We start from the raw sequence: 56,636 nt of genomic DNA, 5'->3' as shown, positions 1-56,636 counted from the left end.
CCCAGTCGATGAGCTGGCGCAGGAAGCCGCCGGTGCCGCAGCCGACGTCGAGCACCCGCAGCTCGGACAGGTCGCTGCCCACGGTGTCGGGCAGCAGCGAAGCGAGGCTGCGAAAGCGCGCCGCCACCTGTTGCAGGATTTCAGGGCGGTGCCAGGCGTAGCGGCCCAGCGCGGCGCCGCCATGCCAGCGCCGGTACACGTCCTTGATGCGGTCCTGTTCCGCTTGCTTGTCAGTGTGTGCGTCCATGAAGTTCATGGTCGCGCGGGGAAGACTTCCAAGGCTTGATGCGGCTCATGGCGCCTTGTGCGAACGCACAAACGAGAAGCGGAACTTCCATCCTGCACCAAGGAAGTGCATAAAGCAGGGCCCATCCGCGAACATTCGCGTTTCCGGCTAAAATCAGGGCATTCCCTGCTTTGGATGCCCCATGAAAATCGCCTTCCTCGCCGACCCGCTGTCCACCTTCAGGATCTACAAGGATTCGACGTTCGCCATGATGCGCGAGGCCGCCCGGCGCGGCCATGCCGTATATGCGTTCGAGCAGCGCGACATGGTGCTGGAAGAGGGCGTCGTCACCGCCGAGGCCACGCGCATCCACCTGACCGGCGAGGCGGACGCCTGGTACCGCGCCGATGCGCCGGAAATCGTGCAACTCTCTGCTTTCGACGCCGTCATCCAGCGCAAGGACCCGCCCTTCGACATGGAATACGTGTACGGCACCTACCTGCTCGAGCTGGCCGAGCGCCAGGGCGCGCGCGTGTTCAACCGTCCGGGCGCCATCCGCGACCACAACGAAAAGCTCACCATCGGCCAGTTCAGCCGCTACACCTCGCCGACCCTGGTGTCGTCGAATCCGGCGCGCCTGCGCGCCTTCCACGAGAAGCACGGCGACGTGATCTTCAAGCCGCTGGACGGCATGGGCGGCGCCGGCATCTTCCGCATCAAGGACGACGGCATGAATTTGGGCTCGGTGATCGAGTCGCTTACCGGCAACGGCCGCCATTCCATCATGGCGCAAAAGTTCATCCCGGCCATCAAGCGTGGCGACAAGCGGGTGCTGCTCATCGACGGCAAGCCGGTGCCCTTCACGCTGGCGCGCATTCCGCAGGGCAATGAAGTGCGCGGCAACCTGGCGGCGGGCGGCCTCGGCGTGGCCCAGCCGATCACCGAGCGCGAACGCGAGATCGCCGAGGCGCTGGGGCCCGAACTGGCCGCCCGCGGCTTATTGCTGGTAGGATTGGATGTGATCGGCGATTTCCTGACCGAAGTAAACGTCACCAGCCCGACCTGTTTCCAGGAAATCAGCGACCAGACCGGATTCGACGTGGCCGCAATGTTCATCGACGCGGTCGAGCGTAAGGTGTCGGGCAACACCGCAGAAAAGAACTGACATGGTAGGCATCCTGCTGATGACCCACGCTCCGCTGGGCCAGGCATTCATCGCGGCGGTGGCGCACGTATTTCGCGGGCCCACCGAGCGCTTCGAGGCGATCGACGTGAACGCCGACCAGGACTTGCACGAGGTGAACTGCCTCGCCAAGGAAGCGATCGCACGCCTGGACGACGGCGACGGCGTGCTGGTCATCACCGACATCAAGGGCGGCACGCCGGCTAACTGCTGCGGCTCGCTGCTCGATGCCGGCCGCGTGGAAGTCATCGCCGGCATCAGCCTGCCGATGCTGCTGCGTGCGATCACCTACCGCCGCGACACCCTCGACGTGGTGGTGGAAATGGCCCTGGCGGGCGCCCAGAACGGCGCCGTGCGGGTCGACAACCGGATCCGCGTCGGATCGGGCTGAGCAATATTGAATCACCTCTGGCCACGGGCATAAACAGGACACATAAGCGACAACATGATTCAACAGGAACTCGAAATCGTCAACAAGCTGGGCCTGCACGCCCGCGCCTCGGCCAAGTTCACCCAGCTGGCCGCCAGGTTCCAGAGCGACGTCTGGCTCACCCGCAACGGACGCCGCATCAATGCCAAGTCGATCATGGGCGTCATGATGCTTGCCGCCGGCAAGGGCGCCAAGGTGCTGCTGGAGGCCGACGGTCCCGATGAAGAAGCCTGCGTCGCGGCGCTGGCGGGCCTGATCAACGACAAGTTCGGCGAAGGCGAGTAATGCCGCGCGAAGCGGCAGCTCCCCGCCACCCGGGACACTCGATGGCCTCGTTCACGCTCCACGGCATTCCGGTCTCGCGCGGCATCTCGATCGGCCGCGCGCACCTGCTCACGCCCGCGGCGCTCGACGTCAAGCACTACCTGGTGCCGGAAGAACAGGTCGAGGCCGAGGTCGCGCGCCTGCAGCACGCCATCGCCGAGGTGCACCGCGGCCTGCAGGCCCTGTGGACCGAGCTGCCCAAGGACGCCCCCACCGAACTGGGCGCCTTCATCGACGTGCACGCGCTGATCCTGTCCGACCCGATGATCTCGGAAGCGCCGCTCGACATCATCCGCACCCGCCACTACAACGCCGAGTGGGCGCTGGTGACCCAGATCGACGAGCTCTCGCGCCAGTTCGACGAGATCGAAGACGAATACCTGCGCGAGCGCAAGCACGACATCCAGCAGGTGGCCGAGCGGGTGCTGAAGGTCCTGATGGGGACCGCGCTCGACATCCCGCCGCCGCTCGACGGCGACGACCATGCGCCCCCGCAGATGATCGTGGTGGCCCACGACATCTCGCCGGCCGACATGCTGGCCTTCCGCGACCGCGGCGGCGCAACCCGTTCCTTCATCGGCTTCGTCACCGACGTCGGCGGCCAGAACTCGCACACCGCGATCGTCGCGCGCTCGCTCGACATCCCGGCCGTGGTCGGCATGAGCCAGGCCTCGCGCCTGGTCGAGCAGGACGACTGGGTGATCATCGACGGCGACGCCGGCGTGGTGGTCTGCAATCCGAGCCAGCTGGTGCTGGAACAGTACCGCGCGCGCCAGAACGCGCTGCTCAAGGCGCGCAAGCGCCTGCTCAAGCTCAAGAAGACCCCGGCGGTCACGAAAGACGGCACCGCGATCACGCTGCTGGCGAACATCGAGCTGCCGGAAGATTGCCCTGCGGCGCTGGAAGCCGGCGCCGCCGGCGTGGGCCTGTTCCGTTCCGAATTCCTGTTCATGGGCCGCGGCGCCAACGTGCTCAAGGTGCCGGGCGAGGACGAGCAGTTCGAGCAGTACCGCAAGGCGGTGGTGGCCATGAAGGGCCGCCCGGTGACGATCCGCACGCTCGACGTGGGCGCCGACAAGCCGCTCGACCCCACCGAACACACGGCATTGAATCCGGCGCTGGGCCTGCGCGCGATCCGCTACTGCCTGGCCGAGCCCCAGCTGTTCCTGACCCAGCTGCGCGCCATCCTGCGCGCATCCGCCTTCGGCAAGGTGCGCATCCTGATCCCGATGCTGGCGCACGCATTCGAGATCGACCAGACGCTGGGCATGATCGAGCAGGCCAAGGCCCAGCTGCGCGAAGAGAACGTCAAGTTCGACCCGGGCGTGGAAGTGGGCGCCATGATCGAGATCCCGGCGGCCGCGCTGGCGCTGCCGATGTTCGTCAAGCGCATGCAGTTCCTGTCGATCGGGACCAACGACCTGATTCAGTACTTGCTGGCGATCGACCGCGTCGACTACGAGGTGGCGCACCTGTACAATCCGCTGCATCCGGCGGTCCTGATGCTGATTGCGCAGACCATCGCCACCGGCCAGAAGGCCGGGCTGGACGTGGCCGTGTGCGGCGAGATGGCGGGCGACACCAAACTCACCCGCCTGCTGCTCGGCATGGGCCTGCGCGAATTCTCGATGCACCCGGCGCAGCTGCTGTCGGTGAAGCAGGAAATCCTGAACAGCGACCTGGCCGCGATCACGACCCGCACGCGCCGTATACTGCGCTCGATCGAGCCGGGCGAGATCGCCGCGGCCGTCGAACAGCTGCAGAGCCTCTGATGAGCCTACAAGAATAAACGCACACCTCCATGGGATCGATCGGAAACGTCACACCTCAGGCGATGCATTTCGCCGAACCGCTGCGCCTGCAAAGCGGCGCCCAGATCGGCGACTACACGCTGACGTATGAAACCTATGGCAGCCTGAATGCCGACAGGTCGAACGCGGTGCTGGTCTGCCACGCCCTGAATGCTTCGCACCACGTGGCCGGCACCTATGCCGACAAGCCGAAGAGCCAGGGCTGGTGGGACAACATGGTCGGTCCCGGCAAGCCGCTCGACACCGACCGCTTCTTCGTGATCGGCGTGAACAACCTCGGCTCCTGCTTCGGCTCGACCGGCCCGATGCACACCAACCCTGCCACCGGCAAGCCCTATGGCGCAGCGTTTCCGCTGCTGACGGTGGAAGACTGGGTGGCGGCGCAGGCGCGCCTGGCCGACCGGCTCGGCATCGACTGCTTCGCGGCCGTCATGGGCGGCTCGCTGGGCGGCATGCAGGCCCTGTCGTGGAGCATCCTGTTCCCCGAGCGCCTGCGCCACTGCATCGTGATCGCTTCCACGCCCAAGCTGTCGGCCCAGAACATCGCCTTCAACGATGTGGCGCGCCAGGCCATCCTCACCGATCCGGACTACCACGGGGGAGATTTCTACGAGCACGGCGTGGTGCCGAGGAACGGCCTGAAGGTGGCGCGCATGGTCGGCCACATCACTTACCTGTCGAACGACGACATGGCGGAAAAATTCGGCCGCAAGCTGCGCAACGCCGCCGAGAAAGACGACTACGCCTTCGACTTCGGCGTCGACTTCGAGATCGAGTCCTACCTGCGCTACCAGGGCGACAAGTTCTCGGAATACTTCGACGCGAATACCTACCTCATCATCACCAAGGCGCTCGATTATTTCGACCCGGCGCGCGCCCACGGCGGCGACCTGGCCAAGGCCCTCGAAGGAAGCAGGGCGCAGTTCCTGATCGCCTCGTTCACCACCGACTGGCGTTTTTCTCCCGAGCGCAGCCGCGAGATCGTCGAGGCGCTCATCTCCAACCGGCGCAAGGTGACCTACGCCGAGATCGACGCGCCGCACGGCCATGACGCCTTCCTGCTGGAAGACCCGCGCTACATGGCGGTGGTGCGCGCCTATGTCGACAGGATCGACCTCGAACTGCGCGCAGCCGGCGCACAGGAGGCCGCATGAACCTCGGCATGAACGCAACTGAGCTGAACGTGCTGCGTCCCGACCTGGCCTTCATCGCCGACTGGGTGCGCGAGCGCGCCCACGTGCTGGACGTCGGCTGCGGCGACGGCGCCATGCTGCGCTACCTGGAGCTGGGCAAGGGCTGCACCGGCTATGGCGTCGAGATCGCGGACGACAAGGTATTGGAGAGCACCCAGCGTGGCATCAGCGTGATCCAGCACGACATGGAACAAGGTTTGGACCTGTTCCGCGACAACGCCTTCGACATGGTGCTGTGCCTGTCCTCGCTGCAGATGATGCAGCACGTCGAGGCGCGCCTGCGCGACATCGTCCGGGTCGGCAAGGAAGCCATCGTCTCCTTCCCGAACTTCGCCTACTGGCCGCACCGGGTGGCCCTGATCCGGGGGCGCATGCCGGTCTCGCGTTCGCTGCCCTACCAGTGGTTCGACACGCCCAACGTGCGCTACGCCACCATCCACGACTTCAAGGACCTGGCTGAGAAGTGCGGCCTGGAAGTGCTGGAGTACGTGGCGCTGGCCGAAGGCAGGCCGGTGCGCCTGCTGCCCAACCTGCGCGGCAGCCTGGCCGTATTCCGCCTGCGCAAGCGCGACCTGGCCGCCTGAACACAGGCCGAGGCTTCCCCCCACGCGAGGGGTTGGCCCCCATCCGGTCCTTTTCCTACAGTGCATGCATATTTTTACATGCACAAGGATCGGCGGATTATGGGACACCCGGCAAGGCCTCTTTCCATCAGCGCACTCCAGCCGCGCTCGCTGGCTGACCTGCCCGGGCCGCGCAGCAACCAGCTGCTCGGCGTCACGGGGCAATCCGACCCCGGGCGCCTGCACCTGGTGCTGGAGGGCTGGGCGCGCGAATTCGGCGCCCTGTACCGCTTCCGCCTGCCCGGCAAGCGCTTCCTGGTGGTGTCCGATCCCGAGTTGATCTGCCGCCTGCTGCGCAACCGGCCAGAGGCGCTGCGGCGCGGCGCGACGCTGGCGCGGGCGCTGGAAGACGGCGGCGTGCGCGGCGTGTTCACGGCCGAGGGCGAGGACTGGCGCCTGCAGCGCAAGTTCGTGATGCGCGCGCTTACCCCCGAGATCATCCACCGCTTCTTTCCGAAGCTGGCCGCGCACACGGCGCGCCTGCGCCGGCGCTGGCTGGACGCGGCGCACGCAGGCCGCCCGGTGGACATGCTGCGCGACCTGAAGGCCTTCACGCTGGACATCACCATCGGGCTGGCGCTGGGGCACGACAGCAACAACCTGGAACACGACGATCCGCTGCTGCGCGACATCAGCTTCCTGTTCGACAGCCTGGCGCTGGAACTCACCGCGCCCAGCGCCCAGCGGCGCGGCCTCGATGCACTGGGCGACCCGGCCGCGTCCGCCGCTTTCACGCGCGTGCACGACACCATCCTCGAGATCATCGCGGCCACCCGGCGCCGCCTGGCCGCCGACCCGGACGCCCGCGCCAACCCCGGCAACATGCTGGAGGCCATGGTGGTGGCCTGCGACGAGCCCGGATCCAGCCTGAACGACGAGCACGTGGTCGGCAACGCCCTGACCATGGTGTTCGGCGGCGAGGACACTACCTCGCATTCGCTGGCCTGGATGGCCTGGTTCCTCGCCGGCCACCCCGGCGTGGCCGCGCGCGCGCGCAACGAGGCCCTCGGCGTGCTCGGGAACGCGCCCGTGCTGGAGCGCTACCAGGACTTGTCCCGCCTCGGCTACCTGGACGCCGCCGCGCGCGAGACCATGCGGCTCAAGCCGGTGGTGCCGGTGATCGTGCTGGAAGCCAATCGCGACTTGCTGGTCGACAATCTGGAAGTGCCGGCGGGAACCAACATCATGTGCCTGCTGCGCACGCCGCGCGACCAGGAAGACGCGGGCGCCTGTTTTTGCCCGGAACGCTGGCTCGGCGGGGAAGAGCCGGTGTCGAATCCCTTTGGCGCCGGGCCGCGCTTCTGTCCGGGACGCTACCTGGCCCTTGCGGAGCTCAAGTCGGTGACGTCGATGCTGGTGGCAACGTTCGACCTGTCGCTGGCGCCGGACGCGCCGCCGGTGGAGGAACGCTACGGCTTTACGATGATGCCGGACAGCCTGCCGGTGCTGCTGCGCCCGCGCGCCGGGGCGGGCTGAGGCCAGCCGGGCAGGGCGGCGAGTGTCAGTTGGCGAACAGACGGAGGCGCCGGATGGTTTATCATGTGCCCATCCAATACTCGCGTGGCCGACGCCGCCAACAACGGTGCCGGCCGGAGCCACATGCACAAACTCAAACGACTCGCCCTCGTCGCTTCGCTGTCGGCCTGCACCGCCATCGGGCCGGCTGTAGCACAGGACAAGGTAGTCCAGGATGGCATCGCCGTCACACCCCTGTCGCGCGCCACACGTTTCATCTCGGAAGAACAGCTGAACGAAGCCTCGGCGCAGCAGTATGCCCAGATGATGGGCCAGGCACAGCAGAAGGGCGTGCTGCTGCCGCAATCCCACCCCGAGGTACAGCGGCTGCGCGCCATCGCCAGGCGCATCATCCCGCACACTCCGCGCTGGAACCCGAAGGCCACGCAATGGCAATGGCAGGTCAACGTGATCGATTCGGCTGACGTCAACGCCTTCTGCATGCCGGGCGGCCGGATCGGCTTCTTCACCGGCATCCTGACCTCGCTGAAGCTGACCGACGACGAGGTGGCGGCCATCATGGGGCACGAGATTTCCCATGCGCTACGCGAGCACAGCCGTGAGAAGATGGCCAAGCAGATGGGAACGACCCTGGCCGCGCGCGGCGTCGGGGCGATTGTCTCGGGCATCTTCGGCATCGATCCGGGCATCACCGGCACCGTTGCCAACTACGGCGCCCAGTTCCTCGGCCTGAAGTTCTCGCGCGACGACGAGCGCGAAGCCGACCTGGTGGGCCTCGATATCGCGGCGCGCGCCGGCTACGACCCGCGCGCCGGCATCGTGCTGTGGCGCAAGATGGCTGCGCTGAACAAGCGCGCACCGATCGAGCTGCTGTCCACCCACCCGGGTGGCGAGAACCGCATTGCGGACATGCAGGAGCACATGGACGTGCTGCTGCCGGTGTACGCGCGCGCCAAGGGCACCACCGCCGCCAGGCTGCCGCCCTACCGGACCAACGTCGCCCTGCGTTGATGGGCGAGCTCGATGAGTAGCAGCAGGAAAGGGCGCCAGGCCGAAGCCAACGCCTACGTACCGCTGCCGGTCCGCGACGGGGTCGCGCCCAGCTACCTGTGGCTCACCGAAACCCGCGCCGGCGGCATGCTGCGCTTTCTCGCCGGGCGCTTTCCCGACGTGCCGGAAGCCGCCTGGGCGCGGCGCCTGGCGCGCGGCGAGATCGTCGATGCGAAGGGCGCGGCGCTGGGCGCCGACAGCCACGTACGCCAGGGCATGCGCATCTGGTATTACCGCGAGCTGGAAGAACCCGAAACCCCGATTCCGTTCCAGGAAACGGTGCTGCACATGGACGAGCACCTGCTGGTGGCCGACAAGCCGCATTTCCTGCCGACCATCCCGACCGGGCGCTTCCTGCACGAGACGCTGCTGGTGCGCCTGAAGAAGCGCTTCGATCTGCCGCACCTGGTGCCGATCCACCGGCTCGACCGCGAGACCGCGGGCGTGGTGATCTTCTCGCACAACCCGGATTCGCGCGGCGCCTACCAGTCGATGTTCCAGAAACGTGTGGTGAACAAGGTCTACGAGGCGCTGGCGCGGCCGATCGAGGGGAGGGAGTTTCCCTTCACTTACCGCAGCCGCATGCAGGATGCGGAGCAGTTCTTCGTGAGCGCGGAAGTGCCGGGCGAGCCGAATTCGGAGACCTTCATCGAGCTGATCGAGCGGCGCGGCGAGGTCGCGCACTACCGGCTGCATCCGCACACCGGCCGCAAGCACCAGCTGCGCCTGCATCTGGCCTCGCTCGGCGCGCCGATCCTGAACGACACCTTCTATCCGGTGGCGCTGCCTTGCAAGGGCGACGATTTCAGCGCGCCGCTGCAGCTGCTGGCGCGCGCGATCGCCTTTCCAGATCCGCTCAGCGGCGCAGAGCGCCGCTTCGAGAGCGGCTTCCGGCTCGCATGGCCGGCGCCCCCAGTCTCTTAAGGAATGGTCAGGTCCGGCGATGACCAGGCCGCGGTGCCGATGATGCGCGCGATGTTGCCTGCCACGTCCACGATCGCCTGTTCGCTGTCCACGGTGAGATTGAAGGTACCGTTCATGCCGATGTCGAGGATCAGGAGGCTATGCAGCCCCCCATCCATCACAAGGTCCCAGTTGCTGTCATTGCTGCCGAAATATTCGCGGCGGACGGTGTCGTGGCGCAGCAGCGTGATCGTGCGATCCGACTGGAAGATGATGTTTTCATCGAACGTCAGCAGGAACTTCTTGGCAGTCCGGTCGTTGTAAAACGTCGTCAATGTCGGTCCGACGGTATCGATGGTGAAGCTGAAAGCGTCGGACGCAACGCTGCTGTTGCCGGCCTTATCGATCTGCTGCGCGGTAATGAACTTGGTGCCGTCGGTGGTGAACTTGTCGGCTTCCAGCACCGTCAGGGTCCAGTTGCCGGAACCGTCCGCGGTCGTGCGGCCGATCTCGCGGCTGCCGTCGAACAGCACGATGGTCGCGCCGCTTTCCGCACCGGCGCCGGTGAAGGTCGGCGTCGTGTCGTTGGTAATATCGTCGATGTCCGAAACGCCTTTATCGCTGGACGCCGCCAGATCCGGCGTCCCCGGCTTGACAGGCGCCGTCTTGTCCACCGTGACCTTGAACGGCGTGGATTCCGCACTCACATTGCCGACCCTGTCGTGCTGGCGCACGGTGAAGGTGTGTTCGCCTTCGGCCAGCTCTGCGCCGAAAAGGGCAGTCCAGTTCCCGGTTCCGTCCGCCGTGCCCCAGCCGACGAAGTCGCTGTTTTTTAGGATCTTGACCTCAGCGAAGGGCTTGGCGCCGCTGCCGCTCAGGACCGGCAGCGCTTCCTTCGTGCTGCGGTTGCTCACCGACAAGGTGGCGGGCAGGACGGTGTCAATGGTCAGGGTCAGCGCACCCGAGTCGGCGCCGGCGTTACCGGCCCGGTCGACCTGCCTGACGGTGAGGGCGTGGGCGCCGTCGGCCAGTGTCTTGCCGGCCTCCACAGTCGCTTTCCAGTTCCCGCTGCCGTCGGCATAACCGTAGCCGAGCAGGGTGCCGCCCTTGTAGATCTCGACTTTCGCGCCCGCTTCGGCGCCGGAGCCGGAGAGCGTCGGCGTGCTGTCGCTGGTCAGCAGGTCTTCGTTGCTGCCGGTATTGCTGCTCAGGTCGAGCGAGGGTGCCTCAAGGCCGTTCGGCGCCGTGGAGTCGATCTCGATCGAGGTGCCGTAGCCGCTGCTGTCGGACAGCCCGGTGAACTCGATGTGCGCCGCGTCCAGCACGTTGCCCGACAGGTCGGCGATGGCGCCGGCCAGCATCGAGGCGTTGGTGATCGTCAGGCTGGCGTGGTTCTCGCTCTCTCCGGCGCGGTAGGTGAAGTACACCTCGTTGCCGCTGATATGGTCGTAGGTCGCTTGCTTGCCGTTGCTGAGCTGGAGGTACAGATCGCCCGTGCCCTCCCGCCGCACTTCCTCGTTGAACCGGATGCGGAAGGTGATGGTCTCGCCGCCGCGAACGTAGTGGTCGCCGCTGTAGACCGCGCGCCTCGCGCTGGGTTCGTAATCGTTCCCGGTGGTGAAGTAGACCCCGTACTCGCCCAGGCCATTGCCGGCCAGGTCGGTGAATGTCGACGGCAGCACGACCCGGTAGTAGGTGAGCGGCGCCAGGTCGTGGTCGGCGGCGCTGATGGTCAGGATGCGCCCGTCTTCCGAGAAGTCGGCGCTGCTGATCGCGATTTCCTGCCGGTTCTCGTTTTGGTCGACCAGCACCAGGATGTTGGCGTCGCCGCCTTCCGCAAGGTACACCGCTTCGTCGAACTCGATCACGATGTCGTCGTTGGGGTCGACGTGCTCGCCGCCGGTGCTGTCCATGACGCGCAAATGGCTGGTATCGACCGTGATCGACAGGGCCGGCGAGGCGGCGCCGCTCTCGCCCTGGCGCACGCTGAAGGCGTGGACGCCGTTGTCCAGCGGCGACTCCAGCGTGTATTCCCAGTTGCCGTCCGCATCCACGGTGACCTCGGCGAGCTCGACATCATTGTGGATCAGCTTGAGCGTGGCGTTGGCCGGGCCCGTGCCGGAGAGGGTCGGCATATCGGCATCGGTAACCTGGTCGCCGTCGTAGGCGCCACCGTCGCTGCCGGCGGCGAGCGCCGGGGCAGCCAGGGACGGAGCAGGGGGCATGATGCTCAGGGGCAGCGGATCCGACAGTACGCTGACGTTACCTGCCTGGTCTTGCTGCCTGACCGTGATCGAGTAGGTGCCGGGGTCCAGCGCGGCGCCTACGACCGCGGTCCAGTAGCCGTCTCCGTTGGCGGTGACGGTGCCGACCTCGAGCGCGCCCACGTAGAGCGTGATGGTGGCGCCGGCTTCGGCCCCGAAACCGGTCAGGCGCGGCCGGGTGTCAGTGGTCGTGTTGTCGCCGGGGGCGCTGGCTTCGCTGACCGCATGCAGTTGCGGCGCGCCCGGCTTGGCGACCTGGGTGTCGGTTTCCACCACGGCGCCATAACCGTCTTGCGTGCTCAAGCCGTCGTAGACGACATGGGCGGACTGCAGGATATTGCCGGCTTCGTCGCGCACGTGACCGAGCAGGGCATCGTGACCGATGGCGTTCAGGGCCCACCCATGGTCGCTGGCGGCCACGGTGTAGGTGAAGATCATTTCCTTGCCGTCTGCCGTCAGGCCCGTGTACTCGGCATACTTTCCGCCTTGCAGGGCGAGTTTCAGCTCCGCACCCGTATCGGGGCTGACCTTCTCGCTATAGCGCGCACGGAATTCGAGCACGTCGCCGGCCCTGTAGGTGCCGCCGCCGTTGGTGATGTAGACCTGGAGCAGTTGGGGCGGCGTCGTGTCCAGGGCAAGGATGGTGACGGCCAGCGGCTCCGACACTTCGCTGACGTTGCCTGCGCGGTCTACCTGCCTGGCCGTGATCTGGTGGGTGCCGGCGCCCAGCGAGGCGCCCAGCATCGCGCTCCAGGAGCCGTCTGCGTTGACGGTGGCGGCGCCGACTTCGGCGGCGCCCGCATACAGCGTGATGGTGGAGCCCGCCTCGGCGCCCGAGCCGGTCAGGCGCGGACGGGTATCGGCCGTGGTGTTGCTGCCCGGGGCGCTGGCTTCGCTGTCCGCGTGCAGTTGCGGCGTGCCGGGCTTGTTCACCCTGGTGTCGGTCTCCACCACGGCGCCGTAGCCTTCCTGGGTGGTCAGGCCGTCGTATTCGATGTGGGCGTATTGAAGGATATTGCCGGCATCGTCATGGACGTTGCCGATCAGGGAATAGTGATCGACGTCGTTCAGGTACCACCCGTGGTCGTCGGCCCCGAGGGTGTAGGTGAAGATCATTTCCGTGCCATCGTTCGCCAGGCCGACGTACTCGGCGACCTTGCCGTCGGACAGGAAGAGTTCCAGTTCCGCGCCCGCGCTCACGTTGACCTTCTCGCTGTAGCGCAGCCGGAATTCGAGCACGTCGCCGGCGCCATAGGTACCGCCGCCGTCAACGATGTAGGCCTGGACCAGGCGCGGCGGCGCCTTGTCTTCATAGGCGCCGGCGGTGGTGATGAGGAGGGGCGGGCCGTCGTAGGCGTTGCCGGCCAGGTCGGTCAGTGTATCAGGCAGGTAGACCCGGTAGGTGTTGCCGGTCGCCAGTTCATGGTCGTCGGGGTAGAGGGTCAGCGTCTTGCCGTCCTCGGACAGGTTGTGCCAGCCCAGTTCGATCCAGCTGGTATTGCCCTTGGCGTCCACGAGCCTGATGACAGGAATCAGCTCGGAGTGGGGGAAGAAGTACATTGCCTCGTCAAAGACGATGCTGATGTCCTTGCTCACGTCGGGCGCGGTGGGCGCGGACGTGATGTCCGGGGCCTCCTTGTCGATGGTGACCGCCAAGGAGGCGGTGGCGCTGTGGTGATCGCCCGGTCCGACGATGCGGACCTGCACGGTATTGCCGTCGCCTTCCTCGAAACGCTTCCCGCCTTCCTCCTCGCCCTCACCCTCGCCCTCGAACATGCTGAAGTAGGACCAGTAGTATTCGCCGGGTTCGTAGCCTTCCTCGATGTGGATGTCGGACTGCGGGATGGTGTCGCCATTGATGATGAGCTCGATGTGCTCGCCTTCTTTCAGTTCGCCGTAGAACCTGCCGCCGACGGCGATCCGGTCGTCGTTGGTGATGCCGTCGAAATCGTCCGGCCCCCGGTCGTTGCCGAGCCAGAGGTCGGTGATGTGGGCCGCCACCACGGTGTCGACCAGATAGGGTTCCGACTCGATGATGCCCGCGCCGCGGCTGCCGTCGACGGCTTCCACGGCGCCCATGTCGAGGCGCAGCACGTTCGACAGCGCTTCCGTCGCCGCATTGCCGCTCAGCCTGAAGAACCAGGTCTTGCCATCCTCGCTGTGAAGGCCGTCGATTCCGGCATTGACGGCGCTCAGTGCTGCGGGATTGAAGCCGACCGCTTTGGAAAAGCTCAGCTTCACGATGATTTCCTCGCCCGACCTCAGGCTGTGGCCATCCATCTCGATGGTCGCGCTCAGGCCCGGCGGGGGCGGCGGTTCGGCTGCCGGCGTGGTGAAGCTCGCGCTGCCCGGCACGGTCATGCCGCCATACGGCTTGCCGTCGCTGAGCAAGACGCCGGCGCCCATGTACACGTTGAGCGTCTTCCCAGCCGGCAGTTCGGTAGCGTCGAACATCAGGTGCGCGCCGCTGACGCGCACTTGATCGAGCGGAATTTCCTTGGTGTACGTGGCGCCAACCACGCGCAGCTTGGGCTCGCCGGTGACACGGTCGATGACGGTCTGAATCGCGCCGTCGGTCACGAAAATCGAGCCGCTGCCCTTGGTCATCGCTGTCGAGAAGCTCGAGAAGTCCAGGTCGATATGGGGCACGCCATCGACCATGGTATAGATCGGCGGTTTTGGGAAACTGGACGGAGCAGAGGAAGTCGAGGTCGAAGGCATGGCCGGCGCGCTGAATGATGTTCTGTAAACAGAACATGCTGGTTGGAAAGTTACCAGACGGATAGTATCAACAAAAAGGCATGCCATTTCGCCAAAGCAGGAGAATGGTGCTTTTTTGCATCAACCTGGCGCCGAATCCCCCCGGAATGGGGGGGCTCGATTCAGAAACAAACCTAATAAATACTGACTATTTATCAGAGTTCGTAATCAATGATGAGCGGGGCGTGGTCGCTGAAGCGCTCGTCCTTGTAGATCGAGACGGACTTCGCGCGCGCTGCGATACCCGGGGTGGCGACGTGGTAATCGATGCGCCAGCCCACGTTCTTGGCATAGGCCTGGCCGCGGTTGCTCCACCAGGTGTAGTCGGCGGCGTCCGGGGCGACCACGCGGTGCACGTCCACCAGGCCGACCTCGTCGAAGATGCGGCTCATCCAGGCGCGCTCCTCCGGCAGGAAGCCCGAGTTCTTCTGGTTGCTTTTCCAGTTCTTGAGGTCGATTTCCTTGTGGGCGATGTTCCAGTCGCCGCAGATCACCACCTCGCGGCCTTCCGCCTTCAGTTGCTGCAAGTGCGGCAGGAACACTTCCATGAAGCGGAACTTGGCCAGCTGGCGTTCTGGCGACGAGGAGCCGGACGGGCAATACACCGAGATGACGGTCAGATTGCCGAAGTCGCAGCGGGTGTAGCGGCCTTCGGCGTCGAATTCGGTGCAGCCGAAGCCGATGCGCCGGTTGTCGGGGGCACCGCGGCTGTAGATGCCGGTGCCCGAATAGCCCTTCTTCTCGGCGTAGTGGAAGTGCCCGTGGTAGCCGTGCGGCGAGAGGAATTCCTCGGTCATGTCGGCCTGCTGCGCCTTGAGTTCCTGCACGCAGATGAAATCGGCGGACTGGGTGGCGAGCCAGTTGAAGAAGCCTTTCTTGTGGGCCGAACGGATGCCGTTCAGGTTGGCGGAAATAATTCGTGGCATGGGTCGTGGAATCGTGGTGACCGGCCGGGTGGCCGGTGCGTGTGCGAGTGGGTGTTCAAGTTGGCGCTGCGCCGCAGCGCCAACTGGAGAGTGTAGCGCGTTTTAATGCTGCCAGGAACCAACAGCCTCCCTGTGGTGGGGCTCGCCGCCCGAAACCGCGGCGGTTACAATACGCGTTTCGGCTATTCGGGAGACGCGCGTGAGCGATCTGCGCCAGGAGTTTATTGCATTTTCGGTCGAGGCCGAAGTATTAAAATTCGGTCAATTCACGACCAAGGCCGGGCGCCAGTCGCCATACTTCTTCAATGCCGGCTTGTTCCACGACGGCGCGACCCTGGGCCGGCTGGCGCAATTCTACGCGCAGACGCTGCTCGATTCCGGCGTCACATTCGACATGCTCTTCGGCCCGGCCTACAAGGGCATCACCCTGGCCAGCGCCACGGCGGTGGCGCTGGCCGCCAAGGGCCGCAACACGTCCTTCGCCTACAACCGCAAGGAAGCCAAGGACCACGGCGAGGGCGGCACCATCGTCGGCGCCAAGCTGGCCGGCAAGGTCGTGATCATCGACGACGTGATCTCGGCCGGCACTTCGGTGCGCGAGTCGGTGGACATGATCCGCGCCGCGGGCGCCGAGCCGGCGGCGGTGCTGATCGCGCTCGACCGCATGGAGCGTTCCGGCAAGGACGATGCACTGTCGGCGCATTCGGCGGTGCAGCAGGTGTCGAAGGAATTCGGCATTCCGGTGATCTCGATCGCCAACCTGGACGACCTGTTCACCTATCTGTCGAATGAAGCGGGCGCCGACCTGGGCGCCCACAAGGAAGCGGTCGCCGCCTACCGCGCACGTTACGGAGCTTAATCAACATCATGACCAGCCATACCACCATCCGCTTTGCCCGTTAGGCCTGCGTCGCGCTGATGTGCGCGGCCTGGGCTTCGTTCGCCTCGGCGTCCGATACCGCCGCCACCGCCGCCGTGCTCGAGGCTTGCCCGGGCGCCAAGGCCTGGTACGCCGCGCATCCGAATGAAACAGACGAAGCCCTGGCCAAGCGCGACGCCGCCCGCACCTATACCGATCCGCAACTGCGCGCCGAGCTGGCCGAACGCGCCGCGCGCGACCAGAAGGCGCGCCTGGCGATGGTCAAGGCCGCCCGCAAGGACTGGGGCCCGCGCCGCGAGGTGGCAGCCATTGACGAAGAAAACGTCAAGTGGTTGTTCGAACTGGTGCGCACCAAGGGCTTTCCGACCGCGGCGCAAGTGGGCGAGCAGGGCGTGCGCGATGCCTGGCTGCTGGCCCTGCATGCCGACCGTGCTCCCAAGCTCCAGCAGGCGATGGTGCCGGACCTCGACAAGCGCCGCGTGGACGGCGAGCTGGGCGGCAACGAGATGGCGCGTTTCGTCGACCGCCTGCTGGTCGCACAGGGCAAGCCCCAGCGCTTCGGCACCCAGTCCTCCGACAAATTCGCCGGCAACTTCCACGGCCTGCCGACTGCCGAGAGCCTGCGCGAGGTGGAAGCCAACCGTCGCGAGTTCGACCTGATGCGGTTGGCCGACTACGTCTGCTTGGCAAAGGAAGAGCGCAAGCGCCGCGATAACTAACCCCCTTGGGGTCAGAGTTGAATTGTTGAGCAATTCCCGAGGATTGCCTGCAATACGACTCCGACCCTAATTACTTCCACGCTCGTACCCCAGCCAATAATGAGGGTCAGAGTGGAATTATCGGGAAACTTTGCAATGTTTCCGATTAATTCGACTCTGACCCTCAATGTTTCTCAATGTTTTAGAGGGGCGAGGGGGTAACAGAACGTTTTCCGTTGCCTGGTCGTAACTTCTGCGAAGGCAGACTGCAGTTCGTCGCCTGCTTGCTGCGCAGTCGACAAAAATAATGAGGGTCAGAGTCGAATTATTGGGAAACAAACGAGAGTTTCTCAACAATTCGACTCTGACCCTCATTGCTTTTGCAATCGTGCTCGATAAACAAATTGGGGTCAGAGTCGAATTATTAGGAAACATTTGAAAGTTTCCCGATAATTCGACTCTGACCCCAAGCGAGGCGCCCCAAGCGAGGCGTTTAGGCGGATTAGCCTGTGAGCTTTTGCTTCAGGAGTTCGGTCACCTGGGCGGGGTTGGCCTTGCCTTTAGAGGCCTTCATGGTCTGGCCGATCAGGGCGTTGATCGCGGCTTCCTTGCCGGCGCGGTACTGTTCGACCGACTTGGCGTTCGCAGCCAGGACTTCGTCCACGATCGCTTCCAGCGCGCCCGTGTCCGAAATCTGCTTCAGGCCCTTTTGCTCGATCACGGTATCGGCCAGGTTCACGTCATCCGACTTCGCTTCCCACATGGCGGCGAACACTTCCTTGCCGGCCTTGTTCGAGATGGTGCCGTCGGCGATGCGCTTCAGCAGCAGTGCCAGCTGGGCGGCGCTCACCGGCGAGTCGTCCAGTTCGACGCCTTCGCGGTTCAGGGTCGACGACACATCGCCCATCATCCAGTTCGCTGCCGCCTTCGCGTTTTCCTTGCCGGCCGCGGCCACGACGGCCTCATAGTAGGTCGCCATCGCCTTCGACGAAGTCAACACCAGGCTGTCGTACTCCGGCAGGCCGTAGTCGCCAGTGAAGCGGGCGCGCAGGGCGCCCGGCAGTTCCGGCATGTCGGCTTGCACGCGGTCGATCCAGTCCTGCTGGATGACGAGCGGCGGCAGGTCCGGGTCCGGGAAGTAGCGGTAGTCCTGCGCGTCTTCCTTGGTGCGCATGGAGCGGGTTTCCTTCTTGTCCGGGTCCCACAGGCGGGTAGCCTGGATCACCTTGCCGCCGTCTTCGATCAGCTCGATCTGGCGCCGCACTTCGTAGTGGATCGCTTCTTCCATGAAGCGGAAGGAGTTCAGGTTCTTGATCTCGCAGCGGGTGCCGAATTCCTTCTGGCCCATCGGACGCACCGAGACGTTGACGTCGCAGCGGAAGGAGCCTTCCTGCATGTTGCCGTCGCAGACGCCCAGCCACACGACCAGCGAGTGCAGGGCCTTGGCATAGGCCACGGCTTCCGCGGCGCTGCGCATTTCCGGCTCGGACACGATCTCGAGCAGCGGCGTGCCGGCGCGGTTCAGGTCGATGCCGCTCATGCCGGCATAGTCCTCGTGCAGCGACTTGCCGGCATCCTCTTCGAGGTGGGCCCGGGTCAGGTTGACGGTCTTCGTTTCCAGCTTGCCGTCCTTCTCGTAGGCGAAGCTGATGGTGCCGCCCTGGACCACCGGGTCCTCGAACTGGCTGATCTGGTAGCCCTTCGGCAGGTCGGGGTAGAAGTAGTTCTTGCGGGCGAAGACCGAGTGCGGCGCGATCTTCGCGCCCACGGCCAGGCCGAAGCGGATCGCGCGCTCGACGGCGCCGCGGTTCAGGACAGGCAGCACGCCCGGCAGCGCCAGGTCGACCGGGCTGGCCTGGGTGTTCGGCTCGGCGCCGAAGCGGATCGAGCTGCCGCTGAAGATTTTCGAATTGGTCGTGAGCTGCACGTGGTTCTCAAGACCGATGACGACTTCCCATTGCATAGTGTGTTCTCTTTTCTGTTCGCTTGCGCGGGCAGGTGTTGCTGTTCTTCTGTGCCTGCACTGGTTGAACGCGCGGTCGGCGGAGCCGACCACCCTACGGTTTAGACGCCTTCAGGCGTGCGGGTATGCCAGTCGGTCACCTGCTGGTATTGGTGCGCGATGTTCAGCAGCTTCGCTTCGGCGAAGTAGTTGCCGATGATTTGCAGGCCGACCGGGCGCTTGCCGTTCTTCTCGCCTTGCCCGAAACCGACCGGGATCGACATGCCCGGCAGGCCCGCCAGACTGGTCGACAGGGTGAAGATGTCGGCCAGGTAGTTCGCCACCGGGTCGTTGGCCTTGCTGCCCAGGTCCCAAGCCACCGTCGGCGCCACCGGGCCCATGATCACGTCGCACTTATCGGCGAACGCGGCCTGGAAGTCGTCGGCGATCAGGCGCCGGATCTTCTGCGCCTGCACGTAGTAGGCGTCGTAGTAGCCGTGGCACAGCACGTAGGTGCCGACCATGATGCGGCGCTGCACCTCGCGGCCGAAGCCTTCGGCGCGGGTTTTGCGGTACATGTCCTGCAGATCCTTGTACTCGCTGGCGCGATGGCCGTAGCGCACGCCGTCGAAGCGCGACAGGTTCGACGAGGCTTCCGCCGGAGCGATGATGTAATAGGTCGGGATCGACAGCGCGGTCTTCGGCAGCGAGATCTCGACCAGCGCGGCGCCCAGCTTGACGAATTCGTCCAGCGCGGCACGCACCGCCTGCTCGACGTCCGCGGCCAGGCCTTCGCCGAAGTATTCCTTCGGCACGCCGATCCGCAGCCCGGTCAAGGGCTTGTTCAGGTCGCGGGTGTAGTCCTCAGCCATGTTGCCCTGCTCGACGGTGAGGCTGGTCGAGTCGCGCTCGTCGAAGCCGATCATCTCGTTCAGCAGCAGCGCGCAGTCTTCGGCGGTCTGGGCGATCGGGCCGCCCTGGTCCAGCGAGGAAGCGAAGGCGATCATGCCGAAGCGCGATACGCGGCCGTAGGTCGGCTTGATGCCGGTGACGCCGCAGAAGGCGGCCGGCTGGCGGATCGAGCCGCCGGTGTCGGTAGCAGTGGCGGCCGGCGCCAGGCGCGCTGCGATGGCTGCGGCCGAGCCGCCCGAGGAGCCGCCCGGCACCGCCAGCGGATCCCAGGGATTCTTCACGGGACCGAAGGCCGAGTTCTCGTTGGCCGAGCCCATCGCGAATTCGTCGAGGTTGACCTTGCCCAGCGTGACCATGCCGGCCTTGGCGAAACGGTCCACGACGGTGGCGTCGAACGGGCTCTCGTAGTTGGCCAGCATCTTCGAGCCGGCGGTGGTGCGCCAGCCGCGGGTAACGAAGATGTCCTTGTGCGCGATCGGCACCCCGGTCAGCGGACCTGCATTGCCGCCCGCGATGCGGGCATCGGCGGCGCCCGCTTGCGCCAGGCTGCGCTCGCGGTCGAGGTGCAGGAAGGCATTGTGGCTGCTCGCCTCGATGCGGTCGAGGTAGTGGCTGGTGAGTTCGACGCTCGAGACCTGCTTCGATTGCAGGAGCGCGGACAGCTCTTTGATGGTCTTGTTATGCATGTGCGTGTCGATTCGTGAAAACGGTGATTACTCGATGACTTTCGGGACCAGGTACAGGCCGTCCTGCGCCTTCGGCGCCGGCGCCTGGTAGTCCTCGCGGCGGTTTTCTTCGGTCACCAGGTCGTCGCGCAGGCGCAGCGGCAGGGCCATGATGGCGGCCAGCGGCTGTGACAGCGGCGCGACACCGCTCGTGTCCACGGCCTGCATCTGCTCGGCCAGGGCGAAGATGCCGTTCAGCTCGGCCAGCGCGGTTTCCGCATGGGCCTCATCCATCTCGAGCTGGGCCAGGTTGGCGATGCGTTTTACGTCTGAAAGGGTCAGGGACATGGCAAGGGGCGCGGCGCGGGCCGCGTGCAATAAGTGTGGTTGGGCTAATAATGAAAGTTGGCAAGAGGTCAGTGAACGGCGCGCTATGGCCGATAAAAGCTTGGTAACACCGTCGATCTCACCTTGGAAATGGGGGGTAAATCCGCCCGTTTTCAGCATTTAATCGACAAATTATAAGGTAGAATGGCGGGCTAATGCGCTGTTGGGCTGAAAGGCCGCCCGCCGCAGGAAAGACCGCGAGGCTTCATGCCTGTGCGGCGAAGACAATCCCGATCAATTTTTCACGCGCAGCTTGACGCGTCATCAGGACACACATGTTTGGTTTCTTACGCAGCTACTTCTCGAATGACCTGGCGATCGACCTCGGCACCGCCAATACCCTGATCTACGTTCGCGGCCTGGGCATCGTGCTGGACGAACCGTCGGTCGTCGCGATCCGCCAGGAGGGCGGCCCGAACGGCAAGAAGACGATCCAGGCGGTCGGCAAGGAAGCCAAGCAGATGCTGGGCAAGGTGCCGGGCAACATCGAAGCCATCCGTCCGATGAAGGACGGCGTGATCGCCGACTTCACCGTCACCGAGCAGATGCTCAAGCAGTTCATCCGCATGGTGCACGACTCCAAGTTCTTCCGCCCGTCGCCGCGCATCATCATTTGCGTGCCCTGCGGTTCGACCCAGGTCGAGCGCCGTGCGATCCGTGAATCGGCGCTCGGCGCCGGCGCCTCCCAGGTCTACCTGATCGAAGAGCCGATGGCGGCCGCGATCGGCGCCGGCCTGCCGGTGTCGGAAGCCACCGGCTCGATGGTGGTCGACATCGGCGGCGGCACCACCGAAGTCGGCATCATCTCGCTGGGCGGCATGGTCTACAAGGGCTCGGTGCGCGTCGGCGGCGACAAGTTCGACGAAGCCATCGTCAACTACATCCGCCGCAACTACGGCATGCTGATCGGCGAACAGACCGCCGAAGCCATCAAGAAAGCCATCGGCTCGGCCTTCCCGGGTTCGGAAGTCAAGGAAATGGAAGTCAAGGGCCGCAACCTGTCCGAAGGCATCCCGCGCTCGTTCACCATCTCGAGCAACGAGATCCTCGAAGCGCTGACCGATCCGCTGAACCAGATCGTCTCGGCCGTCAAGAACGCGCTGGAACAGGCCCCGCCGGAGCTGGGCGCCGACATCGCCGAGAAGGGCATGATGCTGACCGGCGGCGGCGCGCTGCTGCGCGACCTCGACCGCCTGCTGATGGAAGAGACCGGCCTGCCGGTGCTGGCGGCCGAAGACCCGCTGACCTGCGTGGTGCGCGGCTCGGGCATGGCGCTCGAGCGCATGGACAAGCTGGGCTCGATCTTCTCCTACGAATAAACCACAACAAGCGGCGCGGCCGACATGACAGCGGGCAGGGCGTGCGGGTCGATCCGCACGCGTCTGCCCGCGTTGACATGTGCACCGCGCGCCCACCAGACAGGACGCTCATAGGACATGCAATACAGTCCTCCGCCGCTTTTCAAACAGGGTGCCCCGGCGCGGGTCAAGGCGATCGTGTTCGCCCTGATCTCGGTGGTGCTGCTCGTGGTCGACGCCCGCTACCAGACGCTCGCGTCGGTGCGCCAGGTGGCCGCCACCGTCCTCTATCCCCTGCAGATGGCCGCCCTCATGCCGCGCGAGGCGCTCGGCAACATGGCCGGCTACTTCTCCTCGATCTCCTCGCTCCAGAAGGAAGTGCGCGAGCTTAAGACCCAGCAGCTGGCGCAGGCGCGCGTGCTGCAGCAGGCCCAGCTCCAGATGGCCGAGAACGCGCAGCTGCGCCGCCTGATGGATGCGAAGCAGCACCTGCCGGTCCAGGCGCAGATGAGCGAGATCCTGTACGACGCGCGCGATCCTTCCACGCGCCGCATCGTGATCGACCGCGGTTCGCGCCATGAAGTCGTGCCCGGCCTGCCGGTGATCGACCATGCCGGCGTGGTCGGCCAGGTCACCCGGGTGTTCCCCTTCACCTCCGAAGTCACGCTCCTCACGGACAAGGAACAGGCGATTCCCGTGCAGGTGCTGCGCAGCGGCCTGCGCAGCATCGCCTACGGCCGCGGCCAGTCCGGCCTGCTCGATTTGCGCTTCGTGGTGGCGAACGCCGACATCCAGGTGGGCGACGTGCTGGTGACCTCGGGCCTGGACGGCATGTACCCGGCCGGCCTGGCGGTGGCCAAGGTGGTGCAGGTCGAGAACGTGGCCGCCGGCGCCTTCGGCCGCGTGGTCTGCCAGCCGCTGGCCGGCATCGACCGCCACCGCCAGCTCCTGATCATCATGTCGCAATCGAAGCTGCCGCCCAGGCCCGAGGCGCCGCCTGCCGCCACCACCGCGCGCCGCAAGCTGCCGGACATGGCGCCGATCCCGGCCCCGCCGCTGGCGCCGATGCCGCTGCCGCCGCAGGGCGCGCCTGCGCAGCCGGCGCCGGGCGCAGGCGTCCCGGCGGCGGTTGCGGCCCAGCAAACCGGAACGGCGGCGGCCCAGCAAACCGGAACGGCGGCGGTCCGTCCTCCTGCTGTCCAGCCGCAGCCCGGCGCCGTCAACCCGGGCGCCGTTCCTGCCGCGAGGGCAGGGGGCGCCGCGCCGCCCGCCGCCGCGTCATCGCCGGCGCCCGGCGGCGCAAGCGCGGCCGCGGCAGTCAACACCCTTCGCCCAGCCAACGGAGAGGCCCGATAATGCCCGGCAACCGTCCGCATTACATCCTGCTGCCTGTCAGCCCGCTGTTCATCACCTTCAGCCTGGTGTGCGCCTTCATGCTCAACCTGCTGCCGCTGGGCCGCTGGGTGGGCGCGCCCGACTTCGTCGCGCTGGTACTCGTGTTCTGGGGCATCCACCAGCCGCGCAAGGTCGGCATCGGCGTCGCCTTCGTCATGGGCCTGCTGATGGACGTACACGACGCCAGCCTGCTGGGCGAGAACGCGCTCGCCTACACGCTGCTGTCCTACCTGGCCATCATGATGCACCGCCGCGTGCTGTGGTTCCCCCTGATGACCCAGGCCATGCACGTGTTCCCGCTGCTGCTGCTGGCGCAGGCGGTACAGGCCTTCGTGCACTTCACCGCGTCCGGCCGCTTCCCCGGCGTGCTGCACTTCGCCGAGAGCCTGGTGGCCGTGGCCCTGTGGCCGGTGATCACCTGGCTGCTGCTGGCGCCGCAGCGCCGCGCCGTCGACCGCGACCATACCCGTCCGATCTGAACCCCCTACCTGAAGCAAGCCGTGACCGAGTTCAAGGATAACGACCGCGAGATCCACCTGTTCCGCATGCGCCTCACGGCGCTGGTGGTGCTCGTCTTCATCTGCTTCGCCCTGCTGGTGGCGCGTTTCGTCTGGCTGCAGGTGCTGCGCCACGACCAGTTCGCGCTGCAGGCAGAGGGCAACCGCATTGCGCTGGTGCCGGTGGTGCCGAACCGCGGCCTGATCGTGGACCGCAACGGTGTGGTGCTGGCGCGCAACTACTCGGCTTATACGCTCGAGATCACACCGTCCAAGTTGCAGGCCAACATGGAGTCCGTCATCGACGAGCTCTCCAAGCTGGTCACCATCGAGCAGCGCGACCGGCGCCGCTTCAAGCGCCTGCTGGAAGAATCGCGCACCTTCGCCAGCGTGCCGCTGCGCACCCGCCTGACCGACGACGAAGTGGCGCGCTTCACCGCGCAGCGCTTCCGCTTCCCGGGCGTGGAAGTGCAGGCGCGCCTGTTCCGCCAGTACCCGCTGGGCGAGACCGCCTCGCACGTGATCGGCTACATCGGCCGCATCAACCAGAAGGAGGCGGCGCAGCTCGAAGAGGACGGCCTGGACGCCAACTACAACGGCACCGAGCACATCGGCAAGGAAGGGCTGGAGAAGAAGTACGAGAGCTACCTGCACGGCACCACCGGCTACGAGCAGGTCGAGCGTACCGCCGGCGGGCGCGCCATCCGTACGCTGTCGCGCACCGCGCCGACTCCCGGCAGCAACCTGATCCTGTCGATCGACATCGAACTGCAGAAAGTGATCGAGGAAGCCTTCGGCGACAACCGCGGCGCGCTGGTGGCGATCGAACCGGAAACCGGAGACGTGCTGGCCTACGTATCGCGTCCGGGTTTCGACCCGAACCTGTTCGTGGACGGCATCGACACCCAGAACTGGAACGAACTGAATACCTCGCTCGACCGCCCGCTGATGAACCGTCCGCTGTCGGGCACCTATCCGCCGGGATCGACTTTCAAGCCTTTCATGTCGCTGGCCGCGCTCGAACTGGGTTACCGCAAGCCGTCCGACGCCATCCGCGATCCCGGCTTCTACATCCTGGGCACGCACCGCTTCCGCGACGACAAGCCCGGCGGCCACGGCGTGGTCGACATGTACAAGTCGGTGGTCGAATCCTGCGACACCTATTACTACCAGCTGGGCAACCAGATGGGTATCGACAACATTTCGAATTTCATGCAGCAGTTTGGCTTCGGCGAGCTGACCGGCATCGACCTCGAGCATGAGAAAGTGGGCGTGCGCCCTTCCAAGGAATGGAAGGCGAAGCGCTTCGCCAAGAACCCGCGCGCAGGCAAGTGGGTGGGCGGCGACACCATCTCGATCTCGATCGGGCAGGGCTTCAACAACTACACGATGATCCAGCTGGCGCACGCGGTCTCCACCCTGGCCAACGACGGCATCGTGATGAAGCCGCACCTGGTCAAGCTGATTGAGGACGGCGCCACCAGGCAGCGCACCCAGACGGTGCCGAAGGAAACCCGGCGCATCCCGCTCAAGCAGGAGAACATCGATTTCATCAAGCACACCATGGTGGGCGTGACCCAGGAATCCTACGGCACCGGTTTCCGCGCCTTTGCCAACGCGGGCTACGTCTCGGCTGGCAAGACCGGCACCGCACAGGTGATCGGCCTGAAGGGCCAGAAGTACAACGCCAACGCCATCGACGAACGCCATCGCGACAATGCGCTGTATGTCGCCTTTGCCCCGGCGGACAAGCCGCGTATCGCGCTGGCGCTGGTGGTCGAAAACGCCGGCTTCGGCGCCTCCGCCGCGGCGCCGATCGCGCGCAAGGCGCTCGACTACTACCTGCTAGGCAAGCGTCCGGCGCCGCCCAAGCCGAAAGACGGAGCGGGCGTCGCGACGCCCGGCGCCAGAGCGCCCGGCGTCGCCGCGCCGAAAGCCGCGGCGCCCGCGGCGCCCGCGGTTGCGCCCGCCGCACCGATCATCCAGGCCGCCGCTCCGGCAACGCCGGGCCTTCCCGCCACACGAAAGGAATAAGCCATGGCGCACATCCCAGAACGCCGCTCGCTGCGGCGCCGCCTGCGTCCCTACTTCACGGTCTTCGACTGGCCGCTCGGGCTGGTGCTGTTCACCCTGATGATGACCAGCGTGATCACGATGACCTCGGCCGGCGCCGAGTTCCCGGACCGCGTCGAGCACCAGATCCGCAACTTCCTGCTGGCCTTCGGCATCATGTGGATCGCGGCGAACGTGCCGCCGCAGACCTTGATGCGGCTTGCCGTGCCGATCTATACGGCCGGGGTCGCGCTGCTGATCGCGGTGGCGATGTTCGGCATCATCAAGAAGGGCGCGCGGCGCTGGCTGTACGTGGGCGTGGACATCCAGCCCTCGGAAATCCTCAAGATCGCGACGCCCCTGATGCTGGCCTGGTACTTCCAGCAGCGCGCGAATGCCAATACCTGGAAGACCTACGCCGTGGCCGCCGTACTCCTCCTGATTCCGTTCACCCTGATCGCCAAGCAGCCCGACCTTGGCACCGGCCTGATGGTCGGCGCCTCGGGCTTCTACGTGATCTTCCTGGCGGGCCTGCCGTGGAAGGCGCTGATCGCGCTGGCCGTGTCCGCAACGGCGGCGATGCCGATCGCCTGGTCGATGCTGCACGATTACCAGCGCGAGCGGGTGATGACCCTGATCGATCCCACCTCCGACCCGCTGGGCAAGGGCTTCCACATCATCCAGTCCGAGATCGCCATTGGTTCGGGTGGCGTGTTCGGCAAGGGCTATGGCCAGGGAACGCAAGGCGCCCTGGAATTCGTGCCCGAACAGACCACCGACTTCGTGTTCGCCGTGTATTCGGAAGAATTCGGCCTGGTCGGCAACCTGTTCCTGCTGTTCGTCTATCTGCTGCTGATCGGACGCGGGCTGATGATTGCGGCCAATGCACCGAACACCTTCTCGCGCCTGCTGGCCGGCGCCATCACGATGATGTTTTTCACGTATGCATTCGTCAACATGGGCATGGTGATCGGCATCCTGCCCGTCGTCGGCGTCCCCTTGCCATTCATGAGTTATGGCGGAACTGCGTTTATTACGCTCGGACTCGGCGCTGGGATATTGATGAGTATTCAAAGACATCGTAAACTAGTGCAGACGTAACCGAAACAGGACGCTGCACATGGCCGTTCCAAGAAAACAACTTGCTACGGTGATTGCCCTGGCTTCCTTGCAGGCGCTGCTCAGTGGCTGCAGCACGACGACCGACCCCGCCACCGGCGAGCGCAAACGCCTGATCCCGCTGCCGTGGAAACATCCGACGGCAAAGCACGGTGACGCCCCCCAGCTTCCGGCCGCCAAATCCGGACGGGGCGGCTACTACAAGGACGACGGTCCCGGCCCCAATCCGCCGCCGGGCCTGCTCGACCTGCCCGATGCCGTCGTCAAGGCCGAGCCCTATGCCAAATGGGCGAACCGCCCGTATTCCGTGTTCGGCCAGACCTACACCCCGATCCTGCACCAGGACCCGTTCGTGCAGCGCGGGGTGGCAAGCTGGTACGGCGTCAAGTTCCATGGCCAGAAGACCTCGTCCGGCGAGCTCTACGACATGTACAAGATGACGGCGGCGCACCCGACGCTGCCGATCCCGTCCTATGCGCGCATCACGAGCGCCGAGAGCGGCAAGTCGGTGGTCGTGCGCATCAACGACCGCGGTCCTTTCCATGCCAGCCGCATCGTCGACGTGTCGTACACGGCGGCGCTCAAGCTCGGCCTGCTGGGCAAGGGCAGCCACGTGGTCGAACTCGAGCGCCTGTTCCCGGACGACCCGATCCGGATGGCCTCGGAACGCCGCATCGTCACCTCCCAGGCCCAATCGGCGCCGCCGGAAATCGCGGCATTGATGCTGGAAGACCGGGTGCGCACCGACAGCGCCGCGCTCGCGCAGGTCGAGCAAGGTGTGGTGCCCAGGCTGGTACCGCGCGGCAGCTTCTACGTGCAGCTCGGCGCCTACAGCCGTGCCGGCACTGCCGAGGCCATGAGTGCGTCGCTGATGGAAGCCGGCGTCGAGGTCGGCAAGCTGGAGGTGGTGAAGGCCGGATCGGTGAACCGCCTGTTCGGCGGCCCCTTCGCCAGCCGCGAGGACGCACTGGAGGCGGCGCGCTCGGTGCCGTCCTCGTTCGGACTGAAGCCGATCGTCGTCAAGCGCTAGCGATCAGCGCGGAGTGACAATCCGCGCCTTTCAAGGCGTTTCGCTTTCCCATATGCCAACGGCGCCCGTCCGCCCATCTGCGCTCAGTGCGCAGGCCGGCCAAGGCGGCAACAGGTACACTGCGTGCAATCGTCCTATCCCATCGCGAGCAAATCAAGAGGAAAACAGTTGAATCCAATCCTGCCTGCAGCGCTGGCCATCGCGCTGATCGCTACTCCTTGCCAGGCGGCGCAAGCAGCCGCGGACGCGGCGCCGACGGTGCGCTGGTCGCGCGCCCCGGACGCCTCCCTGGCACGACAGGAGATCTATCCCGCCGTGCTCGATGGCAGGATCATCGTGGCAGGCGGCGTGCTTTCGCAAGCGCCCGGCTTCACCGACCATGTCGAAGCCTACGACGTGAAAGCGGGCCGTTGGGAGACGCTCGCGCCCCTGCCCGAAGGTCGGCACCATATCGCCCTGGCCGAGGCCGGCGGCAAGATCTACGGTATCGGCGGCTTCTCCGGCGCGATTCCCCAGTGGCGCGCCCATGCGACGGTGTTCGTCTACGACGCCAGGGCGAACCGGTGGTCGGCCGGGCCGTCGCTGCCGGAGGCGCGCGCCGAAGGCGTGGTGGCCTCGGTCGGGGAACGAATCTATTTCATCGGCGGACGTGTGCCGACCAGTCCGCAGGCGGCGCACATCAACGAGCACGCAGACACGAGCCGGGCCGAGGCGCTGGACATTCGTTCCGGGCGCTGGCAGCGCATCGCCGATGCGCCCACGGCGCGCAACAGCGCGGCGTCGGCCGTCATCGACGGCAAGATCTATGTCGTGGGCGGCCGCCAGATGCTCAGGCAGGCCGATGGCCGGCAGCGCCCGGTCAACGTGGCCACGCTGGAAGTTTACGACCCCGCCACCGACCGCTGGGAGACCAGAGCCCCGATGCCCCAGGCGCAGGGCGGCCTGGCCGCGGCCGCCCACGGCGGCAAGCTGTATGCCTTCGGCGGCGAGCAGTTCGTCCCGTCCACCAGGGTGTTCCCCGAAGCCTGGGTGTATGATCCCGGGACCGACCGCTGGGCGGCCCTGCCGGCCATGCCGACGCCACGCCACGGACACGGCGCGGCAGTCGTCGGCGACCGCATCTTCCTGGTGGGTGGCGGCGACAGGGTAGGGGTGGGCGCCACCCGGGTGCTCGAAGTACTCGAGATACTGGCCAAATAATGTCCGCATCGCGCCGGATCGACTTTCGAATGAAGAGACAATGAACAATCAGATCAAGGCAGTCATCCTGGACAACGAAACGGTGTCGATCGATGGGCGCACGCTGACCGGGATGGACCAGCTTGCCGAGGCGCTGGGCGCGGCCTTGGACAGCGATCCGGACTTCATTCTCGTCATCGAGCCGACCAGGCACGAGTACTACAAGGGGACCGGTACGGTGATCTACGCCAGCCAGCGCGTCGGGATGCCGGTCGAGAACCTGCGCTACACACTGGAAGACGGCGAAGTGGTCAGCTTCGCCGAGCTGCAGGCGCGCAGTCCGACGCCATCGGCGTGACGAGGCAGCTCCGGTTCGCTCGAGTCCCGGTCGAGTGCAACACAGGCATGGTCGACATCACGCGCCGAACGCCTGCAGCGGCACGTCGGTAAAGGTCTTGTTCACGATGCGCCACTCGCCGTCTCGGCGCATGAAGCTCAGGTAGTCGACGTAGTGGTAGTCGAACATTGGACAGAGCACTTTCGCGAATGCGATCTCGTGCGTCACGTCGATGCTGAGCGGTTTCATCAAGAAAGCCTGTCCCAGCGACGCTGGAGACTGGCGCCCCGCGACCAGCCCCAGGTATTCATCGAGCGGACGGAAACAGACCTGTCCCCTCACCTCCGAGAACAGCTGCGCGCGCGGATCGAATACCGATCGAAGCAGATCGATATCGCCGTGATACACGCCGCGGCAGTAGGTGTCGAGCGCCGCAAGGACGGCTTCGTGCTGGTGCATGCCGATGCTCCCCGTGCTCATGACAGGCGCGTCGCCGCGGCGCGGATGCGCTGGCCGAACAGGTAGGCGGTACGCAGATCGCCCGGCGACATCTCGTCCACGGACGCATCCGCCGGCGTGGCCGTCGCCAGGCCGGCGAACGAGGCCAGGAAGTTGATGTCCTCGCGCGTGGAGGCTTTCGTATTGGCCGGCTTCATGCCCATGCCCGCCCACAGCATGCCATGCTGCTGCGCCAGCGTGAACATCGCCGCGATCGCCATGTGCTTGTCGCCCGACACGGAGGCCGAGTTGGTGAACGCGGCGCCCAGTTTGTCTTTCCATCCCTGCCTGGCCCACACCGCTGAACTGGCGTCGGCAAACCGCTTGAACTGCCAGCTGACATTGCCCATGTAGGTGGGCGAGCCGAATACGATGGCGTCGGCCCGGGCCAGCAGATCCCAGCCCTCGCCGGGCAGGTTTCCTTCTGCGTCGATTGGCAACAGGATCGCGCCGCTACCCTCCGCAACGGCCTCTGCGACCCGGCGCGTATGACCGTATCCACTGTGATAGACGATGACGATATTCTTCATGGCGTGCTCCCGATGGTGTTGGAAATCCGGCATTCAACGCGCCAAGGCGCGCAGCGTGCTCACCTGCGATCCGGCGACGCCCCAGTTGTCGGTGTCTACCTCGTCGATCACGACGAAGGTCGTGGCGGGATCCTTGTCCAGGATGCGCACGACCAGGTCGGTCGCGCCTGCGATCAGGGACTGTTTTTGGGATGGGGTCACGCCTTCGCGGGTGACCTGGATGAGGATGTACGGCATGCTGGCTTCCTTGGGTGTGAAAAAGTCCGGCCAGCTTAATTACTTCCCTCAAATGAATAAATATAGAATATGGCATTTCATTTATTACAATAGGTAATCAATCGTGGTGCGCATGTTCGACGCGCCGATGCTGGGCAGCATCGAGCTCTTCTGCAAGACGGCGGAGTTGCGGAGCTTCACGGCTGCAGCGGCCCAGGCTGGCATAACGCAGGCGGCAGTGAGCAGGGCGGTGTCGAAACTCGAAGCACGGCTCGGCGTACAGTTGTTCGTGCGCTCGACACGCAGCGTCAGGCTGAGCGAGCAGGGCCTCGTCTATTACGAACAATGCCGGCAGGCCTTGCGCCAGCTCGAGGACGCCGGACGCGAAATCAGGGGCTTGCAGGCGCACCCTGCGGGCGTGGTACGGATGAGCCTTCCGACGAGCTATGGGCACATCCGCGTATTGCCGGTGCTCGCGGCATTCCGGGAGCAGTTCCCGGACATCCGGCTCGAGGTCGAGCTGAGCAACCGTAACGCGGACCTGGTGGCCGAGGGACTCGACCTGGCAATCCGGGCCCGTGAGCTGCCGGACTCGGGACTGATCGTGCGCAAGCTGGAGGACGCGGAGCTCGTGGTCGTAGCCTCACCCGGCTACCTTGAGCGCTGGGGCATGCCACTTGCCGTCGACGACCTGGCACGACATGATTGCATCCAGTTCGAGCGTCCGCGTACGGGACAACGGGTTCCCTGGCTGCTGCGTGCGGACAGCGGCGACATTGAAGTCGATACGTCGGGCGCACTGTGCATCACTGGCGACATCCTCGGCCTGTCCACCGCGGCGCGGGCTGGAGCGGGACTGGCGCAGATCTACCGTTTCATGGTGGAGAACGAGCTGGCCGAAGGCAGTCTCGTCGAAGTCATGACGGACCATGGCGGCGTCTCCCGGCCGTTTAGCCTGATCTATCCGGCAGTTCGCCACATGCCGCATGCCGTCAGGGTATTGGTGGATTTTCTGCTCGACAGGCTGCGCCGCCTGTAGCATTCATTCTCGTCGACGAGGCCCTGCCGTGCGTGCGCAGTGCGTCTGCTGCTTGCCGCGAACATGGCGCTGCAGGATCAATCGCAGCGGCGCAGCTGCACGCCTGCGAAATCGTCGGCAATGCCCGCCACGCGCGCGCGCTCGCTTGGGGTCAGGCCGCGGAAGCGCCAGGTCGCGCGCGTGCCCTGCGGCCCGCGCGGCAGCACGCGCACGCCGCGCACGCCCTGTTTGCCCAGCGCGGCCACCAGGGTCTGCGCCGCGCTCGCGGTCTTGAACACGCCCAGCGACACTGCCCACTTGAGCGGGGAATCGCCCTGCATCACGAAGTAGTTCGTCACCCCTTTCTCCTTCAGCTCGGCCACGCGCCGGTCCGCGCCTTCCTTGCCGCCGTTCGGCGGCAGGTAGACCAGGTGGCTGGTGACTTCCTGGTAGGGCAGGCTGGTGCGCGACGCGCGCTCGCCCAGGTCGAGGCGCATGATGCGGGTCTCGAAGCGGCGCGCGTCGCTGGCCGCGAAGGCGCCGGCCTGGGTGCAGGCGATGGCGTCCGGCGCCGGAGCGGCGCTTGCTTGCCCGGCGGGCTGCGGCGCAGGCCCGGTGTCGGATGCGGCGGCAGGCGCAGCCGATTCCACGGCCGCCCGCGCTTCGGCCGGGCTCAGGAGCACGATGCGCTCGGTCGCCAGCTGGTTCTTCAGGCGCTGCGGTTCGCGTTCGCCGCCCTTGACCTTGCCGAGGTAGCCCTGCGCATAGGCGAACAGCAGGGCGTTCAGCGCCAGCAGGGCCCAGAATACGAATTTCAACACGTGCGCTCTCCGTCAAGATCGGCCGCCGCATGCAGGCCGACCAGCACGATGTTATCGACCACGCGGTGCGGGAACTTGAGGACCGGCGCGATATAGGGCGCCGCGCCGCCCGACACGATGCAGGCGGTGGCCCCATGCGCGGCGCAGGCGCGCTCGATGGCGCCGGCCTGGGCCGACAGGATGCCGGAGACGATCGCATCGTCGGTGTTGTCGCCGAAGACCGGCGGTGCGAATGTGGCCGACCCGGCGCCCGGCTGCACCTGCGGCAGCTGGGCCGTATTGCGCGCCAGCGAGCCGGCCATCAGGGCCAGGCCGGGCAGGATCATGCCGCCGATGAAGCGGCCGTCCGCGCTCACGGCGTCCACCGTCGTCGCGGTGCCGCAGGTGGCCACGATCGAGTCCTGGCCGGGCGCCAGGGCGCGTGCGCCGATGGCCGCCGCGAAGCGGTCGCAGCCCAGTTGGCCGGGATTGCGGTAGCCGTTGCGCAGGCCGGCGCGTTCCGGGGTCGCGGCGAACCACTCGACCTTTACTCCCTCCGGCAGCGCCGCGGCGATGCGCTCGCGAAGTGCGGCGCCAGCCACGTTCGCGACGATCACGCGCGCCACGCCGGCCTGGCGCCAGGCGGCGGCTGCCTCGTCCAGCCCTGCGTGCGGCAGGGCGCCGGCCCGGGTCCATTCGCCCAAAGCCGCGCCGGGCGCCGCCAGCGCCCATTTGATGCGGGTATTGCCCGCGTCGATCAGGAGCAGGTTCATGTTCGTGTTATCAGGTAAGCCGCAGCGAGACGTCGCCCGCCATCACCGGAATGCGTCCGTCCGCCGTGTCGAGCAGCAGCCGGCCGCTGTCGTCCACGCCGGCCGCCAGGCCTTCCTGCTGCACCCGGCCATTGTCGAGGATGACGACGGGGCGGCCCTGCAAGGCATGACGCAGGTTCCAGCGCGCGCTGAAGGCGCCGAAGCCTTGCTGCGCGAACTGGCGCAGCGCCCCGGCCAGCGCGTCCAGCAGGGCGGCCACCAGGACCTCGCGTTCCATGCGCGCCAGCCAGGGCGCGCCGGCGGCGCTGCGGCCGAGCAGGGCCTCCATCTCGTCCGGCATCACCAGGTTCAGGCCGATGCCGATCACGGCGCAGGTGCCGCCGGCGGGCAGGGATTGGGTCTCGATCAGGATGCCGGCCAGCTTGTCGCCGTCCTTGAGCACGTCGTTGGGCCACTTCAGCTGGACCTGCACGCCGAGCTGCGCCAGCGCCTCGGCCAGGGCCACGCCGACCGCGAGCGGCAGGCCGCTCAGGCGCTGCGGTCCGCCCTCGAACTGCCAGGCCAGCGAGAAGGTCAGTGAGTTTGCGGCCGACGACAGCCAGCTGCGGCCCGCGCGGCCGCGGCCGGCCGTCTGGTGTTCGGCGACCAGCAGCACCGGTTCCGTCAACCGGGCGGCGCGCGCCAGCAGGTCGGCGTTGGTCGAACCGGTCTCCGCCACGACTTCCACGGCCACCCCGGCGCGCGACAGGAAAGCGATGCGCTGCGCGTTCATGCTTCCCCCTGGCGCTGCTTGGTCGGGGCCCGCGAGAAAGCGAAGTCGAACAGGAAGTCGGGCAGCAGGCGCAGCAGCTTGGCGACGACGCCCATCTGCCAGGGCAGCACGCGGTAGCTCGCACCGCGCGCGATCACCCTGGCCGCCTGGGCGGCGAAGCGTTCGGCAGGCATCAGGAACGGCATGGGAAAACGGTTGTTGCGGGTCATGGGGGTGTCGATGTAGCCGGGGGCGATGGTCACCACCCGGATGCCGGAGCCGCGCAGTTCCAGGCGCAGCGATTCGCAGTAGCTGTGCACCGCGGCCTTCGAGGCGCAATAGGCGCCGGCGCCGCGCATGCCGCGCACGCCGGCCACGCTGCCGATGCCCACCAGGCGGCGCGGGCCCTGCTGGGCCTTCATCGTCGCGATGAAGGGCGCGAAGGTGGCTACGGTCGCATTCACGTTGGTCGCGAACACGGCGTCGAATACGCCCAGGTCGGCCGGTCGCTCGGTGAGCGTGCCGTGCGAAATCCCGGCGCTGGCGATGACGATGTCGGCGCCGCCCAGCGCGGCGATGAAGTCGGCGGCGGCATTCGCCAGGGCCGAGCGGTCGGTCACGTCCGCCGCGTAGATGCGGTGGCGTTCGGGGTGGGGGAGGCTGGCCCGCAGTTGTTCCAGCAGTTCGGAGCGGCGCGCCAGCAGGCCGAGGCTGGCGCCGCGCGCCGCGTATTCGCGCGCCAGTGCCGCGCCGATGCCGCTCGAGGCGCCGGTAATGAACACCCGGTCCGCGCGGCCGGGAGGGTGCTTCATTTCTTGTCGGCTTTCGCCCGCGCGACCAGTACGTCCATCACCTGCAGGGTGGCCGGCAGCGCGGCGGCGCCCCTGGCTTCGCCCGCCTCGTCCAGCATGCCGGGCGAGGTCAGGAAGCGGCCGTCGATGGCGATCATGGGCCAGTGGGTGACGCGGTAGGCTTCCATCATCGCCTGCGCGCGGCGCAGCTTGGCCTGCACGCCGAAGGAGCGGTAGGCATCGATGAAGCGGGCGCGGTCGATGCCGGCGCGGCTGGCCCAGTCGAATACCTGCTCGTCCTGGGCCAGCGCCAGGCGCTCGACGTGCATGGCATGGAACACCTTGCCGTGGTACTGCTCCAGCTCGCCGAGTGCCTCGAGCGTGAAGAACAGGCGCTGCTGGGCCGCGACCGGCGCACCGCGGGGCACGTGCACACGGCGCAACGCAATGCCGTCGCCCTGTTTCTTCACCCATTCGGCCAGGTGCGGCTCGAGCGCGTAGCAGTGCGGGCAGTAATAGGCAAAGAACTCGATCACCTCGACCTTGCGACCGCCTTCGGTCGGCTGGGCCTCGGGCAGCGCCAGGTATTCCACCCCTTCCTTCGGCTGGGCGGCGGAAGCGGCGGCAAGACCGGAGGCGAGCGCGGGGGCAAGCGCGGTGGCGGTGCAGATCAGGCGGCGAAGCGGATTCATGCGGTTCCTCGGTAGGCGCGGCTGGAAAAACCTGATCAGCGCTGGTTGCGGACGATGGCGACGTCGATGCCGCTGTCGAGCAGCTTGGCGCGCGCCTTGTTCATGGCTTCCGGTCCGTTGTACGGGCCGACGCGCACGCGGTGCAGCACGCCGCCGTCGGTGGTGCGGTCGCTGATCGCGGCTTCGAAGCCGAGCAGCGCCAGCTTGGCGCGGGTGTTCTCGGCGTCCGACATCTCGCGGAAGGCGCCGGCCTGCAGGTAGTAGATGGTGCCGTCGGTGCCGGTGGCCGCGCCGGTGGCGCCTGAGGCAGTCGCCGGCGCCGGGGAGGGCGTCGCTGCGGCTGCAGCAGGCGTTGCCGGCGCCGCCACCGGTGCGGCAGGGGCGGCGGCGGGCGCTGCCGGCGCAGGCGGTGTCGCAGCGGGCTGCTGCGGCGACTGCATGCCGGCGATGGCCTGGCCCAGTGGATCGGCTTCGGCCGCTGCCGGGGCGGGCCGGTTGGCGCGCTCGGTGATCTCGCGGTTGGCTTCGCGCGCGGCGTCGCGGTTGCCGTACAGCGGCTTGTTCGGATCGCTCGCCTGGCTCGGCTCGAGGTCGGCCGGGCGGCCCATCTTGTTGGAGCGGTCGGTAAACGGCGACTGGCCCTTGGTGATCACGAGCGCGACCACCACCGCGATACCGAGGCCGACGATCAGGCCGATGATGATGCCGGTCAGGGTGCTGCCGCGCTGGCGCAGTGGGGAGAGGGAGCGGATGGCGGTCATGTTGCGCTTACGATTGGGTTTCAGTCGAGGATTCGGTCACCGAGCGTTCCATCTTGGCCGGGGCGGACACGCCGATCAGGGCCAGGCCGTTGCGCAGCACCTGGCGGGTGGCCAGGGCCAGGGCCAGGCGCGCCAGTTTCAAAGGCTCATTGTCGTCCAGCAGCCACTTGTGGGCAAAGTAATAGCTGTGCAGTTCGCCGGCCAGTTCGCGCAGGTAGAACGCCACATGGTGCGGGCTCAGCTCCAGCTTGGCGCGCTCCAGCATTTCCGGATAGACGGACAGCTTGGCCAGCAGGCTCGCTTCGTGCGGTTCGGTCAGCAGCGACAGGTCGGCCCCGGCCAGCTGCGCCTCGATGCCGCCCCAGTTGGCGAGCGCCGAGCAGATGCGGGCATGGGCGTACTGCACGTAGTACACCGGGTTCTCGTCCGAGGTCTTGAGCGCGACGTCGACGTCGAACACGAATTCGGTGTCGGCCTTGCGCGAGATGAGGAAGAAGCGCACCGCATCGCGGCCGCGCGTCACGTCGCCGTTGCCCGACCATTCGATCAGGTCGCGCACCGTCACGTAGGAACCGGCGCGCTTGGAGATCTTGACCTCTTCGCCGTTCTTCATCACGGTGACCATCTTGTGCAGCACGTAATCGGGATAACCGCGCGGGATACCAATATTGACTGCCTGCAGGCCGGCGCGCACGCGCGCGATGGTGCCGTGGTGGTCGCTGCCCTGCACGTTGATGGCCTGGTCGAAGCCGCGGCGGAACTTCTGGATGTGGTAGGCCACGTCCGGCACGAAATAGGTATAGCTGCCGTCGGACTTGCGCATCACGCGGTCCTTGTCGTCGCCGTAGTCGGTGGTCCTGAGCCACAGCGCGCCTTCCTGTTCATAGGTGACGCCGGCGTCGACCAGGGCCTGCACGGCGTGTTCCACCTTGCCGTCCGCGTACAGCGAGGACTCGAGATAGTAGTTGTCAAACTTGACGCCGAAGGCCTGCAGGTCCTGGTCCTGCTCGTTGCGCAGGTAGGTCACGGCGAAGCGGCGGATCGATTCGATGTCCTCCACAATGCCCGAGGCGGTGGCCGGGGCGCCGTCGCTGGCCGACACGGTTTTCTTCGCCAGGAAGTCGCTGGCGATGTCGGCGATGTAGTCGCCGTTGTAGGCCGACTCCGGCCATTCGGCATCGCCCGGCTTGAAGCCGCGCGCACGCGCCTGCACCGAGGTGGCGAGGGTGGCGATCTGGACGCCCGCATCGTTGTAGTAGAACTCGCGGGTGACCTCATGACCCTGGGCTTCGAACAGCGAGGAGAGGGCGTCGCCGAGTGCCGCCTGGCGGCCGTGGCCGACGTGCAGCGGGCCGGTCGGGTTGGCCGACACGAATTCGATGATCGCGTGGTGGCCCTGGCCGGAGGTCCCGCGCCCGAAGGCGGCGCCCTGCTCGAGCACGGTCTTGACGACAGACTGCTTGGCGCTTGCGGCCACGCGCAGGTTGATGAAGCCGGGACCGGCCACGTCGGCGGACTCGACCAGGCCCTGGGCGCCCGGTTCGGCGAGCAGGGCGGCGACCAGGCGGGTGGCCAGTTCGCGCGGGTTGGTCTTGAGCGGCTTGGCCAGCTGCATGGCGATGTTGCAGGCGACGTCGCCGTGGCTCGGATCGCGCGGGCGCTCGAGGACGACGTGAGGACTGAGATCGGTGCCGGCGACGATCGGCGCGAGCGCGGCCTGGAACAAGGCAACGATGTGTTGTTTTTGTTGGGCGAGCATGGAGGTAGGCAGTCTGGATAATGAGGCGGGCCTGCGGACAGGCAAACAGTGAGCATTATACTGGTTTGGCGAGGGACATCATACGCCACCTCACGCCAGCTCAATGTTCACCTTGGCATTGACACAACGGCACTTAAGCAGGACCAAAGCCTAAGCCGTTACAATGAGGACCTTTTCGACCGTATCGACCCAGCCATGACCGACAAGCGCCCGACGCTCACCCTGAAACCGATAGCCAAGCCGGCGCGCAAGACGGCGCCGGAGGCGGGTGGGCGGCCGTCGCGGCCGCCGGCGAAGGGCGGGCAGGAGCGTGGACAGGGCGCCCGTCCGGCCGGTGGCCAGGATGCAGGCCAGGCGGCTGCCGCCCGGCCCGTCTACCGGCCCTCGGCCGAGCGCGCCGCGGCGCATGACAGCGTGCGTGAGGCCCCGCGCGGCACCGCATCCCTGCGCCCGAGCCATGAAGTGAAGGTGGCGCCGCAGCGCGACTACCGGCCCGACCTGAAGGCCGATTCGCTCGCGCTTGCCCTGCTGGGTGCGGCCAATGCGGTGGCGCGCGTACGCGCCGGGGCCGCGCTGCCGCAGGCCCTGGGCAGCGTGTTTGCGGCCTATGAAGTGACCCCGCAGGCGCGCGGCGCGATCCAGGATATTGCCTACCGCAGCATGCGCCAGCTGGGCCGCAGCGAGACCCTGCTCGGCCTGATGACCAGCAAGGCGCCCGAACCGCCGATGCTCGGCGGCTTGCTGTGCGCCGCACTGGCCCTGCTCGATCCGCCGGCGGGCACGGCGCCGCCCTATGAAGCGTTTACCGTGGTGGACCAGGCCGTCAATGCGGCCGCCAGCCACCCGGACTTCGCGCATGCCAAGGCCATGGTCAATGCCGTCCTGCGCCGCTTCCTGCGCGAGCGCGAGGCCCTGGTAGGCCAGGCCCTGCACCAGCCGCTGGCGCGCTGGAACTATCCCGAATGGTGGATCGACAGTACCCGCGCCGCCTATCCGAACGACTGGGAACGCATCCTCGAGGCCGGCAACCAGCATCCGCCCCTGACCCTGCGCGTGAACCGCCGCCGCCTCGACGCCGACAGCTACCTCGCCACGCTGGAAGGGGCGGGCCTGGCCGCGACCCGGGTGGGCCCGGACGCCGTGCGCCTGGCCCAGGCCGTCAACGTCGGCCAGATCCCGGGCTTCCACGACGGCCTGGTGTCGGTGCAGGATGCCGGCGCCCAGCTGGCCGCGCCGCTGCTCGACCTGCAGGACGGCATGCGGGTGCTGGACGCCTGCGCGGCGCCGGGCGGCAAGAGCGGCCACATCCTGGAGACGGCGGACGTCGAGCTGACCTCGGTCGATGCCGATCCCCAGCGCCTGGCGCGGGTTGGCGACAACCTGGCCCGTCTCGGCCTGCAAGCCAGGCTGGTCGCGGCCGACGCCCAGGAGGCCGGGTGGTGGGACGGCCGCCCGTTCGACCGCATCCTGGCCGACGTGCCGTGCACGGCCTCGGGCATCGTGCGCCGCCACCCGGATATCCGCTGGCTGCGCCGCAAGTCGGACACGCTCCAACTTGCAACACTTTCCAGCAAAATACTCGACAACCTTTGGCAGATGCTGCTGCCCAATGGTAAATTGTTGTTTGTGACATGTTCGCTCTGGCCCCAGGAATCGGAGGCGCAGGCGGCCGCTTTTGCGGCGCGCCACGACGCCATCCGCCTCGACGCGCCGGGCCAGCTGCTGCCAGCCAGCGGTGCCGGGCAGGATCATGACGGCTTGTTTTACGCCCTGTTCCAGAAAAAAGCGGCGTAATGGTCTACCCGACAGAATAGGCTTCGGCTTCAGATAAGGCACCGGCTTACCCGTGACGTTACGATTTTTTTGCCTCCTCGCCTGCCAGCTGCTGCTGGTCTTCGCGTGCGCGCAGGCACGGGCGGCGGACGTCATCGACATCACCAAGGCCGAAATCCAGTCCAGCGAGGACGGCTACCGTCTCAACACCGCCTTCGTCTTCGACCTGAACCACGAGCTGCAGGACGCGGTCCAGAACGGCGTCAAGCTGCACTTCACCACCGAGATCGAGATGACACGCCCGCGCTGGTGGTGGCGCGACGAGAAGGCGGTATTCTCCAAGCGCACCATCGGCATCTCCTACGACGTGCTCACGCGCCAGTACATCGTCAGCATCGGCGGCAGCGTGCCGCAACAGTTCAACACCCTGGACGATGCGCTGTCGACGATCCGGCGGCCGGCGCGCTGGCTGATCGCGCCCAAGGGCGCCCTCAAGCAGGGCGAGGTCTACAACGTTTCGGTGCGCATGTTCATGGACCGCGACTTCCTGTCCAAGCCGCTGCAGGTGAACGCCATCAATGATTCGAGCTGGCGCCTGAGCTCGAACCGGAAGACCTTTACCTACCGTGCGGAATAAAGCGCATGCGGGCTAAAGCGTTTAACCAGACGCTGCGCTACGCGCTGGTGGTGGTCGGCGCGATCGTCTCGATCCTGCTGTTCCTGCTCGCCGCGGCCTCCGATAACTCCGGCTTCTTCGACCGCTACTACACCTGGCTGCTGGGCCTGAACGCCGGCATGGCGGTGCTGCTGCTGATCCTCGTGATCGTCGCGCTGGCGCGCCTGTATTCACGCTACAAGGCCGGCAAGTTCGGCTCGCGCCTGGTGGCGCGCCTGGTGCTCCTGTTTGCCTGCATCGGCATCCTGCCGGGGCTGGTGGTGTTCATGGTCTCGGCGCGCTTCGTCTCGCATTCCATCGAATCGTGGTTCGACGTCAAGATCGAGGCCGCGATCGAATCCGGCCTGAACCTCGGCCGCGCCGCGCTCGACGAAGCCGTGGCCGAACTGGGGGCCACCGGCCAGACCGCGGCGGCGACCCTGGCGGGCCAGGATGCCGTGATGGTGCAGGGCGTGCTGAGCGGCCTGGTCAACGACATCAGCGGCCTGCAAAGCGCGATGCTGCTGACGGCCGACGGCACCGTGCTGGCCTCGGCCGCGCAGGACCGCAATGCCGACCTCGACCAGGACCGCCCGACGCCCGACATGTTCAAGTCAGCGGCGCTGCCGGGCGGCTATGCACGCCCGGAAGGCACGATCGACCGCGCGATCACGACCCAGGCCGGCGGCGCCAGCCCCCTCGATGCGGCCACGGGCCTGCGCCTGCGCGTGGTGCTGGCGGTGCCGGAATCAGCGGGCACCGAGCCGCGTTTCCTGCAGCTGCTGCAGTCGGTGCCGGTCAACCTGGCCTCGAATGCGGTGGTGCTGCGCAGCGCTTCCGAAGAATACCGCTCGCGCGACCAGGCCAGGAGCGGCCTGAAGAAGATGTACATCGAGACCCTGACATTGACCTTGCTGCTGGCGATCTTCGGTGCGATCGGCAGCGCCTTCCTCATCGCCGGCAACCTGGCCAAGCCGCTGCTGGTGCTGGCCGAGGGCACGCAGGCAGTGGCCGAGGGCGACCTGTCGCCGCGTCCGACGGTCGAGACCAACGACGAACTGGGCACCCTGACGCGCTCCTTCAATGCCATGACCGGCCAGCTGTTCGAGGCGCGCAGCGCGGTCGAGCGCAACCGCGCCGCGCTGCAGAACGCCAAGGCCCACCTGGAGTCGGTGCTGGCCAACATGTCGGCAGGGGTGATCGTGCTCGATGCCGAAGGGCGGGTGGTGAACTCGAACGACGCCGCCTACCGCATCCTGCAGGTGGAGCCGGGCGCGCTGAGCGGCCCGCTGGCCAGCATTCGGGGAATGGACACCTTCTACAACTGCATTACCCGCGCGATCTCGGCGCAGAGCGCGCAGAGCGCGGCCAGCACCGACCGGCGCCGGCGCGCCCACTGGCAGCAGCAGATCGAGATCCCGCGCCGCGGCAGCCAGGATGGACAAGAGCACGAGCACGACCACGACATCACGCTGCTGGCGCGCGGCTCGCGCCTGCCGGTCGGCACCGGCAGCGGCTTCATCGTGGTGTTCGACGATATCTCGGACGTGATCTCGGCCCAGCGCTCGGTGGCCTGGGGCGAAGTGGCGCGCCGCCTGGCGCACGAGATCAAGAACCCGCTCACCCCGATCCAGCTGTCGGCCGAGCGCCTGCAGATGAAGCTGGAATCGAGCCTGCCGCCCCTGGAGGCCGAACTGCTCAAGAAGAGCACGACCACGATCGTCAACCAGGTCGACGCCATGAAGCGCATGGTCGACGACTTCCGCGACTATGCGCGCACGCCGCCAGCGGTGCTCGAGCCGCTCGACCTGAACGGCCTGATCGACGAGATCCTGCAGCTCTACCTGGCCGAGGACGGCTCGGACATCATCCACGCCGCGCTCGCCCCGAACCTGCCGCAAGTGCTGGGCGACGCCACCCAGTTGCGCCAGGTGATCCATAACCTGGTGCAGAATGCCCAGGACGCGCTGGCCGACCGCGCGGGCGACCAGGACCCGCGAGTGGACGTGACCACCGAGGCGATCCACTACGAGGGCGCGGACGGCGCCGCCGGCACCGCAGTGCGCCTGGCCATCACCGACAACGGGCCCGGGTTTTCGCCGCGCATCCTGGCGCGCGCCTTCGAACCCTACGTCACCTCGAAGGCGCGCGGCACCGGTCTCGGCCTGCCGATGGTCAAGAAGATCATCGACGAGCATGGCGGGCGGATCGACATCGGGAACCGACCGGACGGATCTGGCGCGTCAGTATTCATTTTGCTGTTAAAGTTAGCTCCCGAGGCGAACTTGGCCGAAATATAAAAGACGCATAAAATCTCACCATGACGGGTAAGAGATCAGGAAGGTAATCAGATGGCGAACATACTCGTAGTAGACGATGAAATGGGCATCCGGGAGTTACTCTCGGAAATCCTTGGGGACGAAGGCCATGCCATCACCTTGGCGGAGAATGCGCAGCAGGCACGCGAGGCGCGCGCCGCCGGCGCCCCCGACCTGGTCCTGCTCGATATCTGGATGCCCGATACCGACGGCGTCACCCTGCTCAAGGAGTGGCAGCGCGACGGCCTGCTGACGATGCCGGTCATCATGATGTCCGGCCACGCCACCATCGATACCGCCGTCGAAGCCACCCGCATCGGCGCCCTGAACTTCCTCGAAAAACCGATCGCCCTGCAGAAGCTGCTCAAGGCCGTGCAGCAGGGCCTGACGCGCGCCCATGAAGTGGCGCGCGCGCCCTTGGCGCCGCCGCGCCCGGTCGCGGCCGTGGCAGCGGTTCCCGTGGCCGATACCGGCCCAGGAACGGTGGCCGCAGCCCCGATGTTCTCGGCTTCGACGCCGCAGATGGGCAATGGCTCGCGCATGGTGCATGCGATTTCACAGGGCGAAGGCACGGGATACACGCTGTCCTTCGACCTGCCGCTGCGCGAAGCACGCGACGCCTTCGAGCGCATGTACTTCGAACACCACCTGGGCCGCGAAGGCGGCAGCATGACGCGCGTGGCCGAGAAGACCGGCCTGGAACGCACCCACCTGTACCGCAAGCTCAAGCAGCTCGGCGTGGAGCCGGGCAAGCTCGCCAAGAAAGGCGTCTGATTGGCCGGTCGGGCAGGGCCGATCCCGGCCACCCTGGTCACCGGCGCGAGCGCCTCCGCACGCGAGGCCGCCGTCGCCGGCCTGGTCGGCGCCGCAGCATCCACCATCTCTGCCCGCGGCTTCATTGCCGTCATCCTCGAAGGGCTCGCCTCCGGCAGCACGCCCCTTCCTGAACACTCTTCCGTCAGATTTGTCCGACTCGCACCCGGGTGTATGTGCTGTACCGGGAACCTGGTTTTGCGTGTAACATTGAATCGACTGTTGCGCCAAGGCCCGGAACGCCTGTTCCTCGGTGTGGCCAACGGTGAACACCTTGATCAGTTGCGATCGTGGCTGCAGGCACCGCCATACGATCAGCTGTTGGCACTGGATCCGACCGTGTTCGCCTGAGTTCTGCCTGATGAGTCAAGCAGCGCGCGCACTTGAAATCGGTCCAGCGAGCCCCACCTCTTAACCGAAGTGATCAGCCAACCGCACGCCGCCAAGCGGTTGGTCTACAACCGATCGAGTGAAGGAGTCATCATGAACATGATCTATAACAGCGAACAGTACAGCGTCGTCGAGTTTGGCGTTGATCGCGACCTCGAAGCCCTGCGCTTCGGCGGATACGAGATCGTCGACAAGGCCGGCCGGCGCGAAGCGTTCATCGGCGGCAAACTGGCTCAATCCTTCCGCCGCGATGTGAACAACCTCATCGCCAGCGAGCCGACCATGGAAGAAATCGACGACTTCCTGGGTTCCTATGACACCCTGATGAGCCAGCCCGTAGTCCTGCATTAAATAGGGGAGGGGCGTCACTGTCCCATCCAGGGACAGTGACCAGCGTCGTTGGCACCTCTGGCGTGGTAAGCTGCGCGCATGTGCCAGCTCCTCGGAATGAATTGCAACGTCCCCACGGACATCGTTTTCTCCTTCACCGGCTTTGCCCACCGCGGCGGACGCACCGATACCCACCACGACGGCTGGGGCATCGCTTTCTTCGAAGGCAAGGGCGTACGTCACTTTGTCGACCACCAGGCCGCTATCGCCTCGCCGATCGCCGAACTGATCAAGCGCTACCCGATCAAGTCCACCAACGTCATCGCCCATATCCGCAAGGCCACCCAGGGCCAGGTGGCGCTCGAGAATTGCCACCCATTCGTCCGCGAGATGTGGGGACGCTACTGGGTGTTCGCCCACAACGGCGACCTCAAGGATTTCGCACCGAGCCTGCATGGGCCCTTCCGCCCCGTAGGCAACACCGATAGCGAGCTGGCCTTCTGCTGGCTGATGCAGAGCCTGCGCGACGAGTTCGGCGACGGCTCCACCGGCACGGCGCCTTCGCTTGCCGAGCTGCGCGCCGCGCTCGAGCGCCTGATGCCGCAAGTCGCCGCGCACGGCACCTTCAACATGATGCTGTCGGACGGCACGGCGCTGTTCGCGCACTGCTCGACCAAGCTGTGCTACATCGTGCGCAAGCATCCCTTCGCGGCGGCGTCCCTGGCGGACGAAGACCTGTCGGTCGACTTTTCGCAAGTGACCACGCCGGACGACCGGGTTGCCATCATCGTCACGGAACCGCTGACCAGGAACGAAACCTGGACCGCTTTTGACCCGGGTGAACTGAAGCTGTTCGTGGATGGACTGCCACAATAATGAGCAGTTGCTTATCATTCCACCAATAAATTAGTGCCGAGAAGCCACTATTCGGTGCGAATACGGTAAAGTAGGGTTGTTTGCGAGCCTACCCAGACGACATGACCGACACCGCCAGCCATGACCAGGCTTCCCAGCCCTTAAAACTGCGCAACTTCTACCTCGGACGCCAGCCGGTGCTCGACCGTAACCAGGCGCTGTTCGGCTACGAGTTGCTGTTCCGCGGCAGCGCCCAGGGACCGGCGCAGATCGATTCCGGCCTGTCGGCCAGCGCCGACGTGATCCACCATGCTTCGCAACTGGGCCTGGCGCGCGCCATCGGCGACGCGACCGCCTTCCTGAACGTCGACACCGACGTGCTGCACAGCGACATGTTCGCTTTCCTGCCGCGCGAGCGCACCGTGCTCGAGATCGTGCGCTCGGTCGAGCCGACCGATGCCGTCATCCAGCGCATGACCGAACTGTCCACGCATGGCTTCCGCTTCGCCGCCGAGGCGTCGGCGCACGGCGCGGCCCTGGCCCGCCTGCTGCCGGTGATCGACTACGTCAAGATGGACCTGCGCGAACTGCCGGTGGTGACCCTGCTGTCGCTGGCCCCGCGCCTGCGCGGCACCGGCAAGCGCCTGGTGGCCGAGAAGGTCGAGACGCACAACGAATACCGCACCTGCCTGGATATCGGATTCGATTATTTCCAGGGTTATTACTTTGCGAAGCCGACCGTGATCGCCGGCCGCAAGCTGTCGCCGTCGCAAGCGGCGGTGATGGACCTGATGAACCTGGTGACCTCGGATGCCGACAATGCCGAGATCGAACGCGTGGTGAAGAAGGACGTCACGCTCGGCCTGAACCTGCTGCGCCTGGTGAACACGCCGGCCGCCGGGGCAGGGCGCCACATCGAATCGGTGAGCCAGGCCATCGTGCTGCTGGGCCGGCGCCAGCTGCAGCGCTGGCTGCAGATCCTGCTGTACGCCGAGCCGGGCGTGCGCGGCCACAGCCTGAGCCCGCTCCTGATGCTGGCCACCACGCGTGCGCGCCTGATGGAGCTGCTCGCGCAGCGCTTGCGCCCGGGCCAGCGCACCGTGTCCGACATCGCGTTCACGGTGGGCATGATGTCTCTGATGGACACGCTGTTCTGCATCCCGATGCAGGACATCGTGGAACAGATTCCCGTGATCGACGAAGTGCGCCACGCGCTGCTGGTACGCCGTGGGTTCTTCGGCGAGCTGCTGCGCCTGGCGGAATCGATCGAGCGCATGGAAGACGCGCAGGACGAGGTGCTGCCTGCGCTGAGCGCATTGTCGCTCGACGGGGACGACCTGGCCGAGCTCGAGGTGTCGGCCTTCGAATGGAGCGACAAGGTCGTCCGCTACGCGATCTGAGCCACACAACGACGTAGGGTGGTCGGCTCCGCCGACCGCGCGTTCAACTGAACGCTGTTTCGCCACTATGCATGCTTGAGCTGGACGCGCGGTCGGGCAAGCCGACCACCTACCAATGCCGTGACAGCGCGTTATCGGCCACACCCCACGACTAAGCCGCGGCACCGCGACCATCCAAAGACGGTGCGGCGCAGGCGGATTACGACAGGTTCGGCGCCAGATGGCGCTCGAGTTCGGCCTTGTCCATGCCGCGGCGGCGCGCCATGTCCTCGAGCTGGTCTTCGCCGATCTTGCCGACCACGAAGTACTTCGACTCCGGGTGGGCGAAGTAGAAGCCCGACACGGCCGCGCCCGGATACATGGCGAAGGACTCGGTGAGTTCCATGCCGATCTCGTCCGCCTGCAAGGTGCGGAACAGTTCGGCCTTCACCGTATGCTCCGGGCAGGCCGGATAGCCCGGCGCCGGACGGATGCCCTGGTACTTTTCCGCGATCAGCGCCTCCTTCGACAGGTCCTCGTTCGCCGCATAGCCCCACAGGTCGGTGCGCACGCGCTCGTGCAGGTACTCGGCGAAGGCCTCGGCCAGGCGGTCGGCCAGGGCCTTGAGCATGATCGACGAGTAGTCGTCGTGCGCGGCCTCGAAGCGCTGTTCGTGCTTCTCGATTCCCAGGCCCGCGGTGACGGCGAACATGCCGATGTAGTCCGCAATGCCCGACTCCTTCGGCGCGACAAAATCGGCCAGGCACTGGTTGGGGCGCTGCTCGCCGTCGACCACCGGCTTCAATCCCTGCTGGCGCAGGCCGTGCCAGGTGAAGGCGACGTCCTTGCGCGACTCGTCCGTGTAGAGTTCGATGTCGTCTTCGTTCACCGCGTTCGCCGGCAGCAGGGCGATGGCGCCGTTGGCCGTCAGCCAGCGGCCTTCGATGATCTTCTTGAGCATGGCCTGGGCTTCCTCGAACACCTTCGAGGCCGCCTCGCCGACCACCTCGTCGGTAAGGATGGCCGGATACGGTCCGGCCAGGTCCCAGGTCTGGAAGAACGGACCCCAGTCGATGTAGCGCGCCAGCTCGCCGAGGTCGACGTTCTTGAACACGCGGCGGCCGATGAATTTCGGCTTGGCCGGGGCGTATTCCAGGCGCGCCTTGTTGCCGCGCGCCTGCTCGAGGGTCAGCATCGGCAGCGCCTTCTTGTTCGCGTGCTGCACGCGGATGCGCTCGTAGTCCTTGGCCAGCTCGATGATGTAGGTATCGCGCGTCTCGTCGGTCAGCAGCGACTGGCCCACCGACACCGAGCGCGAGGCGTCCGGCACGTACACGACCGGGCCTTCGTAGTGCGGCGCGATCTTGACGGCCGTGTGCGCGCGGCTGGTGGTGGCGCCGCCGATCAGGAGCGGGATCTTCCTGTCGCGGAAGTAGGGATCGCGCTGCATCTCGCGCGCCACGTGGGCCATCTCTTCGAGCGAAGGCGTGATCAGGCCGGAGAGACCCACGATGTCGGCATTCTCTTCCTTGGCGCGGGCCAAAATGTCGGCGGCCGGCACCATCACGCCCATGTTCACGATCTCGAAGTTATTGCACTGCAGGACCACCGAGACGATATTCTTGCCGATGTCGTGCACGTCGCCCTTGACGGTCGCGATCACCATCTTGCCCTTCGGCTTGGCGACAATGCCGGTGCGGCGTTCTTCTGCCGCTTTTTCTTCTTCGATGAAGGGCACCAGGTGGGCTACGGCCTGCTTCATGACGCGCGCCGACTTCACCACCTGCGGCAGGAACATCTTGCCCTGGCCGAACAGGTCGCCGACGATGTTCATGCCGTCCATCAGCGGGCCTTCGATCACGTGGATCGGACGCCCGCCGGAAGCGAGCACCTGCTGGCGCATCTCTTCGGTGTCGTCGACGATCCACTGCGTGATGCCGTGCACCAGCGCGTGCGCCAGGCGCTTCTCGACCGGGCCGTTGCGCCACTCGAGGTTCTGCTCCTGCTTGCCGGCGCCGGCCTTCAGGGTGCCCGCGAATTCGATCATGCGCTCGGTGGCGTCCTCGCGGCGGTTCAGCACCACGTCCTCGACGCGCTCGCGCAGCTCGCCTGGCAGGTCGTCGTAGACGCCGACCATGCCGGCGTTGACGATCCCCATCGTCATGCCGGCCTTGATCGCGTGGTACAGGAACACCGTGTGGATCGCCTCGCGCGCCGGGTCGTTGCCGCGGAAGCTGAACGAGACGTTCGACACGCCACCCGACACCTTCGCGTGCGGCAGGTGCTTGCGGATCCAGGCGGTGGCTTCGATGAAGTCCACGGCGTAGTTGTTGTGTTCTTCGATGCCGGTGGCGATCGCGAAGATGTTCGGGTCGAAGATGATGTCTTCCGGCGGGAAGCCCACCTGCTCGACCAGCACCTTGTAGGCGCGCGCGCAGATCTCCGTCTTGCGCGCAAAGGTGTCGGCCTGGCCCTGTTCGTCGAAGGCCATCACGATGACGGCGGCGCCGTAGCGGCGGCACAGCTTCGCCTGGCGGATGAATTCCTCTTCGCCTTCCTTCAGCGAGATCGAATTGACGATGGCCTTGCCTTGCACGCACTTCAGGCCCGCCTCGATCACCGACCATTTCGATGAGTCGATCATGATGGGCACGCGCGAGATGTCCGGTTCGGACGCGATCAGGTTCAGGAAGCGCGTCATCGCCGCCTGCGAATCGAGCATCGCTTCGTCCATGTTGATGTCGATGACCTGGGCGCCGTTCTCGACCTGCTGGCGCGCCACCGACAGCGCCTCGTCGAACTGCTCGTTCAGGATCATGCGGGCAAACGCCTTGGAACCGGTGACGTTGGTGCGCTCGCCGACGTTGACGAACAGCGAACTGTCGTCGACCGTGAAGGGCTCCAGGCCCGACAGGCGCATCGCGACCGGGATCTCCGGGACACGGCGCGGAGGAACGGCTTCCAGCAGTTGCGCGATCGCCGCGATATGTTCGGGCGTGGTGCCGCAGCAGCCGCCGGCGATGTTCACGAAGCCGGCGTCGGCGAATTCGCGCAGCAGGGCGGAGGTATCGGCCGGCAATTCGTCGAAGCCGGTGTCGCTCATCGGGTTGGGCAGGCCGGCGTTCGGGTAGATGCTGACGAAGGTATCCGCGATTCTGGACAGCTCTTCGGCATAGGGGCGCATCAGCGCGGCGCCCAGCGCGCAGTTCAGGCCGATGGTAAGGGGCCTGGCGTGGCGCACCGAGTTCCAGAAGGCGGGCACGGTCTGGCCCGACAGGATGCGGCCCGAGGCGTCGGTGACGGTGCCCGAGATCATGATCGGCAGGCGCGGCACTTCAGGGTGCTCGTCGAAGTACTGGTCGATCGCGAACAGCGCGGCCTTGCAGTTCAGGGTATCGAAGATGGTCTCGACCAGCAGCACGTCGGCGCCGCCGTCGACCAGGCCGCGCACCTGCTCGTGGTAGCTGGCAACCAGCTGGTCGAAAGTGACGTTGCGCGCCGCCGGGTCGTTCACGTCGGGCGAGATCGAGGCGGTCTTCGGGGTCGGCCCGAGGGCGCCGGCCACGAAGCGCGGCTTGTCCGGCGTAGCGTACCTGGCGCAGGCCGCGCGTGCGAGCCTGGCGGCTTCCACGTTCATCTCGTAGGCCAGGTGCGCCATGTGGTAGTCGTCCTGCGCCACGCTGGTGGCGCCGAAGGTGTTCGTCTCGATCAGGTCGGCGCCGGCCGCGAGGTAGCGCTCGTGGATCTCCTGGATCACCTGCGGCTGGGTGAGCGTGAGCAGCTCGTTGTTACCCTTCACAAAGAGTTCGCGCGCGCCGGCGCCTTCAGGGGCGGCGAAATCCTTGAAACGCTCGCCGCGGTAGGCGGCTTCGTCCAGCTTGTACTGCTGGATGATGGTGCCCATCGCGCCATCCAGGATCATGATGCGGCGCTTGAGGATGTCGCGCAGCTGGGAGTCGATCGGGGAAATGGAGCGAAGTGGAGCGTTCATGTTGGGCGTCTTTCTGAGTGAGCGGCTTGACAGGCCGTTACTGTTGGGCGGTCTACGATTATACGTCATGACGATCTGCCGCTCCGGGCAGCCCGAAAATGCCGATCCGTGTATGTATCTTTATGTATGCATCGCGTTGAATGTTACATGGCGTTACAAAACCCGGTACATCCGCAATCTTTACGTTACATACACGGACGACAATTACCGGGTCGCCACAAAGTTGGCGAAGCTTTTAATGGGATGATTGCATGAACAAGGAATATGAGCCGGATTGGGATCAAGCGGTGAACCGCATCGAAGAAACGGCTGTCGCCGCGAAGCCGCACACGATCAACGGCGTGAAGCAGATCGTGACCATTCGCCTGGACGTGGACATGCTGGAATGGTTCAAGTCGGCGGGCCCGGGTTACCAGACCCGCATCAACCAGGTACTGCGCGAGTACATGGATGCGCAGCGCAGCGCAGGTGCACCGCAAGAGAAATAAGGAAGTGACGATCGGGGCGGATGCCCCGATTTTTTTTGGCTGTTGTATCGTAGGGTGGTCGGCTTGCCGACCGCGCGTTCAACTTACCGCAATGCTGCCTGCCCGGCTGTTCATCTGCTGGCTGGACGCACGGTCGGCGAAGCCGACCACCCTACCAAACCGTAGCCGCGTCAGGAGAAGACTTTCCCTGTGAGCGGAAAGCTTTTCAAAAACTCCGGCGCTGCGAGCCGTTTGCCGCCGGGCTTCTGCAGCTCGGTCATGCGCAGCGCACCCTCGCCGCAGGCAACCACGATACCGTGCGCATCCGCCGCCAGCACCTGGCCCGCGGCGCCCCGGCCCGGCGCCAGTTCCGCATTCCACACCTTGACCGTCACGCCGTCGACCAGTCCGTGCGCGCCCGGGAAGGGATTGAAGGCGCGCACCCTGCGCCACAGCAGCTCGGCCGGCAGGCTGAAATCCAGCCTGGCTTCTTCCTTGCCGATCTTGGCGGCGTAGGTCACGCCTTCTTCCGGCTGTGGCACCGCTTCCAGCTGGCCTGCCGCCATCCGGCGCAGGGCGTCGACGATCATTCGCCCTCCCAGCAGCGCCAGCTTGTCGTGCAGGCTGCCGGTGGTGTCGCTGTCCTCGATGGCGACGCGTTCGGCCAGCATCATCGGCCCGGTGTCGAGGCCTTCTTCCATGCCCATGATGGTCACGCCGGTCTCGAGATCGCCGGCTTCGATCGCGCGATGGATCGGCGCCGCGCCGCGCCAGCGCGGCAGCAGCGAACCATGGATGTTGATGCAGGGGCGGATGTCGAGCGTGCTGCGCGGCAGGATCAGGCCATAGGCCGCCACCACCATCACGTCGTAGTCGAGCGCCAGCAGGCGTGCATGGGCGGCGCGTGCTTCCTCGGCGCGCTGCGGATCCTTCGCATCCATGCGCAAGGAGAGCGGCTGCGCCACCTCCATGCCGTGCGCCAGCGCGTATTGCTTGACGCTCGATGCCTGCAGCTGCATGCCGCGCCCGGCCGGGCGGTCGGGCTGGGTCAGGACCAGGGGAATCCCGAAGCCGGCCTCGTGCAGGGCACGCAAGGCCACGGCGGCAAACTCGGGAGTGCCGGCAAAGACGAGCTTCATCGGGCGGCCCGTCAGCGGCGGGCGCTGCGCTGGGCGGCGTCGCGCTCCATGCCGCGCTCTTCCTTCTGCAGCTTGGCCTTGATGCGGTTGCGCTTGAGCGGCGACAGGTATTCGACGAACACCTTGCCCATCAGGTGGTCCATCTCGTGCTGGATGCACACGGCCAGCAGGCCGTCGGCGTCGACTTCGAATTCCTTGCCCTCGACGTCATGGGCCTTGCACTTGACGCGGGCAGGGCGCTCGACGCCGTCGTAGATGCCGGGCACCGACAGGCAACCTTCGTCGTAAACCTGCTTCTCGTCGCTGGCCCAGGTGATTTCCGGGTTGATGAAGACCATCAGCTGGTCGGTGGTCTCGCTGACGTCGATGACGATCACGCGCTCGTGCACGTCCACCTGGGTCGCGGCCAGGCCGACGCCGGGCGCATCGTACATCGTGTCGGCCATGTCCTTGACCAGCTGGCGCAGGCGCTCGGTGCCGAATTCGGTGACCGGCGTGGCGACCTTGTGCAGGCGCGGGTCAGGGTAGCGGAGGATCTTCAGTAAGGCCATGATCGGGACGGTTCCAGGGGTATCGATTAAATAAGGGACGTTTCAGGCGGCGTGAACGTACCGAAATGCAACACTTTGCCGGCATCGCAGGACGCGGTTTGTCTTGCTAGTTCAGGGATTTGTGTGCAGAATTTGATTCAGTACGGCAACCTTTTGTCGATCAGGAGCGGTTCATCGTGGAGTCTTCGGCTGCGCAGGCAGACATGATGATGCTGTCGCCATCCGGTGTCGAAGCCATAGCGTGAACGCAATGACGGACCTAAGCAATGAAAAATTTTAGCACAGTCGTGACCCGCGCTGCTGCCGCGGCGCTCGTTGCGTGTGCCGCGGCCAGCCCGGTCCAGTCCGCTCCAGCAGCGGGCGCCCCATGCACCTTCCGCCCGAACGCGCCTGACCAGCACCTCGTGGTCAAGGGCGATACCCTCTGGGATATTTCCGGAACTTTCTTGCAGAACCCGTGGTGCTGGCCCCAGGTGTGGGGCATGAACCGCGACGAGATCCGCAACCCGCACTGGATCTATCCGGGCCAGGTCATCTATTTCGACCGTGCGCGCGGCCGCCTGTCGCTGACCCGTCCGGGCGAGGGCGGTGGAAACCGTGGCGACGGACCGGGCGTGCCGCCGGTGACCAGACTGTCGCCGCAAGTGCGCAGCGAGTCGATCGAGCGCGGCGCCGTGCAGTCGATCCCGGCCGGCCTGATCGAACCCTACCTGACCCAGCCGCTGGTGGTGGAAGCAGGCGAGCTGGCCAATGCCCCGCGCATCGTGGCCTCGCAGGAAGGCCGCGTCTACCTCGGCACGGGCGACCGTGTCTACGTCAAAGGCGAACTGCAGGGCGGCAAGACCTTCCAGGTATTCCGTCCGGGGACCCCGCTGAACGATCCGCAGACCGGCAAGCTACTGGCGCACGAAGCCGCCTACCTGGGCAGCGTCACCCTCGACCGCGAAGCGGTCCCCGGCGTGGATGTGCACAGCTTCCGCGTCACCGAGACGCGCCAGGAGCTCGGCGTGGGCGACTTGCTGGTGCCGATGCCGCCGGCGCCGGTGCGCAACTACATGCCGCATGCACCGGCGCAAGACGTCGATGCACGCGTGATGTCGATCTATTCCGGCGTGACCCATGCCGGACAGAGCCAGGTCGTCACCGTCAATCGCGGTTCCGTTGACGGGCTCGATGTCGGCGCCGTGCTGCAGCTCTATCATCTCGGGAAGACGGTCGCGGATCCGGCCAGCAAGGGCGTGTTCGGCCTGGGCAGGACGCAGCTCAAGCTGCCCGACGAACAATATGGCAACCTGTTCATCTTCCGCGTGTTCAAGAACGTGTCGTACGGCCTGATCATGCAGGTGAGGGCGCCCGTGGAAGTCGGCGACGTGGCCCGCTCACCCCAATAAACCTTATCGGAGCAGCCCCTACCGTGCAGGACACGGCACCCCCACCCGCACCCGCCAGACGCCACACCGCCCACGCCGCCCACGCCGCGATGTTCGACTGGATCCGGTTGGAAGCGGTAGCAGGCGTGGGGTGCCGCACTTCCAGGCTGCTGCTCGATGTCTTCGGTTCGCCCGCGGCGATCTTCGGCGCAGGCCATGCGGCCCTTGCGGCCCACGTGTCGGCAGCGCAAGCCGCCGCACTGTGCGCACCCGTCACGCCCGAGCTCGACCGCCTGCTGGACGCTACCCTGGGCTGGCTGTCAGGCCCCCAGCGCCACATCCTCACGCTGCACGACGCCGATTATCCGCACGTATTGCGGCAGCTTCCCGACCCGCCCTTGATGCTGTACCTGCACGGCCGGCGCACGCTGCTGTCCGCGCCCGCCATCGCCGTGGTCGGCAGCCGCAACGCCAGCACGCAGGGCAGGGCGAATGCCGAAGCCTTCGCCGAGGCGCTATCGCGCGCGGGACTGTGCGTGGTGTCGGGCATGGCGCTCGGCATCGATACCGCGGCCCACGAAGGCGCGTTGCGCGGCGCGGGTTCCACCATCGCGGTGATCGGTACCGGCCCGGACCGCGTCTACCCGGCGCACAACCGCGCGCTGGCGCACCGCATCGCCGAGGAAGGCTGCATCGTCAGCGAATATCCGCTCGGCACGCCCCCCGCAGCAGGCAACTTCCCGCGCCGCAACCGCATCATCAGCGGCCTGGCGGCGGGCGTGCTCGTGGTCGAGGCGGCGGCGCAGTCCGGGTCCCTGATCACGGCGCAGATGGCGGCCGAGCAGGGGAGGGAGGTGTTCGCGCTGCCGGGCTCGATCCACTCGGCGCTGGCCAAGGGTTGTCATCAATTGATCCGAGAGGGGGCGCAACTGGTCGAGACCGTGGATGAAATCCTTGCAGCGATGCGGGTGTCGCCACTTGTTGCGCGGCATGCGCCTCACGCGTCGCATGCCGTGCCCGCCGGCCCGACCGACGACGGACTGCTGGCGACGCTGGGCCACGATCCGGTGCAACCCGATGCGCTGCTGGATCGCCTCGGCGCCGATGCCGGCTGGCTGGCCGGCGAACTGCTGGCGCTGGAACTTGCCGGACAGCTCGAGCGGCTGCCCGACGGCCGGGTGCAGCGCGTGATGCGGAGCGCCTGAACCGCGAAGCATGCCCGTTCTACGGCATGCGTCATGCATGAGGCAATACGAAAAAGAGTATTCTTCTTGAGATATTTTTGTGAAATGTTTGGCCTTGAAAATGTTAAATTTCGGTAAAACTGAGTGATCGGATAAGGCCACGATACAACGTTTTATATCCGCGGCGCACGACGGCGCGTGCCAGACTTGTGCCGCCGCGAGCTTAACTGCTACAGTAGCGTCACTATGTTCGACATCCTGGTCTACCTTTACGAGACGTACTACCGTCCTGACGCCTGCCCCGAGCCGGCGGCCCTGGCACGCAAGCTGTCCGCCGTCGGTTTCGATGACATCGAGATTTCCGAAGCGCTGGACTGGCTGTCCGGGCTGACCGAAGTGGCAGTTTCCGACGCAATCGATGCATGCACCGGCATCCGCTACTACGTGGACGAGGAGTACATTGAACTGGGCAGCGCCGCCATCGGCTTCATCCAGTTCCTCGAGAGCGCCAAGGTGCTCAGCCCCGTGCAGCGCGAGATCGTCATCGAACGCGCGCTGGCCTGCGACGAGTCGCCGGTGGCGCTGGGCAAGCTCAAGATCATCGTGCTGATGGTCCTGTGGAGCCAGGGCAAGGAACCCGACGCGCTCATGTTCGACGACCTGTTCGGCGACGACGACGACCAGGAACCGCGGCTCTTGCATTAAGAATTCTTCTGCATCAAACGAAACGGGGCCGAGGCCCCGTTTTCTTTTTCCGATCCCGTTGCCGCTCAGTTGAAGCTCAGTCCTGCGCCGTTGGCGTTGTTGATCTTCTTGCCCTTCAGGTCGATCGTGAAGCGGTCGCTCGGCTTGGCCGAACCCAAGCCCTTGAAGATCGAGAACACCTGCTTGAACTGGTGCTGGAAGGCCACATGCACCGGGTTCTGGTCCGAGGGCTTGTCGCCGATCTTCACGGGCGCCATCGTCGTCGCCGGGAAGGCCGACATCAGGACCTTGTACTGGCTGACGCGCTCGCTGCCCATGTCACGCAGGGCCAGTTCGCCCGCGTACACGGTGCGGTGGAAGTCGCCGTAGAAGTCATAGGGCGTGATCTTTGCGAACGATTCCAGGCTCAAGCCGGCCGCTGCGGCCAGCTTCTCGGCGCGTGTCGTCGCTTCCGCCCAATCGGCGCTGAGCTGCGCAGCGGCGACCGGCATGCCGCTGCCGGCGCCGGCGGCGGCGCAGGCGGCGCTCAGGGGCAGCACGCCCGGATTGTCCTTCAGCTGGGCCAGG

Annotated in this window: 52 protein-coding genes (2 of these 52 cut by a window edge); 32 read left to right on the top strand and 20 right to left on the bottom strand. The window is 66.2% G+C overall.

Translation table 11 applies throughout. From position 1 onward, the window contains the following. On the bottom strand, positions 1 to 247 hold the beginning of the coding sequence (locus tag AC56KL_RS12080) for a class I SAM-dependent methyltransferase (RefSeq protein WP_497180396.1). 467 nt of this gene lie to the left of the window's left edge; the window shows 247 of its 714 coding nt (coding positions 1-247); the start codon lies at positions 245 to 247; its stop codon lies off the left edge, out of view. Positions 248 to 428: 181 nt separating this feature from the next. Between AC56KL_RS12080 and gshB the strand changes: the two genes are divergently transcribed. From gshB to AC56KL_RS12035, 9 genes are all read left to right on the top strand, one after another. Beyond that, the gene (gene gshB / locus AC56KL_RS12075; protein WP_497180395.1) at positions 429 to 1,391 is read left to right on the top strand and encodes a glutathione synthase; all 963 of its coding nucleotides are present in this window, start codon (positions 429 to 431) and stop codon (positions 1,389 to 1,391) included. A gap of 1 nt (position 1,392) precedes the next feature. Beyond that, positions 1,393 to 1,800, top strand: coding sequence for a PTS sugar transporter subunit IIA (locus tag AC56KL_RS12070; protein ID WP_497180394.1), 408 nt, complete (start codon positions 1,393 to 1,395; stop codon positions 1,798 to 1,800). 54 nt (positions 1,801 to 1,854) lie between these two features. Then, positions 1,855 to 2,124 carry an HPr family phosphocarrier protein gene (locus AC56KL_RS12065; protein WP_497180393.1) on the top strand — a complete coding sequence of 90 codons (270 nt, stop codon included), beginning with the start codon at positions 1,855 to 1,857 and terminating at the stop codon, positions 2,122 to 2,124. A gap of 41 nt (positions 2,125 to 2,165) precedes the next feature. Beyond that, the gene (gene ptsP, locus AC56KL_RS12060) at positions 2,166 to 3,935 is read left to right on the top strand and encodes a phosphoenolpyruvate--protein phosphotransferase (protein ID WP_497180420.1); all 1,770 of its coding nucleotides are present in this window, start codon (positions 2,166 to 2,168) and stop codon (positions 3,933 to 3,935) included. 29 nt (positions 3,936 to 3,964) lie between these two features. Then, positions 3,965 to 5,128 carry a homoserine O-succinyltransferase MetX gene (gene metX, locus AC56KL_RS12055; protein WP_497180392.1) on the top strand — a complete coding sequence of 388 codons (1,164 nt, stop codon included), beginning with the start codon at positions 3,965 to 3,967 and terminating at the stop codon, positions 5,126 to 5,128. An 8-nt stretch (positions 5,129 to 5,136) separates the two neighbouring features. Further along, positions 5,137 to 5,751: a methionine biosynthesis protein MetW gene (gene metW, locus AC56KL_RS12050; RefSeq protein ID WP_497180419.1), complete on the top strand. Its 615-nt coding sequence runs from the start codon at positions 5,137 to 5,139 to the stop codon at positions 5,749 to 5,751. Positions 5,752 to 5,850: 99 nt separating this feature from the next. Then, entirely contained in the window at positions 5,851 to 7,266 is a 1,416-nt protein-coding gene (locus tag AC56KL_RS12045; RefSeq protein WP_497180391.1) for a cytochrome P450, read from the top strand. Between the two features lie 123 nt (positions 7,267 to 7,389). Next, positions 7,390 to 8,277, top strand: coding sequence for a M48 family metallopeptidase (locus tag AC56KL_RS12040; protein ID WP_497180390.1), 888 nt, complete (start codon positions 7,390 to 7,392; stop codon positions 8,275 to 8,277). Positions 8,278 to 8,289: 12 nt separating this feature from the next. Next, positions 8,290 to 9,240, top strand: coding sequence for a pseudouridine synthase (locus AC56KL_RS12035; protein WP_497180389.1), 951 nt, complete (start codon positions 8,290 to 8,292; stop codon positions 9,238 to 9,240). Here AC56KL_RS12035 and AC56KL_RS12030 read toward each other — a convergent pair. After that, the gene (locus AC56KL_RS12030; RefSeq protein WP_497180388.1) at positions 9,237 to 14,204 is read right to left on the bottom strand and encodes an Ig-like domain-containing protein; all 4,968 of its coding nucleotides are present in this window, start codon (positions 14,202 to 14,204) and stop codon (positions 9,237 to 9,239) included. The two genes, AC56KL_RS12035 and AC56KL_RS12030, sit on opposite strands and share 4 nt — an antisense overlap. A 194-nt stretch (positions 14,205 to 14,398) precedes the next feature. Beyond that, complete coding sequence (locus AC56KL_RS12025) at positions 14,399 to 15,169, bottom strand: exodeoxyribonuclease III (protein WP_497180387.1); 771 nt, start codon at positions 15,167 to 15,169, stop codon at positions 14,399 to 14,401. Positions 15,170 to 15,368: 199 nt separating this feature from the next. Here AC56KL_RS12025 and pyrE point away from each other — a divergent pair, with 199 nt between their 5' ends. Together pyrE and AC56KL_RS12015 are read left to right on the top strand one after the other, a co-directional pair. Continuing rightward, on the top strand, positions 15,369 to 16,028 hold the full coding sequence (gene pyrE / locus AC56KL_RS12020) for an orotate phosphoribosyltransferase (RefSeq protein WP_497180386.1): 660 nt from the start codon (positions 15,369 to 15,371) through the stop codon (positions 16,026 to 16,028). A gap of 59 nt (positions 16,029 to 16,087) precedes the next feature. After that, positions 16,088 to 16,768: a DUF6624 domain-containing protein gene (locus AC56KL_RS12015; protein WP_497180385.1), complete on the top strand. Its 681-nt coding sequence runs from the start codon at positions 16,088 to 16,090 to the stop codon at positions 16,766 to 16,768. A 481-nt stretch (positions 16,769 to 17,249) separates the two neighbouring features. On the opposite strand, the gene gatB is transcribed toward AC56KL_RS12015, so the two are convergent. The 3 genes from gatB to gatC all read right to left on the bottom strand — a co-directional run bounded on the left by gatB (position 17,250) and on the right by gatC (position 20,614). Beyond that, positions 17,250 to 18,710 (bottom strand): Asp-tRNA(Asn)/Glu-tRNA(Gln) amidotransferase subunit GatB, encoded by a 1,461-nt coding sequence (gene gatB, locus AC56KL_RS12010; RefSeq protein ID WP_497180384.1) that lies wholly within the window; start codon positions 18,708 to 18,710, stop codon positions 17,250 to 17,252. A 101-nt stretch (positions 18,711 to 18,811) separates the two neighbouring features. Next, the gene (gatA, locus tag AC56KL_RS12005; RefSeq protein ID WP_497180383.1) at positions 18,812 to 20,287 is read right to left on the bottom strand and encodes an Asp-tRNA(Asn)/Glu-tRNA(Gln) amidotransferase subunit GatA; all 1,476 of its coding nucleotides are present in this window, start codon (positions 20,285 to 20,287) and stop codon (positions 18,812 to 18,814) included. 27 nt (positions 20,288 to 20,314) lie between these two features. Beyond that, a complete protein-coding gene (gene gatC / locus AC56KL_RS12000; protein WP_497180382.1) occupies positions 20,315 to 20,614 on the bottom strand; it encodes an Asp-tRNA(Asn)/Glu-tRNA(Gln) amidotransferase subunit GatC in 300 nt (99 codons plus the stop codon). A gap of 314 nt (positions 20,615 to 20,928) precedes the next feature. Here gatC and AC56KL_RS11995 point away from each other — a divergent pair, with 314 nt between their 5' ends. The 8 genes from AC56KL_RS11995 (at position 20,929) to AC56KL_RS11960 (ending at position 29,581) form a co-directional block, all read left to right on the top strand. Continuing rightward, positions 20,929 to 21,972, top strand: a complete 1,044-nt coding sequence (locus tag AC56KL_RS11995; protein ID WP_005667820.1) for a rod shape-determining protein — start codon at positions 20,929 to 20,931, stop codon at positions 21,970 to 21,972. Between the two features lie 117 nt (positions 21,973 to 22,089). Further along, complete coding sequence (gene mreC, locus AC56KL_RS11990) at positions 22,090 to 23,307, top strand: rod shape-determining protein MreC (protein ID WP_497180381.1); 1,218 nt, start codon at positions 22,090 to 22,092, stop codon at positions 23,305 to 23,307. Then, positions 23,307 to 23,825, top strand: coding sequence for a rod shape-determining protein MreD (mreD, locus tag AC56KL_RS11985; protein WP_497180380.1), 519 nt, complete (start codon positions 23,307 to 23,309; stop codon positions 23,823 to 23,825). The genes mreC and mreD overlap by 1 nt, the downstream gene beginning before the upstream one ends. A gap of 21 nt (positions 23,826 to 23,846) precedes the next feature. Beyond that, positions 23,847 to 25,877, top strand: coding sequence for a penicillin-binding protein 2 (mrdA, locus tag AC56KL_RS11980; RefSeq protein WP_497180379.1), 2,031 nt, complete (start codon positions 23,847 to 23,849; stop codon positions 25,875 to 25,877). Between the two features lie 3 nt (positions 25,878 to 25,880). After that, positions 25,881 to 26,996 (top strand): rod shape-determining protein RodA, encoded by a 1,116-nt coding sequence (rodA, locus tag AC56KL_RS11975; protein ID WP_497180378.1) that lies wholly within the window; start codon positions 25,881 to 25,883, stop codon positions 26,994 to 26,996. Between the two features lie 19 nt (positions 26,997 to 27,015). Then, positions 27,016 to 28,044 carry a septal ring lytic transglycosylase RlpA family protein gene (locus AC56KL_RS11970; RefSeq protein ID WP_497180377.1) on the top strand — a complete coding sequence of 343 codons (1,029 nt, stop codon included), beginning with the start codon at positions 27,016 to 27,018 and terminating at the stop codon, positions 28,042 to 28,044. A gap of 168 nt (positions 28,045 to 28,212) precedes the next feature. After that, a complete protein-coding gene (locus AC56KL_RS11965) occupies positions 28,213 to 29,244 on the top strand; it encodes a Kelch repeat-containing protein (RefSeq protein ID WP_497180376.1) in 1,032 nt (343 codons plus the stop codon). Between the two features lie 40 nt (positions 29,245 to 29,284). Next, positions 29,285 to 29,581: a hypothetical protein gene (locus AC56KL_RS11960; protein WP_497180375.1), complete on the top strand. Its 297-nt coding sequence runs from the start codon at positions 29,285 to 29,287 to the stop codon at positions 29,579 to 29,581. Positions 29,582 to 29,638: 57 nt separating this feature from the next. On the opposite strand, the gene AC56KL_RS11955 is transcribed toward AC56KL_RS11960, so the two are convergent. From AC56KL_RS11955 to AC56KL_RS11945, 3 genes are read right to left on the bottom strand one after another with little or no spacing between them, the layout of a single operon-like run. After that, positions 29,639 to 30,019: a nuclear transport factor 2 family protein gene (locus AC56KL_RS11955; protein WP_497180374.1), complete on the bottom strand. Its 381-nt coding sequence runs from the start codon at positions 30,017 to 30,019 to the stop codon at positions 29,639 to 29,641. A gap of 17 nt (positions 30,020 to 30,036) precedes the next feature. Continuing rightward, a complete protein-coding gene (locus tag AC56KL_RS11950; protein ID WP_497180373.1) occupies positions 30,037 to 30,588 on the bottom strand; it encodes a flavodoxin family protein in 552 nt (183 codons plus the stop codon). A gap of 33 nt (positions 30,589 to 30,621) precedes the next feature. After that, complete coding sequence (locus AC56KL_RS11945; protein ID WP_497180372.1) at positions 30,622 to 30,825, bottom strand: 2-hydroxymuconate tautomerase family protein; 204 nt, start codon at positions 30,823 to 30,825, stop codon at positions 30,622 to 30,624. Positions 30,826 to 30,928: 103 nt separating this feature from the next. Here AC56KL_RS11945 and AC56KL_RS11940 point away from each other — a divergent pair, with 103 nt between their 5' ends. Beyond that, positions 30,929 to 31,843: a LysR family transcriptional regulator gene (locus AC56KL_RS11940; protein ID WP_497180371.1), complete on the top strand. Its 915-nt coding sequence runs from the start codon at positions 30,929 to 30,931 to the stop codon at positions 31,841 to 31,843. Positions 31,844 to 31,920: 77 nt separating this feature from the next. Here the strand turns inward: AC56KL_RS11940 and AC56KL_RS11935 are convergent, their stop codons facing one another. From AC56KL_RS11935 to argS, 7 genes are read right to left on the bottom strand one after another with little or no spacing between them, the layout of a single operon-like run. Next, positions 31,921 to 32,643: an SPOR domain-containing protein gene (locus AC56KL_RS11935; RefSeq protein ID WP_497180370.1), complete on the bottom strand. Its 723-nt coding sequence runs from the start codon at positions 32,641 to 32,643 to the stop codon at positions 31,921 to 31,923. After that, positions 32,637 to 33,395: a type III pantothenate kinase gene (locus AC56KL_RS11930; RefSeq protein ID WP_497180369.1), complete on the bottom strand. Its 759-nt coding sequence runs from the start codon at positions 33,393 to 33,395 to the stop codon at positions 32,637 to 32,639. Before AC56KL_RS11930 ends, AC56KL_RS11935 begins: the two co-directional genes overlap by 7 nt. 10 nt (positions 33,396 to 33,405) lie before the next feature. Beyond that, entirely contained in the window at positions 33,406 to 34,167 is a 762-nt protein-coding gene (locus AC56KL_RS11925; RefSeq protein ID WP_497180368.1) for a biotin--[acetyl-CoA-carboxylase] ligase, read from the bottom strand. Beyond that, entirely contained in the window at positions 34,164 to 34,958 is a 795-nt protein-coding gene (locus AC56KL_RS11920; protein ID WP_497180367.1) for an SDR family oxidoreductase, read from the bottom strand. The genes AC56KL_RS11925 and AC56KL_RS11920 overlap by 4 nt, the downstream gene beginning before the upstream one ends. After that, a complete protein-coding gene (locus AC56KL_RS11915; protein ID WP_497180366.1) occupies positions 34,955 to 35,629 on the bottom strand; it encodes a thiol:disulfide interchange protein DsbA/DsbL in 675 nt (224 codons plus the stop codon). The genes AC56KL_RS11920 and AC56KL_RS11915 overlap by 4 nt, the downstream gene beginning before the upstream one ends. 35 nt (positions 35,630 to 35,664) lie before the next feature. After that, on the bottom strand, positions 35,665 to 36,390 hold the full coding sequence (locus AC56KL_RS11910; RefSeq protein ID WP_497180365.1) for an SPOR domain-containing protein: 726 nt from the start codon (positions 36,388 to 36,390) through the stop codon (positions 35,665 to 35,667). A 7-nt stretch (positions 36,391 to 36,397) separates the two neighbouring features. Then, the gene (argS, locus tag AC56KL_RS11905; protein WP_497180364.1) at positions 36,398 to 38,149 is read right to left on the bottom strand and encodes an arginine--tRNA ligase; all 1,752 of its coding nucleotides are present in this window, start codon (positions 38,147 to 38,149) and stop codon (positions 36,398 to 36,400) included. Positions 38,150 to 38,344: 195 nt separating this feature from the next. On the opposite strand from argS, the gene rsmB reads away from it, so the two are divergent. The 8 genes from rsmB to AC56KL_RS11865 all read left to right on the top strand — a co-directional run bounded on the left by rsmB (position 38,345) and on the right by AC56KL_RS11865 (position 46,683). Next, entirely contained in the window at positions 38,345 to 39,943 is a 1,599-nt protein-coding gene (gene rsmB, locus AC56KL_RS11900; protein ID WP_497180363.1) for a 16S rRNA (cytosine(967)-C(5))-methyltransferase RsmB, read from the top strand. Between the two features lie 52 nt (positions 39,944 to 39,995). Further along, positions 39,996 to 40,559: a DUF4390 domain-containing protein gene (locus tag AC56KL_RS11895; RefSeq protein WP_497180362.1), complete on the top strand. Its 564-nt coding sequence runs from the start codon at positions 39,996 to 39,998 to the stop codon at positions 40,557 to 40,559. Between the two features lie 5 nt (positions 40,560 to 40,564). Beyond that, a complete protein-coding gene (locus AC56KL_RS11890) occupies positions 40,565 to 42,877 on the top strand; it encodes a sensor histidine kinase (RefSeq protein WP_497180361.1) in 2,313 nt (770 codons plus the stop codon). 51 nt (positions 42,878 to 42,928) lie between these two features. Next, positions 42,929 to 43,669 carry a response regulator gene (locus AC56KL_RS11885; protein WP_497180360.1) on the top strand — a complete coding sequence of 247 codons (741 nt, stop codon included), beginning with the start codon at positions 42,929 to 42,931 and terminating at the stop codon, positions 43,667 to 43,669. Continuing rightward, positions 43,670 to 44,059 (top strand): GTPase, encoded by a 390-nt coding sequence (locus tag AC56KL_RS11880; RefSeq protein ID WP_497180359.1) that lies wholly within the window; start codon positions 43,670 to 43,672, stop codon positions 44,057 to 44,059. A gap of 132 nt (positions 44,060 to 44,191) precedes the next feature. Continuing rightward, on the top strand, positions 44,192 to 44,449 hold the full coding sequence (locus AC56KL_RS11875; RefSeq protein WP_027865841.1) for a BTH_I0359 family protein: 258 nt from the start codon (positions 44,192 to 44,194) through the stop codon (positions 44,447 to 44,449). A 78-nt stretch (positions 44,450 to 44,527) separates the two neighbouring features. Continuing rightward, positions 44,528 to 45,304 (top strand): class II glutamine amidotransferase, encoded by a 777-nt coding sequence (locus tag AC56KL_RS11870; RefSeq protein WP_497180358.1) that lies wholly within the window; start codon positions 44,528 to 44,530, stop codon positions 45,302 to 45,304. 101 nt (positions 45,305 to 45,405) lie between these two features. Further along, positions 45,406 to 46,683, top strand: coding sequence for an EAL and HDOD domain-containing protein (locus AC56KL_RS11865; protein ID WP_497180357.1), 1,278 nt, complete (start codon positions 45,406 to 45,408; stop codon positions 46,681 to 46,683). Between the two features lie 199 nt (positions 46,684 to 46,882). On the opposite strand, the gene metH is transcribed toward AC56KL_RS11865, so the two are convergent. Further along, the gene (gene metH, locus AC56KL_RS11860; RefSeq protein ID WP_497180356.1) at positions 46,883 to 50,653 is read right to left on the bottom strand and encodes a methionine synthase; all 3,771 of its coding nucleotides are present in this window, start codon (positions 50,651 to 50,653) and stop codon (positions 46,883 to 46,885) included. Between the two features lie 251 nt (positions 50,654 to 50,904). Between metH and AC56KL_RS11855 the strand changes: the two genes are divergently transcribed. Further along, the gene (locus tag AC56KL_RS11855) at positions 50,905 to 51,141 is read left to right on the top strand and encodes a BrnA antitoxin family protein (RefSeq protein WP_497180355.1); all 237 of its coding nucleotides are present in this window, start codon (positions 50,905 to 50,907) and stop codon (positions 51,139 to 51,141) included. 170 nt (positions 51,142 to 51,311) lie between these two features. On the opposite strand, the gene fmt is transcribed toward AC56KL_RS11855, so the two are convergent. Next, positions 51,312 to 52,259, bottom strand: coding sequence for a methionyl-tRNA formyltransferase (gene fmt, locus AC56KL_RS11850; RefSeq protein ID WP_497180354.1), 948 nt, complete (start codon positions 52,257 to 52,259; stop codon positions 51,312 to 51,314). Between the two features lie 11 nt (positions 52,260 to 52,270). Further along, positions 52,271 to 52,810, bottom strand: a complete 540-nt coding sequence (gene def, locus AC56KL_RS11845; protein ID WP_497180353.1) for a peptide deformylase — start codon at positions 52,808 to 52,810, stop codon at positions 52,271 to 52,273. A gap of 266 nt (positions 52,811 to 53,076) precedes the next feature. On the opposite strand from def, the gene AC56KL_RS11840 reads away from it, so the two are divergent. The 3 genes from AC56KL_RS11840 (at position 53,077) to AC56KL_RS11830 (ending at position 56,069) form a co-directional block, all read left to right on the top strand. Next, positions 53,077 to 54,201, top strand: coding sequence for a LysM peptidoglycan-binding domain-containing protein (locus tag AC56KL_RS11840; RefSeq protein WP_497180352.1), 1,125 nt, complete (start codon positions 53,077 to 53,079; stop codon positions 54,199 to 54,201). An 89-nt stretch (positions 54,202 to 54,290) separates the two neighbouring features. Beyond that, positions 54,291 to 55,385 carry a DNA-processing protein DprA gene (gene dprA / locus AC56KL_RS11835; RefSeq protein ID WP_497180351.1) on the top strand — a complete coding sequence of 365 codons (1,095 nt, stop codon included), beginning with the start codon at positions 54,291 to 54,293 and terminating at the stop codon, positions 55,383 to 55,385. Between the two features lie 225 nt (positions 55,386 to 55,610). Then, the gene (locus AC56KL_RS11830) at positions 55,611 to 56,069 is read left to right on the top strand and encodes a Smg family protein (RefSeq protein ID WP_036210414.1); all 459 of its coding nucleotides are present in this window, start codon (positions 55,611 to 55,613) and stop codon (positions 56,067 to 56,069) included. Positions 56,070 to 56,134: 65 nt separating this feature from the next. Here AC56KL_RS11830 and AC56KL_RS11825 read toward each other — a convergent pair whose 3' ends face one another. Then, positions 56,135 to 56,636: the final stretch of a metallophosphoesterase gene (locus tag AC56KL_RS11825; RefSeq protein WP_497180350.1), read on the bottom strand. It continues 1,667 nt past the right edge of the window; the window shows 502 of its 2,169 coding nt (coding positions 1,668-2,169); its start codon lies beyond the right edge, outside the window; the stop codon is at positions 56,135 to 56,137.

This window comes from Telluria sp. ZB4P34 (assembly GCF_059686055.1).
Note: the sequence above shows the minus strand (reverse complement) of the source record. Positions and strands in the feature narration are given on the sequence as shown.

Coding starts and splice junctions, on each gene's coding strand:
- AC56KL_RS11855 (WP_497180355.1), top strand. CDS start 50,905: ATGAACAAGGAATATGAGCCGGATTGGGATCAAGCGGTGAACCGCATC.
- AC56KL_RS12035 (WP_497180389.1), top strand. CDS start 8,290: ATGAGTAGCAGCAGGAAAGGGCGCCAGGCCGAAGCCAACGCCTACGTA.
- AC56KL_RS12025 (WP_497180387.1), bottom strand. CDS start 15,169: ATGCCACGAATTATTTCCGCCAACCTGAACGGCATCCGTTCGGCCCAC.
- AC56KL_RS11865 (WP_497180357.1), top strand. CDS start 45,406: ATGACCGACACCGCCAGCCATGACCAGGCTTCCCAGCCCTTAAAACTG.
- AC56KL_RS11910 (WP_497180365.1), bottom strand. CDS start 36,390: ATGACCGCCATCCGCTCCCTCTCCCCACTGCGCCAGCGCGGCAGCACC.
- AC56KL_RS12040 (WP_497180390.1), top strand. CDS start 7,390: ATGCACAAACTCAAACGACTCGCCCTCGTCGCTTCGCTGTCGGCCTGC.
- gatB (WP_497180384.1), bottom strand. CDS start 18,710: ATGCAATGGGAAGTCGTCATCGGTCTTGAGAACCACGTGCAGCTCACG.
- def (WP_497180353.1), bottom strand. CDS start 52,810: ATGGCCTTACTGAAGATCCTCCGCTACCCTGACCCGCGCCTGCACAAG.
- AC56KL_RS11870 (WP_497180358.1), top strand. CDS start 44,528: ATGTGCCAGCTCCTCGGAATGAATTGCAACGTCCCCACGGACATCGTT.
- AC56KL_RS11945 (WP_497180372.1), bottom strand. CDS start 30,825: ATGCCGTACATCCTCATCCAGGTCACCCGCGAAGGCGTGACCCCATCC.
- AC56KL_RS11830 (WP_036210414.1), top strand. CDS start 55,611: ATGTTCGACATCCTGGTCTACCTTTACGAGACGTACTACCGTCCTGAC.
- AC56KL_RS11995 (WP_005667820.1), top strand. CDS start 20,929: ATGTTTGGTTTCTTACGCAGCTACTTCTCGAATGACCTGGCGATCGAC.
- AC56KL_RS11950 (WP_497180373.1), bottom strand. CDS start 30,588: ATGAAGAATATCGTCATCGTCTATCACAGTGGATACGGTCATACGCGC.
- metW (WP_497180419.1), top strand. CDS start 5,137: ATGAACGCAACTGAGCTGAACGTGCTGCGTCCCGACCTGGCCTTCATC.
- rsmB (WP_497180363.1), top strand. CDS start 38,345: ATGACCGACAAGCGCCCGACGCTCACCCTGAAACCGATAGCCAAGCCG.
- AC56KL_RS11890 (WP_497180361.1), top strand. CDS start 40,565: ATGCGGGCTAAAGCGTTTAACCAGACGCTGCGCTACGCGCTGGTGGTG.
- AC56KL_RS12070 (WP_497180394.1), top strand. CDS start 1,393: ATGGTAGGCATCCTGCTGATGACCCACGCTCCGCTGGGCCAGGCATTC.
- dprA (WP_497180351.1), top strand. CDS start 54,291: ATGTTCGACTGGATCCGGTTGGAAGCGGTAGCAGGCGTGGGGTGCCGC.
- AC56KL_RS11840 (WP_497180352.1), top strand. CDS start 53,077: ATGAAAAATTTTAGCACAGTCGTGACCCGCGCTGCTGCCGCGGCGCTC.
- gatC (WP_497180382.1), bottom strand. CDS start 20,614: ATGTCCCTGACCCTTTCAGACGTAAAACGCATCGCCAACCTGGCCCAG.
- AC56KL_RS12030 (WP_497180388.1), bottom strand. CDS start 14,204: ATGCCTTCGACCTCGACTTCCTCTGCTCCGTCCAGTTTCCCAAAACCG.
- AC56KL_RS11955 (WP_497180374.1), bottom strand. CDS start 30,019: ATGCACCAGCACGAAGCCGTCCTTGCGGCGCTCGACACCTACTGCCGC.
- gshB (WP_497180395.1), top strand. CDS start 429: ATGAAAATCGCCTTCCTCGCCGACCCGCTGTCCACCTTCAGGATCTAC.
- fmt (WP_497180354.1), bottom strand. CDS start 52,259: ATGAAGCTCGTCTTTGCCGGCACTCCCGAGTTTGCCGCCGTGGCCTTG.
- argS (WP_497180364.1), bottom strand. CDS start 38,149: ATGCTCGCCCAACAAAAACAACACATCGTTGCCTTGTTCCAGGCCGCG.
- AC56KL_RS11920 (WP_497180367.1), bottom strand. CDS start 34,958: ATGAAGCACCCTCCCGGCCGCGCGGACCGGGTGTTCATTACCGGCGCC.
- AC56KL_RS11930 (WP_497180369.1), bottom strand. CDS start 33,395: ATGAACCTGCTCCTGATCGACGCGGGCAATACCCGCATCAAATGGGCG.
- gatA (WP_497180383.1), bottom strand. CDS start 20,287: ATGCATAACAAGACCATCAAAGAGCTGTCCGCGCTCCTGCAATCGAAG.
- rodA (WP_497180378.1), top strand. CDS start 25,881: ATGGCGCACATCCCAGAACGCCGCTCGCTGCGGCGCCGCCTGCGTCCC.
- mreD (WP_497180380.1), top strand. CDS start 23,307: ATGCCCGGCAACCGTCCGCATTACATCCTGCTGCCTGTCAGCCCGCTG.
- AC56KL_RS11925 (WP_497180368.1), bottom strand. CDS start 34,167: ATGAACGCGCAGCGCATCGCTTTCCTGTCGCGCGCCGGGGTGGCCGTG.
- metX (WP_497180392.1), top strand. CDS start 3,965: ATGGGATCGATCGGAAACGTCACACCTCAGGCGATGCATTTCGCCGAA.
- ptsP (WP_497180420.1), top strand. CDS start 2,166: ATGGCCTCGTTCACGCTCCACGGCATTCCGGTCTCGCGCGGCATCTCG.
- mreC (WP_497180381.1), top strand. CDS start 22,090: ATGCAATACAGTCCTCCGCCGCTTTTCAAACAGGGTGCCCCGGCGCGG.
- AC56KL_RS12015 (WP_497180385.1), top strand. CDS start 16,088: ATGTGCGCGGCCTGGGCTTCGTTCGCCTCGGCGTCCGATACCGCCGCC.
- metH (WP_497180356.1), bottom strand. CDS start 50,653: ATGAACGCTCCACTTCGCTCCATTTCCCCGATCGACTCCCAGCTGCGC.
- AC56KL_RS11960 (WP_497180375.1), top strand. CDS start 29,285: ATGAACAATCAGATCAAGGCAGTCATCCTGGACAACGAAACGGTGTCG.
- AC56KL_RS12065 (WP_497180393.1), top strand. CDS start 1,855: ATGATTCAACAGGAACTCGAAATCGTCAACAAGCTGGGCCTGCACGCC.
- AC56KL_RS11875 (WP_027865841.1), top strand. CDS start 44,192: ATGAACATGATCTATAACAGCGAACAGTACAGCGTCGTCGAGTTTGGC.
- AC56KL_RS12045 (WP_497180391.1), top strand. CDS start 5,851: ATGGGACACCCGGCAAGGCCTCTTTCCATCAGCGCACTCCAGCCGCGC.
- AC56KL_RS11970 (WP_497180377.1), top strand. CDS start 27,016: ATGGCCGTTCCAAGAAAACAACTTGCTACGGTGATTGCCCTGGCTTCC.
- AC56KL_RS11885 (WP_497180360.1), top strand. CDS start 42,929: ATGGCGAACATACTCGTAGTAGACGATGAAATGGGCATCCGGGAGTTA.
- AC56KL_RS11915 (WP_497180366.1), bottom strand. CDS start 35,629: ATGAATCCGCTTCGCCGCCTGATCTGCACCGCCACCGCGCTTGCCCCC.